At 63.9% G+C, this 57,671-nt stretch carries 38 protein-coding genes and 1 pseudogene (2 of these 39 cut by a window edge); 16 read left to right on the top strand and 23 right to left on the bottom strand.

What is annotated here, in order from left to right:
• The 5 genes from BUS42_RS21505 to BUS42_RS21485 form a co-directional block, all read right to left on the bottom strand.
• Positions 1-541, bottom strand: partial view of a chemotaxis protein CheC gene (locus BUS42_RS21505; RefSeq protein WP_074309576.1) — the 5' portion only. The gene continues 107 nt to the left of window position 1, outside the view; 541 of the gene's 648 nt are visible here — the first part of the coding sequence; the start codon lies at positions 539-541; the stop codon falls past the left edge of the window.
• A gap of 35 nt (positions 542-576) precedes the next feature.
• Positions 577-2,940: a chemotaxis protein CheA gene (locus tag BUS42_RS21500; RefSeq protein ID WP_074309573.1), complete on the bottom strand. Its 2,364-nt coding sequence runs from the start codon at positions 2,938-2,940 to the stop codon at positions 577-579.
• Between the two features lie 25 nt (positions 2,941-2,965).
• Entirely contained in the window at positions 2,966-3,832 is an 867-nt protein-coding gene (locus BUS42_RS21495) for a CheR family methyltransferase (protein ID WP_254053654.1), read from the bottom strand.
• Positions 3,829-6,255, bottom strand: coding sequence for a methyl-accepting chemotaxis protein (locus tag BUS42_RS21490; RefSeq protein ID WP_254053653.1), 2,427 nt, complete (start codon positions 6,253-6,255; stop codon positions 3,829-3,831). Before BUS42_RS21490 ends, BUS42_RS21495 begins: the two co-directional genes overlap by 4 nt.
• A gap of 64 nt (positions 6,256-6,319) precedes the next feature.
• Positions 6,320-6,820 carry a chemotaxis protein CheW gene (locus tag BUS42_RS21485; protein ID WP_074309569.1) on the bottom strand — a complete coding sequence of 167 codons (501 nt, stop codon included), beginning with the start codon at positions 6,818-6,820 and terminating at the stop codon, positions 6,320-6,322.
• Positions 6,821-7,653: 833 nt separating this feature from the next.
• On the opposite strand from BUS42_RS21485, the pseudogene BUS42_RS46615 reads away from it, so the two are divergent.
• Positions 7,654-8,064 (top strand): annotated as a pseudogene (locus BUS42_RS46615) (RNA polymerase sigma factor); the annotation flags it as partial.
• A gap of 37 nt (positions 8,065-8,101) precedes the next feature.
• A complete protein-coding gene (locus BUS42_RS46610; protein ID WP_410001717.1) occupies positions 8,102-8,209 on the top strand; it encodes a hypothetical protein in 108 nt (35 codons plus the stop codon).
• 2,680 nt (positions 8,210-10,889) lie between these two features.
• Here the strand turns inward: BUS42_RS46610 and BUS42_RS21470 are convergent.
• From BUS42_RS21470 to glgC, 8 genes are all read right to left on the bottom strand, one after another.
• Positions 10,890-11,927: a DUF1559 family PulG-like putative transporter gene (locus tag BUS42_RS21470; RefSeq protein WP_074309566.1), complete on the bottom strand. Its 1,038-nt coding sequence runs from the start codon at positions 11,925-11,927 to the stop codon at positions 10,890-10,892.
• 807 nt (positions 11,928-12,734) lie between these two features.
• A complete protein-coding gene (locus BUS42_RS42930; RefSeq protein ID WP_143206425.1) occupies positions 12,735-13,031 on the bottom strand; it encodes a hypothetical protein in 297 nt (98 codons plus the stop codon).
• A gap of 325 nt (positions 13,032-13,356) precedes the next feature.
• Entirely contained in the window at positions 13,357-14,688 is a 1,332-nt protein-coding gene (ltrA, locus tag BUS42_RS21460) for a group II intron reverse transcriptase/maturase (protein WP_074306715.1), read from the bottom strand.
• A gap of 941 nt (positions 14,689-15,629) precedes the next feature.
• Complete coding sequence (locus BUS42_RS46205) at positions 15,630-16,688, bottom strand: SWIM zinc finger family protein (RefSeq protein ID WP_074309564.1); 1,059 nt, start codon at positions 16,686-16,688, stop codon at positions 15,630-15,632.
• Between the two features lie 29 nt (positions 16,689-16,717).
• Positions 16,718-19,420: a DEAD/DEAH box helicase gene (locus BUS42_RS21450; protein ID WP_074311320.1), complete on the bottom strand. Its 2,703-nt coding sequence runs from the start codon at positions 19,418-19,420 to the stop codon at positions 16,718-16,720.
• Positions 19,421-19,901: 481 nt separating this feature from the next.
• Positions 19,902-21,122, bottom strand: coding sequence for an aldo/keto reductase (locus BUS42_RS21445; protein WP_074309562.1), 1,221 nt, complete (start codon positions 21,120-21,122; stop codon positions 19,902-19,904).
• A gap of 233 nt (positions 21,123-21,355) precedes the next feature.
• Positions 21,356-22,360, bottom strand: coding sequence for a 6-bladed beta-propeller (locus tag BUS42_RS21440; RefSeq protein WP_254053652.1), 1,005 nt, complete (start codon positions 22,358-22,360; stop codon positions 21,356-21,358).
• 399 nt (positions 22,361-22,759) lie between these two features.
• On the bottom strand, positions 22,760-24,001 hold the full coding sequence (gene glgC / locus BUS42_RS21435; RefSeq protein ID WP_074309559.1) for a glucose-1-phosphate adenylyltransferase: 1,242 nt from the start codon (positions 23,999-24,001) through the stop codon (positions 22,760-22,762).
• A gap of 257 nt (positions 24,002-24,258) precedes the next feature.
• On the opposite strand from glgC, the gene BUS42_RS21430 reads away from it, so the two are divergent.
• Together BUS42_RS21430 and BUS42_RS21425 are read left to right on the top strand one after the other, a co-directional pair.
• The gene (locus tag BUS42_RS21430; RefSeq protein ID WP_254053651.1) at positions 24,259-26,055 is read left to right on the top strand and encodes an alkaline phosphatase; all 1,797 of its coding nucleotides are present in this window, start codon (positions 24,259-24,261) and stop codon (positions 26,053-26,055) included.
• A gap of 401 nt (positions 26,056-26,456) precedes the next feature.
• Positions 26,457-28,364, top strand: a complete 1,908-nt coding sequence (locus BUS42_RS21425; RefSeq protein ID WP_074309557.1) for a glycerophosphodiester phosphodiesterase — start codon at positions 26,457-26,459, stop codon at positions 28,362-28,364.
• Between the two features lie 663 nt (positions 28,365-29,027).
• Here BUS42_RS21425 and BUS42_RS21420 read toward each other — a convergent pair.
• The 4 genes from BUS42_RS21420 to BUS42_RS21410 form a co-directional block, all read right to left on the bottom strand.
• Positions 29,028-30,041 (bottom strand): DUF1559 domain-containing protein, encoded by a 1,014-nt coding sequence (locus BUS42_RS21420; RefSeq protein ID WP_074311318.1) that lies wholly within the window; start codon positions 30,039-30,041, stop codon positions 29,028-29,030.
• Between the two features lie 1,174 nt (positions 30,042-31,215).
• Complete coding sequence (locus BUS42_RS44150; RefSeq protein WP_173878248.1) at positions 31,216-31,377, bottom strand: hypothetical protein; 162 nt, start codon at positions 31,375-31,377, stop codon at positions 31,216-31,218.
• Positions 31,378-31,591: 214 nt separating this feature from the next.
• A complete protein-coding gene (locus BUS42_RS21415) occupies positions 31,592-32,311 on the bottom strand; it encodes a DJ-1/PfpI family protein (RefSeq protein WP_216821056.1) in 720 nt (239 codons plus the stop codon).
• Between the two features lie 165 nt (positions 32,312-32,476).
• Positions 32,477-33,532 carry a GlxA family transcriptional regulator gene (locus tag BUS42_RS21410; protein WP_254053650.1) on the bottom strand — a complete coding sequence of 352 codons (1,056 nt, stop codon included), beginning with the start codon at positions 33,530-33,532 and terminating at the stop codon, positions 32,477-32,479.
• Positions 33,533-33,841: 309 nt separating this feature from the next.
• Here BUS42_RS21410 and BUS42_RS21405 point away from each other — a divergent pair, with 309 nt between their 5' ends.
• On the top strand, positions 33,842-34,111 hold the full coding sequence (locus BUS42_RS21405) for a hypothetical protein (protein ID WP_074309553.1): 270 nt from the start codon (positions 33,842-33,844) through the stop codon (positions 34,109-34,111).
• 506 nt (positions 34,112-34,617) lie between these two features.
• Here BUS42_RS21405 and asnB read toward each other — a convergent pair.
• Positions 34,618-36,549: an asparagine synthase (glutamine-hydrolyzing) gene (gene asnB / locus BUS42_RS21400; RefSeq protein ID WP_074309551.1), complete on the bottom strand. Its 1,932-nt coding sequence runs from the start codon at positions 36,547-36,549 to the stop codon at positions 34,618-34,620.
• Between the two features lie 366 nt (positions 36,550-36,915).
• Here asnB and BUS42_RS21395 point away from each other — a divergent pair, with 366 nt between their 5' ends.
• The 6 genes from BUS42_RS21395 (at position 36,916) to BUS42_RS21370 (ending at position 43,137) form a co-directional block, all read left to right on the top strand.
• Positions 36,916-37,728 carry a carboxypeptidase regulatory-like domain-containing protein gene (locus BUS42_RS21395; protein WP_074309549.1) on the top strand — a complete coding sequence of 271 codons (813 nt, stop codon included), beginning with the start codon at positions 36,916-36,918 and terminating at the stop codon, positions 37,726-37,728.
• 470 nt (positions 37,729-38,198) lie between these two features.
• Entirely contained in the window at positions 38,199-38,471 is a 273-nt protein-coding gene (locus BUS42_RS21390) for a hypothetical protein (protein WP_074309547.1), read from the top strand.
• A 98-nt stretch (positions 38,472-38,569) separates the two neighbouring features.
• Positions 38,570-39,487 (top strand): PD-(D/E)XK nuclease family protein, encoded by a 918-nt coding sequence (locus BUS42_RS21385; RefSeq protein ID WP_159452273.1) that lies wholly within the window; start codon positions 38,570-38,572, stop codon positions 39,485-39,487.
• Between the two features lie 204 nt (positions 39,488-39,691).
• On the top strand, positions 39,692-41,053 hold the full coding sequence (locus tag BUS42_RS21380; RefSeq protein ID WP_074309543.1) for a lactate racemase domain-containing protein: 1,362 nt from the start codon (positions 39,692-39,694) through the stop codon (positions 41,051-41,053).
• Positions 41,054-41,154: 101 nt separating this feature from the next.
• Positions 41,155-41,916 carry an MBL fold metallo-hydrolase gene (locus BUS42_RS21375; protein ID WP_074309541.1) on the top strand — a complete coding sequence of 254 codons (762 nt, stop codon included), beginning with the start codon at positions 41,155-41,157 and terminating at the stop codon, positions 41,914-41,916.
• Positions 41,917-42,174: 258 nt separating this feature from the next.
• The gene (locus tag BUS42_RS21370; RefSeq protein ID WP_074311314.1) at positions 42,175-43,137 is read left to right on the top strand and encodes a GDP-mannose 4,6-dehydratase; all 963 of its coding nucleotides are present in this window, start codon (positions 42,175-42,177) and stop codon (positions 43,135-43,137) included.
• A 22-nt stretch (positions 43,138-43,159) separates the two neighbouring features.
• On the opposite strand, the gene BUS42_RS21365 is transcribed toward BUS42_RS21370, so the two are convergent.
• On the bottom strand, positions 43,160-43,807 hold the full coding sequence (locus tag BUS42_RS21365) for a hypothetical protein (RefSeq protein WP_074309539.1): 648 nt from the start codon (positions 43,805-43,807) through the stop codon (positions 43,160-43,162).
• Positions 43,808-44,123: 316 nt separating this feature from the next.
• Here BUS42_RS21365 and BUS42_RS21360 point away from each other — a divergent pair, with 316 nt between their 5' ends.
• On the top strand, positions 44,124-45,635 hold the full coding sequence (locus BUS42_RS21360) for a rhamnulokinase (RefSeq protein ID WP_074309537.1): 1,512 nt from the start codon (positions 44,124-44,126) through the stop codon (positions 45,633-45,635).
• A 270-nt stretch (positions 45,636-45,905) separates the two neighbouring features.
• Positions 45,906-46,139, top strand: coding sequence for a lipopolysaccharide assembly protein LapA domain-containing protein (locus BUS42_RS21355; protein ID WP_074309535.1), 234 nt, complete (start codon positions 45,906-45,908; stop codon positions 46,137-46,139).
• A 438-nt stretch (positions 46,140-46,577) separates the two neighbouring features.
• Here the strand turns inward: BUS42_RS21355 and BUS42_RS21350 are convergent, their stop codons facing one another.
• On the bottom strand, positions 46,578-47,450 hold the full coding sequence (locus BUS42_RS21350; protein WP_074311312.1) for an endonuclease/exonuclease/phosphatase family protein: 873 nt from the start codon (positions 47,448-47,450) through the stop codon (positions 46,578-46,580).
• 270 nt (positions 47,451-47,720) lie between these two features.
• On the opposite strand from BUS42_RS21350, the gene BUS42_RS21345 reads away from it, so the two are divergent.
• From BUS42_RS21345 to BUS42_RS21335, 3 genes are all read left to right on the top strand, one after another.
• Positions 47,721-50,846 (top strand): PSD1 and planctomycete cytochrome C domain-containing protein, encoded by a 3,126-nt coding sequence (locus tag BUS42_RS21345; protein ID WP_074309533.1) that lies wholly within the window; start codon positions 47,721-47,723, stop codon positions 50,844-50,846.
• A 7-nt stretch (positions 50,847-50,853) separates the two neighbouring features.
• Positions 50,854-52,320, top strand: coding sequence for a DUF1501 domain-containing protein (locus BUS42_RS21340; RefSeq protein WP_074309531.1), 1,467 nt, complete (start codon positions 50,854-50,856; stop codon positions 52,318-52,320).
• Between the two features lie 324 nt (positions 52,321-52,644).
• A complete protein-coding gene (locus tag BUS42_RS21335) occupies positions 52,645-54,345 on the top strand; it encodes a carboxypeptidase-like regulatory domain-containing protein (RefSeq protein ID WP_074309529.1) in 1,701 nt (566 codons plus the stop codon).
• A gap of 298 nt (positions 54,346-54,643) precedes the next feature.
• Here BUS42_RS21335 and BUS42_RS21330 read toward each other — a convergent pair whose 3' ends face one another.
• The 3 genes from BUS42_RS21330 to BUS42_RS21320 all read right to left on the bottom strand — a co-directional run.
• The gene (locus BUS42_RS21330) at positions 54,644-55,123 is read right to left on the bottom strand and encodes a hypothetical protein (RefSeq protein ID WP_074309527.1); all 480 of its coding nucleotides are present in this window, start codon (positions 55,121-55,123) and stop codon (positions 54,644-54,646) included.
• 106 nt (positions 55,124-55,229) lie between these two features.
• Positions 55,230-56,090 (bottom strand): ATP-dependent sacrificial sulfur transferase LarE, encoded by an 861-nt coding sequence (larE, locus tag BUS42_RS21325; protein WP_074309525.1) that lies wholly within the window; start codon positions 56,088-56,090, stop codon positions 55,230-55,232.
• Between the two features lie 184 nt (positions 56,091-56,274).
• Positions 56,275-57,671: the final stretch of a molybdopterin cofactor-binding domain-containing protein gene (locus BUS42_RS21320; RefSeq protein ID WP_074309524.1), read on the bottom strand. It continues 2,764 nt past the right edge of the window; only the last 1,397 of its 4,161 coding nucleotides appear in the window; the start codon falls outside the window, past its right edge; it ends in the stop codon at positions 56,275-56,277.

The following is a 57,671-nucleotide window of genomic DNA, read 5'->3' as shown; positions in this document are numbered from 1 at the left end:
GGCTCTTGACCAGGAGCAGGCTGTCGGCCTCCATGGCCTGGTCCATCAGGGCGAACTCGATCAGGCTCGCCGCAAATTCATGGCGGAACGTAGGGGGCGAAGGGAGCAAAGGCGCTTCGAGCCCGGGGGAACCGGCGAGCGGGAGATGGGCCGCCAGCGAGTTGAGATATGCGCATCCCACGATATTGGCCGTTTCGCACGCCGCCGACTGCTCGAGCTCGCCCCAGGTCGTCGACGTCCCCAGGGGCCGCCGCAACAACATGTCGGCCAGGGCCATGCCCGCGCGGTCCTCAAACACCAACAGGAGCTGGCCGGTCAGCCGGCCGGTCAGGTCCATCGAGCACGAGGCGACCAACTGGTCGGCCGGCCCAAGAAGCACGGCCGCGTCCGCCAGCTCGACTTCGTCGACCTCGTTCACGTCCAGCTGGACGTCGCGACCGAGCCACCGCGAGAGAGCGCCCGAAGCGTCATCAGCGCCCCGCTCAAAGACCAGGGTCAGCAGCCGTCTCTGGGATTCCGTCAGCGATTGGCCCACCAGCATCCGCCTCCGTTGCTCGCGTAATCGGGTCGACGGGCTCAGCCGACGGGCTCAGCCGTGCCGGTCATGACCATGTCGAGCATGGCGTCGATGTCAAGGATGAGCGAGACCCGACCGTTTCCCAGGATACTCGCGCCCGAGAGTCCCGGAACCGGCTGGAAGTTCCGTTCCAAGGATTTCAGCACCGCCTCCTGCATCCCGATCAGGTCGTCGACAACGAGCCCGGCCGTCGCCTCCCCGTTCGAGACCACGGCGACCGTGAGCTTCTTCGCGGCCCTCTCCACGGCTTCGCAGGCGGCTGGGACATCATCGCCGGCGCGAAAGGCGTCGTCGAGCGTCAGCAGCGAGATCACCCGGCCCCGGAGCCCGATCGTCGGTTTGCCATGAATCCGGTAGACCTCGTCGGAACGCACCTCGACGATCTCGTCGAGGTGGTCGAGCGGGATGGCGAAGGTCTCGCCCTTGATCCGGGTCAGGAGGACGGGCAAGATCGCCAGGGTCAGCGGGAGCCGGATCGAGAAGGTGGTCCCCTGACCGGGCTCGGAGCGAACGTCGACGGTGCCGTTCAGGTTTTCGATCCGGCTCTTCACGATGTCCATACCGACGCCCCGGCCGGAGATCTCGGTGATCGTCTCGGCCGTGCTCAGGCCGGGATGCCAGATGAACTGGATGAGCTGGTGCTCGGTGAGCCGCCGCGACTCGTCCTCGTCGAGCAAACCGTTGGACACCGCCTTGCGGCGGACGCGCTCGCCGTCGATCCCACGCCCGTCGTCGCTCACGGTGATGACGATGCTGTTGCCCCGGTGGGAGGCGGCGAGCGAAACGGTCCCCGCCCTGGGTTTGCCCGCGCGCTCCCGCTGGTCGGGAGGTTCGAGGCCATGGTCGACCGAGTTGCGGACCATGTGGATCAGGGGGTCGGCCAGCTCGTCGACCATCCGCTTGTCGAGCTCGGTCATCTCGCCTTCGATCTTGAGCACCACCTCCTTGTCCGACGACAGGCGCAGGTCGCGGATCACGCGATGGAAGCGGTCGAAGAGCGGCCCGATCGGAACCATCCGGGTTTCCAAAACCCCGCGCTGGATGCCGTCGGAGACGCGGGCCAGATGGTGGATCGCCTCGGCCATCGCGTTGAGCCGCTCGCGGCCCTGGCGGATAATGTCGAGCTCGTCCTGGATGTCCCGGAAGTTCTCGCGGAGCCGGCGGAACTGCGACGCCCAACGCTCGGTCGAGCCGTCCCCGGCCGCTTGCAGGCCCTCCAGCCCCCGGGCGATGCTGTCGAGCCGGTCCGAAGTGTCGGAAGCGAGCAACTGCGCGTTCGAACCCCGGAAGAGCTCTTCCAGGCCCCGCGAGATCTCGATGAACCGGGCCTTGCTGATCACGAGCTCGCCGGCCAGGTTCATGAGCTGGTCGAGCCGGTCGACATCAACCCGGACCGTCTCGGTCACCTTGGGACGTTTGTCGCCCGCCGCGGCCTGCGGCTCAGCCGTCGGGAGGGGCGACGGCGCCGGGGTCGGCGTCACAACGATCTGCGCGGAGGGCTCGACCGGCGTGAGGTCGGTTGGTTCCGGGGCGGGTAGGGGGGTGGGAGCAGGGGTGAAATTCCGCGGCCCGCCCGGGTCGGGTCGCGGTCCGGTCTCGATCCGGATCTCGGAGACACCGTCGACGTCGGCCAGGGCATACAACTCCTCGATGTCGCACTCGGCGGCGAGCTTGATCGTGAACTCCGTGAGCGACTCCGCCTCTTCGAGTTGCTCGACGGCCGGGTCGGTCGCGATCACGCGTGCCTTCGCCGACAACCGGTTCAGCACGAGCTTGGCCTTCATGTCGGGCCAGCGCAAGTTCGGCTCGAAGAGCAGAGTCAGGCTGATAACCTGCTGGGACTCCAAAGGCAGATCCGGCTCCGGCCGGGCGTCCGGGATGGATTCGTGAGCAGGGTCGGGCACAGCCTCGATCTCGGGCTCGGACACGGACACGGACGGCTCGGGACGTGGTTCGACCCCGGAATCCTCGGACGGAAGCCCGAGGCGTTCGATGACCAAGTCGGTGAGGCCGGAGAGGTCGACGCTGCTCTCGCCCTTGGCGCGAAGCTCGGCATGGTACTCGCGCAGGGCGTCGAGGCAGCGAAAGAAGAGGTCGAGCGAGGGCCGGTCGAGCGCGCGACCGTGGGCGCGGAGCTGCTCGAAGAACGACTCCAGGTGGTGGGCCAGCTCCTTCACCTGGGCGAACCCCATCACGCTCGCGGCGCCCTTGATGCTGTGGACCATCCGGAACGCTTCGCGGAGCGCCTTCTCGTCGGCGGGCGATCGCTCGAGCTGGAGCAGCAGGTCTCCGAGCTCGACGATCTGCTCGTCGGTCTCATCGAGATACAAGGGCATCAGGTCCGCCAGATCGAACCCCGACATGGACGCTCACCCCGATCATTATGGGTCAGGCCGGCTTCTGGTAGAGCCATGACTTGTGCTTGGTCAACGCGCCGAGCATGCCGTAGATCCCCTCCGAGGGGCCGACCACAAGGTAGCCCCCCTTCGCCAGTGCGGCCAGCAAGTGTTGCACGACCGTCTTCTTTGAATCCGCATCAAAGTAGATCAAAACATTCTTGATAAAGATACAGTCGAACGGCGGTTCGTTCAGCGGCTCGAGCAGGTTGTGCAGCCTGAACGAAGTGGCGGCCTTCACCTCCCGGCCGAGGGTCCACGTCCGGGCGACGGGGTCGTGGGTGAAGTGAACGCGACGCTCCTCATCGCCGACCAGATGAACCGCCCGGTCGTCGTACACACCGGCGCGGGCGGCCTCGAGGACAGCGCCACTGAGGTCGGTCCCCAGGAGCGTGAGCTTCCAGCCGGTGAGCTCAGGCCGATGACTGACGACCTTCAGCGCGATCGAATAGAGCTCCTCGCCGGTGCTGCTCGCCGCCGACCAGACCCGCAAGCTCCGAGGGCGCTTCCGGAGCCTGGCCCGCTCGATGACCTCGGGGAGGAACGTCTGGTCGAACCACTCGTAATGATGGGGGTCACGGTAAAAGTAGGTTTCGTTGGTCGTCATCACGTCGACGAACAGCGGCATCTCACCGGCCCCCGCGGCCGAGCTCAAGAAGTTGAGGTAGGCCGAAAAGGAGCTGATCCCCGTGGCCCTCAGCCGCTTCCGCACCCGGGTCGCCACCATCACCCGCTTGGTCCCCGGGATCCGGATGCCGGCGACCCGGTAGATCAGCTTGCAGAAGCGGTCGTACTCCCCCTCGGTCAGCTCGCCGCCCGTCCCGGTCATCGCGTGTTGCCCCTCCGTGTCGTCGGTCAAACCTTGAACCCGGAGATCACGCCCTTGAGCGAGGCGGCCTGAGCCCCCAGCTCCTCGGCGCTGGCGGACAGTTCCTCGGAGCTGGAAGCGTTGGTCTCGGTGATCGACGAGACGTCCTGGATCGCCTTGCTGACCTCGGCGGCCGACTCCGACTGTTCCTGAGTGGCCTGGGCGATCTTGGCGATGCTCCCCGCGGTCTCCTCGACCCCCTTGACGATCGTGGCGAGGGACTGGCCGGCCTTCTCCGAGAGCTGGGCGCCGTCGGCGACCCGCCGGGTCGACTCCTTGATCAGTGCCGTGATCTCCTTGGCGGCGGCCCGGGACCGCTCCGCCAGCTTCCGGACCTCGTCGGCCACGACGGCAAACCCGAGCCCGTGCTCGCCCGCCCGCGCCGCCTCGATCGCGGCATTGAGGGCAAGCAGGTTCGTCTGGCTGGCGATCTCGCTGATGACCTGAATGATGTCGCTGACCTGCTCGCTCGACTTGCGGATCAGGACCATCGCTTCGATCGCCTGGTCGACCGACTCGCCCCCTTGCTTGGCGAGCTGGGAGGTCCGCACGGCCAGCTCGCGGGCGGAACCGGCGTTCTGGTTGATCTCGAGGATCGCCTTGCTCAGGTGGTCGATCGAGGCCGACATCTGCTCGACCGTCGCCGCCTGGTTCTGCGACGACTCGCTCAGGTAGTTGGCGCTCTCGGCGACCACCCGCGACCCCTCCGCAAACTGGCCCGCCGACTCGATCACCTCGCCGATGACGTGCTTCAGGTCGGCGGTCATCTTGCCCAGGGCCTCGCCGAGCCGCCCCATGTCGTCCGCCCCGCGAACCCCCACCTCGACCGACAGGTCGCCCTGCGCGGCGGCCTGCGCCACCTTCATGAGCTGATTGACCTTCACTTCGAGGTCCCGCTTGGCCTCCTCGCTCTGGGCCCGTTGCTCGGCGCGTTCCAGGGCGGTGGAGACAAGCTGGGCCACGCTCCGGAGCGCCTCGAGCCGGGCCTCCGAGAACTGCTGCCGCTTCTCGGCCATGAAGTCCATCGTGCCGACGACTTTCCCGTTGAGCTGGATCGGCAGCGCCAGGGCCGAGGTGATCCCGGCCCGCCGCGCGATCGGGGCCCGGCAGCAGTCGGACAGTTCGCCGAGGTCGTCGACGTAGAACAAGTCGCGCCGGGTCCAGGCCCGCCCGATCAGCCCCTCGCCTTCGTGGAACTTCGCACTCCTGGACACGCGGCGGAACTCCTCGTCCACCGAACCCGATTCGGTCATGAACCCGAGAACATTCGCTGTCGTGTCGAGCCGCCAGTACGAGCCGTACGACCAGCCGAACGCCTTGCGAACGACTTCAAGTGCCGACGTAATCATTTCTTCGGCGGTCAGGGCCCGCCCGAGCGCCAGCAGGACCTGGTTCACGGCATTGGTGTTTTCGGCCGACGCGGTTGCGCGGGCCTCGGCCTCGTGCTTCTCGGTGACGATCTCCCAGGTGAGCATCGGGCCAAGGTACTGGCCGTCCTCGTCCAGGATCGCCGTCACCAGCAGGTCGAGGTATTCCGGACCGAGCCGGATCACGGCCTGGCGTGGCAGGTTCTTCGGGTCGGCCAGGATCCGCCGCTGGTACTCGGGGTTCTTGTGGAAGAGGTCGATTGACTGGCCGATCATCTGGTCGGCCTTGATCGGCAGGTACGCCTCCAGGCGTTTCAGAGTGCGCTGGGACGCCGGGTTCATGTACTGGATCCGCAGCTCGCGGTCGGTGTACATGACATTCAAGGGGGCGTTCTCGATCATCCGGAAGACCCGGGTCAGCTCTTGCTGCTTGCCGAGCTGCGTCATCTTGTCGGAGGCGAGGCGGGCGAGCACCCGCAAGACCTCGAGGCGGGTCGGCGTCATCTCCAACGTCCCAGCCGCGAAGAAGTCCATGGTCCCGACCACGCGGCCGTCCAGCACGATCGGGAAGCAGACACCCGACCGGATCCCCGCGCGGCGGGCTATCGGAGCGCGACAGCAGTCGGCCAGCTCGCCCAGGTCGGCGACATGGACCAGGTCGCGCTGCTTCCAGGCGCGACCGTTCAGCCCTTCGCCTTCACGGAACTTGGCCGAGCGCGTCACCCGGTGGAATTCGGCGTCAACCTCGCCCGAATCGGCCGAAAAGACGAGGCTGTTCTGCTCCGGGTCGACCACCCAGTACGAGGCATAGACCCACCCCAGCCGATCGCGGACCAGGTCGAGTGTCGCGCGGATGATCTCCGCGGCCGTATGCGCCCGGATGACCGCGTTGAGCGTATCGATCATCGCGCGGGTATCGGCCGCCGCCTGGTCGGCGACCTGCCGCGAGTCGTCGGCCGCCGAGCGTTCGACGAGTTCGAGTTCGGGCTCGACCGACGGCTCGAATCGGGACGGTCGCCGGGGACCGTTCGTCAAGCGCCGCTTCATCCGTACCGGTCGCCGGGATCGGGGGTCGGGGTCGATCATGGAGTTGTCCAAGGGTTGAGATCGATCAGGCGACGGGGTCGAGGTCGTGGGGGTCGAACAGCTTGTCAATATCAAGGATGATCAAGAGCCGATCTTCGAGTCGGGCGAGCCCCGAGATATAGCGGCGGGCGATCGCGGTCACCGCGATCGGCACCGGCTGAATCTGGTCGGCGGTGACCTTCATGACCTGCGTCACCTCGTCGACGATGAGCCCGACCGTCTTGCCGTGACTGTTGACGACGACAGTCCTGGTCTCGTCGTCGAACTCACGCGTGAGGAGGCCGAACCGCTTCCTCAGACTGACGATCGGGATCACGGTCCCGCGCAGGTTGATCAGCCCCTCGATCGAGTCGGGCGCCCTGGGAAGGCGTGTGATCGGCTTCATCAGAATGATCTCTTGGATCGTCCTGATCGCGATCGCGTAATCCTCGCCGTCGAGGCGGAACCCGATCAACTGGCTGACCGTCTGGTCCGGCCGCTGCGAATCGCGGTCGGCCGAACTGGTTGGCCGCGTGGCAGACGACATGAGCCGAGTCCCGGAGGAAGAATCGCAAAGATCAAACGATCGACGAAGCCGTCATGACACCGCTTCGAAACGCCCCGATGCACTCGCCACCGGCCGGCACCAAAGACCTGCCTTGGGGTCGAGGAGCATGGGCCTACGACCGCACCAGGCGCAGTCGCCCAGGGCACGGTGACGAGAACGGATTCTCGCCCCACTTTAACTATTATACCACGGAGAATGATCACGCAAGAAACAGACGGCTAGAATTCCGGGCTCATCAGACCCGGGTTTTACCCGTCTCGAGGAGGCTCCTGAGACGGCCCAGGGTCATCGGCCATCCCGTCGACCCGAGCGCGAACAAAGCTCATTTCAACGCCTTGGGCCATGGCAGAGCGCCACATCCTGGCCGATACCGCCCCATCCACGCCCTGAAGTCGGCCATCGACGAACACGATGCCCGCGATATCGAACTTTCGATGAAGGGCTGTTCTCCCTGCTGGAATTGGATGCCAGGGCGATGCCCTGGATCGCCGCCTGCCTGCCACGCGACGAATCAACCCACATCCAACTGACCAACGCCGCCTGGTTTACCTGGCCGAACGCGACCATATTCGCAGTCTGTTCACGCTCAACCGTCGAAATTTTTCGATCATCCGCCTCAGCGGGATCGTCCGCCACGGCTGATCTCAAAGCTCCGATCAGCTCTGAGCGAGTTCCGCCCGATCCAAACCGGTGCTCTGGTCGCCGGCCCGAGAGAGCGTCGACCGGTCGCCCGACGTGAATTCCCGGGATTCCGGTCGCATTTCACCGGCCGGGCGCCTCTCTCTCATTGGGGACGACACCGAAGGTGAGGGATGCCCATGCAGACGGACGCCGAGATCGTATTGGCTGTGCTCCGCGGTGACCGGGAGGCGTTCGCCGCGCTCGTCGCGCGGCACGAGCGTGCAGTCTGGGCGACGGCCTGGCGCATCCTGAGAGACAACCATACCGCGGCCGACGCAGGGCAGGAGGCGTTCCTCCAGGCGTTCCACCGACTCGGCGACCTCCGCCGACCGGAACAATTCGGGGTCTGGCTGCTGCGGATCGCCCGCCGCGAGTCGCTCCGGCTAGCGCGGCGGCGGGCGCGTGACCCAAGTCGGTCGCTCGACGAGTCCGGTACCGAGCCGCCCCAGGAGCACAACCGAGCCAACGGCCCGGCGACCCGGCTCTCGGCCGACTCCGAAGACCTGCTGGCAGCCGTAACCAGGCTCCCGGAGCACGAGCGGCTTGTCGTCGTTGCTCCGCTACCTCAACGGACACTCCGTGGCCGAGGTCGCCGCGGCGCTGGGGCGGCCCGTCGGCACCGTGACGAAACAGCTCTCCCGCGCGATCGAACGGCTGAAGATCAGGACCAAGGGGGTGATTGGATGACGACTCCAGACGACTTGGACGACCGCCTGGCCCGGCTCCGCGCGGAGTGGCCGGTCGGCTCAATGGTGGACGATGTGATGGCCCGGATCGGCCCGGCCACCCCCCGAAGCGTCCGACGGCGGGCCCGGCTGGTTGCGGGGCTGGCGGCGGCGGGACTGATCGCCGCGATCGGGCTGGCTTGGGTGATCGTCGTGAGTCAGCCGAGAACACTCCTGGCAGCCGTGCAGGACGGCCTCGAGCGGGCGCGGTCGGCACACCTGGTGATCACCTTCTGGGACAACCACGGCGTGGCGCGTCCGGTCGAGGAAATCTGGTATCGCCAGGCCGAGGGAATCCGCGTCGAGGAGTCTGATCGAGTCATCGTCGAGGACGGAAAAACCCAGTGGTCGTGGCGGACCGACCCGAGCCCAGGAGGCGGCGAACTCGTCGTGCTCCGCCAGCGCAGCCCGGGATTCTTCACGACGGGGCTCATCTCGTTGCTCGCTCTGCCAGACATCCCGGGCAACTGGGCACGGGGCCGGACACCAAACCTGGATCGCAAGATCAACGGCCAGGCATGCCGGGGCTTCACTCTCTCGCTGGCCGACCTCGACCGCAACACGCCACCAGGGGCACGACCCGTCGATCCGACCCCGTTCCGCGGCCTCGTCCTGGCCGATGCAGACGGGCGGATCCACGAGATTACCATCCAGCATCGCCGTGACGACGGAACCTGGAAGCGGGAACGCGAGATTCGCATTGAGTACGACGTTCCCGTCCCCGCCGAGAAGATCGCGGCCCGGTTCCCCGCGGGCGCGCGGGTGGTCGACTGCGATGAGGCCTTCAAGAGCCGTTTCCCGCTCGACCAGGCGCTCCACCGGGTCGAGCAGGGCGGGCTGATCCTGGCGGTCCACGACCTCCAGCCCTTGAAGGACCGCGAGGGGTACTTCGTCGTCTCGTCGGTGCGCGGGACGCCGCAGTTCCTCAAGGCGTACCCTCCGCACCAGCGACGGCTCAACACCGAGTTGGTTCTGCTCGACGTGGCCTACCAGGAGATGGGGAATCGAATGTGGGGTGCCAAGTACGACCTCATCGTCCTGGGCAGCGCGACGCGGGACGGCGTCGAAAATTCCTGGTGGATCATCGTCCCCCGCCGGTTCTTTCAGGTCAAGGACGGCAAGCGAGTGTACCTGCCCGAGAGCGACGAGTCGTTCATGCCCGGCGAGCCCGGCCGCCTCGACGACGTGCCGGGCAAGGCACGGGTGCCGCTGTCGGCGACCTACTATGACCGGAAGCACCGCGATGCCAACGGCGCACAACAGGGCGTCTCGACCTGGGCCGTGGTACCAGTGCCGCCCAACCGCCCGCCGACGACGCTGGAAGACGTCGCCACCCGCACCCGCCGCGACCTGCTCGTGATGGGCCTCGGCTACTACGCCGGTGGTCTGAAGGGCGTCGCCGCCGATACCAAGGACGATCATCCTAGCAGCCGGGGCATTTCCACCTTCGCTGCCGATGCGATTTCCGACGCCGACTTCGTGGCCGCAGTGCGTCGGGGTCTCGAAGACCTGCGCCAGCTCGACGAGGTTCACGATCCCGGCCCCGAGGACATGCTCCCGCCGTTGGGACGGGACAGCCCGAAGCACTGAGAGATCCACTCGTCAAGCCTACACGGTCGGGACGAATCCGGCCCGACCGTGTGCGTCCGGCCGATATACAGTCCGACCCCGCAAACCTCCCGGCGCGAGCGAGGCGAGCAGCGGCCCGGGCTTTCACTGGAGCCTGACGGCCTTGGCAGAGCGCTCGGGGCGGAAATGACACTGGTTCTGACGACACGGTCAAGGCTCACGCCATTAGGGCCAGGGCATAACGATCGAGCGCGAAGAGTCGGACAAGGCCCCTTTCCAGCGGTTTACCCACGAGTCGCTCACGTCCTTATCGCTGGGGCTCCGACTCCGGGGCGAAAGCCAACCGACCGGGGTCACAGACCCCAGCCACAGAGAACGCTCAGAACATGCGGTTCGGTCTCCATGATCCGTGCGCCATCCGACGGTAAACCGCTGTAAGATGCCGGCTCACCCTCGGGCGAGGACGCGGCGACGGGCGGTCCGGAAGCCTCTTAATACTGCGTCCCGAAGCGAACTATCGCCGTTTACACTAACGCAAAGCTTCGGTTCCGTGGCAACAAGCACCGCAATTCCATTAAAATTTTCTCACATCCCAATTCAACAAAAACTATGAAAACTTAGCAGGAAGGGCATGGCTTGAAAATAAGCCAATTCGACCATCTCAGAGACTATTACTGGCAGTCAGAAAAGTAATGTTCGCATTTTGCAGCCCCGGAGAGGCGACCGTTCATAGCCAGGGACGCAATCTCATGGAGAGTGTTCGATGCATTTATTCTATGCAACCCCGAAGGGGCGACCGTCAGAGCCGGCCCACGCGTTTAACGGTCGCCCTTCGGGCTGCAACGGCCCCGCTAACCGACTTCACAGTCCGTAGGATCCGCGATTGCGGATCCTACGGAACGCCATCGATCCTGACTGCGGATCGGTCCTCAAATGCTGATAAAACCATCACGGGTTCGGCGAAGCGTTCCGTTTCCTGGGACCGTGGGTAACCTGCCCGCGGTTCCAGGAGAAGCGAAAGACGAGAAGGCCCATCGAAATTCGATGGGCCTCCGCGATCATGACTTCGTGCCTCAATACGCGTCGGCGCTGATGACCTCGCCTGCGTTGATCGAGTTGAGGGCGATCCACGTCGTGTAGTTGATCGTATTCTTGATGAACCGTACCGATCCATCTCCCAGCAGCGAATTCACGCCGCCGGAGTGACGGCTCCGCGCGCCGGCATACGCATCGCTGTCGCCGCCACTCGGAGTGCACATGAGTTGCTGGACGGGTTCACTGAAGCAAAACAGGTCCTTGGATCCGTGCAAGTAGTCACCGTCGTAAGTTACGATCCCCAAGGGGTCCTTGACGGAATTGGGGGTGAGTCGTGACATGAAAATGGAGCCTCCCGCAACGCAGGACCACATCGCACCGCGGATGTCGTAGGTCGAGCCCTGGAGGACTTCACTGGCGAACACCGTGTTGCTGGTCCCGTCCCCGATCGAAGCCAGGGTGGTATTCCCGTCGTGGCCGAAGGCCGAACGCAAGTATTGCGGGATGAGGGCCGATTTGAGGGCCGCCCCCCAATTCGTATTGCCCCAACTTGCGGCATAATTCCCTTTGGTAAGAACGACTCCATTCACCTGTGCAATACCGGCAGCCGGGTTGACCTGAAACGTGTTCTGACGGTCACTCGGGCACTGGAACGACGAAATCTTGGTGGCTGAGACGGTGGAATTGGCAACAAACCCATCGAATGGTCCGCCTGACCACCCTTCCGCTCCCAGGCTGAAGTTAAACGAATTCGCCAGGTTCCCTTGTTCGATCTGGGTCAACATCAAAGTGAACCAGGTCGTGTTCGGGGTCCCCGCGAAGACCGAGGGAACGTCGGTCGCGGGTTTCCCCGGCCTCGGCGCCCAGATCCGGCCTGGGGGGAGCGTGTTGTGGGTGGAGATGTAGTTGTGCATCGCCAGGCCGAGTTGCTTCAGATTGTTGACGCACTGGGCGCGACGCGCGGCCTCGCGTGCCGCCTGGACGGCGGGAAGGAGCAAGGCAATAAGAACAGCGATGATTGCAATCACGACCAGCAGTTCGATGAGCGTGAAGGCCGAGCGGTGGGACCGACTCATTAACTTCTCCTTGCTCAAAACGTCGAGCAAAAGGGAAACGGGCCTCGGGCCGGTGTAGGGACCGGCTCGCCAATCCATGAGATCGAAACAGGAGCAGGGAGATGTATGGCAGCGATCGAACTCAGAGTAATCCACGAGGATTGTAGTGAAAACCCCCTTGTCCACCGAATGGTGATTTAAAGGAACAAGCCTTCACACTACAGGACAAGCCTAATTTCACGTTTCATCCAGCCCCCGAGCGCCGGCACCGGCCACGGCCACGCACGATGAGCGGTCCACGACCCCACTCGCCGCGCGGGAATTTCCCGGGCGTGCACGCATCCAAACGCCCTAGCCGGTTGCGATCAGGCTGAGGACGCCCGACGCCGCAACCACGCGTTATTTCGGAATCAATAAGCGTTATTCCGATCGTCGATCGGCGGCGGCGCTCCGTTGAGCTGAGCGCATCCGTCGCGAACCGTTCTTCCCGGTCGGCCGGGTTAAGAACGGTTGCGACCGATGAACGTAATTTCAGACCAGTTCGTTCTCGATCTCGCGAGCGGCTTGCTCGCCGGCGCGAATGGCGCCCTCGAGGTAACCGACCCAGTCTTTGGCGAGGTCGGAGGAAGCCTACCAGACGCGTCCGAACCGAGGCATACTGTTGCCGCCGAGCGCGGGGCCCAACGGCTTCCAGAAGCCTGGGCTAAAGTAACATCCATGGCCGGAGCGGATGAACGGTTCGGCAGGCCAGTTCAAATCGAAATAATCGATCGGTTCCAGCGCCTCCTTGCCGTAAACGGTCGACCACTGGCCGAGGACGTTCAGGCGTCATGCGACTCCATTCCGTCGCCTGCCTGGCGGAGATAAGGCCCAGCAAGCCCCCGGGGTCCCTCCGCCCACCTTGTCATTCGCCTTCAGGACGGCCCCCTTGCGGCCTCGCGAACGCAAGCAACCGCGCGGCCACCTGCCCACATACCCCGCGCCGAGGATCAACACGTCCAGGATCTCACCCTCCTGGACGCGGCCGGAGGGGTCGGAGTGCGTCGCCTCCGCCGTGGCAAGCAACTCGGGCAAACCCACCGCTCCAACCCCCTCAAGGAAGGTCCAACGGCTCGGCGCATTCATGTTTCTTTTCAACGACCCGCCATCGAGCTAAGAATCCCCCTCGTTCCCACGGTCCTCCGCTATGCCTTACCCACAAGTGGGGGTCTGGCCCGGTGTCCAGCGAGGGTGATCGGCGCAAGTGCCTGAGAGTCCTCCAGTTGTGGCATCCAGCTCGGGCCACGGCCCCCTTCCGTAACCTCCGGATTACTAACAACTTACGACTTGTGGGTAAGGCATAGCGGTCCTCCGTGGGAATGCCGATAGGGGTAGGGAGAGCGGATTACGCTCCCCCTCCCTCCAAACCGTACGGGCGGATCTCCCGCATACGGCTTTCCCGTTGGTGGTTTTACCTCAAAGAGGATTGACTGGCTAACTCATGGGCTCGTTCCAAGCTGAAAAGTCCATGGTCGGCAAAGAAGGCGTTGGGCCAACGTTGATGGTCGGTGCCACGACCGCGGCCTCGTTTCTTCATCCGTTTACGGAGCAGACTCCGCAGACGCATGCGGATCCAGCCGTCGAGTCGTTCAAACGTCCACTTGTGGCTGTGCTTGAAGTATTCAAACCAGCCACGAAGCGTTGGGTTGAGGCTAGCGATGATCGCGGAGAGGCTGCCCCCGGTCGTACGCGTGGTCTTCGTCCGGACCGTCTCCTTGAACTTGTCCAGGCTCTTCGGTCGCGGGCGGCGTGTGCCGTCCTCAAACCGGTAGCCCAGGAAGTCGAAGCTTTCGGTCCTGACGGCGATGATCCGCGTCTTGGTGGGATGCAGGGTCAGGCCGGCCGAGGCCGTCCACTCCTGCACCACCGCCATCGCTTGGGCCGCTTCCTCCGAGCTTCGACACAGGATCACGACGTCGTCCGCGTAGCGCACCATCTCGAAACCCGATTCGGCCATCAGGTGGTCGAGCGGATCAAGGTAGATGTTGCTCAACAGCGGGCTGATCACCGCACCCTGCGGCGTCCCCTGTTCGGGCGTCGATACCTCCAGGTCGTCGAGGACGCCCTGGTGCAGGAACGCGTCGATCAAGTTCAGCACCTTCCCGTCCGCTACCTTCTTGGCGACCAGCGCCAGCAGGCGGTCGTGGGGGATCGTGTCGAAATCGCTCTTCAAGTCGGCATCTACCACATGGGTGAATCCGCCTTTAAGCAGCTCGTCCACCCGCCGCAGCGCGTCCTTGCATCCCCTGCCGGGGCGAAAGCCGTAGCTGTGCGCGGCGAAGTCACGCTCGAAGATCGGTTCCAACACCTGCCGGAGTGCCGTCTGGACCACCCGGTCGCGGACGGTGGGAATCCCGAGCGGACGCTTCTCCTGGTTTCCTGGTTTGGGAATCCAGTGTCGGCGGATCGCTTGCGGACGGTAGGTTCCCGTACGCAGGGCGTCGCTGAGATCCTTCAGGTTCTCTTCCAGGCGGTCCTCGAACATCGTCACGGTCACGTGGTCCACGCCCGCGGCACCCTCGTTGGCGGCGACTCGAGAGTAGGCCGTATACAGGGCGCGTTGCGGGTGGACCTTGTCCATCAGGCTATACCAGACTCCACCTTTGACCCCCTCGATGAGGGCCGTCAACATCCGCTCCGTCCAGACCGTCGGTTCGACCCAGACCCATGGGATCGGGATCTCTCTGGCGCGCCTAGCCCTCGCGGGCACTGCCTCCAGTGGGAATTCCTTCGCATCGGACATCGCGTCTCCACCTCCCTGCACCCCTTCGCTCCACCGGAGTTACCCGGCTTCTGCGCTACTATGGGTGCTCTGACTCCTGGACCCCCGGCTCTTCGTATCCTTATCAGGGACAATGAACACCGGCTTTGGCGAGGTCCAGGTCTCCCTGTGTTTCGTCATCGAACCTTCCGATCATTCCGTCTCCAACAACCTACTGTCGTCCCGACGCCATTCTGGGGTTTTGTGCGTCGGTCTTACCGGACCACATCACTGTGGACGCCCTTTCTGAGGGGCCATGCGTCAATTGGGCTTCGCCATCGAGGAGCAGGCTCGCCACGACAGTCGGCCGAATCGAGTTTACTTGCGTTACGGACTGATCGTTCACCTACGGTTGCTTCCCACCCCGCCTCGCGGCGACGCAGTTACCCTCGGTTACGAAGTGCCAGAACACTTCGGCAGGAACTCACACCCTGCGGATTCAATGCAATTACAGGCGCACTCCCCGACGCTCCGCGTCGTCTGGCCCTCGACAGCCGAGGACCCAGAGAGGTTGTGAATTTTTTATGCGACAACCGCCAGACGCATTCAGGCGTACACTATTTCGATGCCCCTCACGAGTCTCAAGTCCGTGTTGAAGCCCGTCGGCCATGATCTGAGGCTCAATAGCGGGAACGACCCATGAAAAATTCACAACCTCAGAGCGTCCCAGACGGGGGACCGTGGGAACGAGCAGCGAGACGCTTCCTAGCCCTGGATCGGGGCGTTGTGTCATTCGATCTTTGATCGAGGCCGACCGGCTCACCGAGGTCATGCCCGGCTGTCATGGTTCCGCGTGAACGGGAGAAACCGGGAGAGGGGACAAGGTCGACAATTCGGACACTGTAGCAAGGTCATCGGGTTGATGGATCAGGGCGGCCCAAACAACCAGCTTGTCCGAGCCACCCGGCACACCTTCTCTCGGCCTACCCCTTCTTGGAAACCGGCGTCGACTTCTTTTTGGTCGCGGCGTTGGCCTTCTTCACCGACGCAGGCTTCGTCTCCGCGACCTTCTTCACCGGCACGGTCTTCTTCTCCACGGCCTTCTTCACTGGTGCGGTCTTCGTAGTCGCGACCTTCTTCACCGGCGCGACCTTCTTCACCGGCGCGGCCTTCTTCACCGGCGCGGCCTTCGTCTCCGTAGCCTTCTTCACCGGCGCGGCCTTCGTCTCTGCGGTCTTCTTCACCGGGGCAAGCTTTGTGGCGACCGGGGCCTGCTTGACCTTGGGGGACGGCTTCGGGGTCGTTTTTGAGTTCGACGGTTCCTTGGCTGGTGAGTCGTTGATTTCGATGCCGAAGATATCGCCCAGTTCGCCAGACTCGATCGTGGGGGCGCCGGGTTTGGCCTTGGTCGGGGCTGTCGGGATCGCCTGTTCGATCAATTCCTGGTGATCCACCCCGCGGAGTTCGAACAGCAACTGGGGCGACGCGTCAAGGCGATTTCCGATCCCATACATCACCGCGGCCAGATGCTTGCACATCCCCGCGGAGTCGGGGCAACTGCAACGCATTTTGATCTCTTTCGGCTTCGGGAACAGCCCCTCGGCCCGATTCGTCACGGCCGCCATGACCGCGTTCGAGAGCTTCCCTTGCAACAGCTCGACCAGCGAGCCGATCTTGCCCGCGCACAGTTTCTTCACGACCTGCCAGGCGTTCTTGGGGAGCGGGGCGATATCGATCTGAATCGTGTACAGTTCCGATCCGCTCACCAGGGCTCTGATCTGCCCCTTCTCAATCTTCAGGTCCACGACCGAGCCGTTGCGGACGTACGTCCGCCCGCGCGGCAGTCGGTTCGCATAGTCGCTGTAACCTTCCAGGTTCGTGCACCAGGCCTTGCCCCAGAAGGTCGAGACGATGGTTCGGCCCTCGATGACGACCGGGGTGATCTTCTGTCCCTGCTTGATCCGCCTGGCGACTTCCTTCGCGGCTTGAGCGCGGCGCTCGGCCACCGGAACGTAAGGTTTGTAGTCGTCATACCAGCTCATCCGAGCATCCCCCCCTCCGGTCGTCTTCGTCAGGCGTCGATCGCCTGGCGAAGATCCAGCTTCACGAATTGAAGTAACGCATCGTCATCCATTTCAGTCAACAAAACCTCAGCCGATCCGCTGCCGCCGACGGCTTCGTCCGCGACTTGCGTCTTCCGCATGATCATCTCGTCGATCCGCTCTTCCACCGTTCCACGGCAAATGAACTTATGAACGAGCACATTCTTTTTTTGACCGATCCGGAAGGCACGGTCGGTGGCCTGATTTTCAATCGCGGGGTTCCACCAGCGGTCGAAGTGAACCACGTGCGACGCCGAGGTCAGGTTCAGTCCGGTCCCCCCGGCTTTCAGCGAAAGCACGAAGAAGGGCGGGCCGTCTTCCCGTTGAAATCGGTCGACGTACTGCTTCCGTTTCGGGACGCTCGTCCCCCCGTGGAGCACCAACCCGGGTCGACCGAACAGGGTGGCGAGGAATTCGGCGAGCGGTTCAGTGATCTCGCGGAACTGCGTGAAGACGAGCATTTTCTCTTGCCGGGACGCAATTTCCTCGGCAATCTCCGCCAGTCTTTGAAACTTGCCGCTCCGGTCGGCCCGGTATTCGTTCGTGCCGGTCACTTGCGCGGGATGGTTGCAGATTTGTTTCAGCCGCATGAGCTGTGTCAAGACGATGCCCCGGCGTTGCATCCCGTCCGAGCTCTCCAACTGCTCGGAGAGCTCGTCGACCGCCTTCTGGTAGAGCGCCGCCTGGTGCTTGCTCAGCGAGCAGAAGGCTTTCACCTCCGTTTTGTCGGGGAGGTCGGCGATCACGCGTTTGTCGGTCTTCATCCGCCGCAGAATATAGGGGCGCACGAGGTTGCGAAGCGGTTCGAACGAAGGAGCCGAGTCGGATTGCAGCCGCTTGACGAACGTGCCGAATTGCTTGGCCGTGCCGAGCAGTCCGGGGTTCAAGAAATCAAAGAGCGACCAGAGATCCGACAGCCGATTCTCGACGGGCGTGCCGGTCATGGCAATCCGGGCGCCCGCGGCCAATTCCTTCACGGCACGCGTCTGCTTCGTGCCCGAGTTCTTGATCGCCTGGGCCTCGTCGAGAATCAGCAATCGCCAGCGATGCCGCTTCAACCAGGCGGTGCGGGCGAGCATGCCGTAGGTGGTCACGATCAAGTCGAACGCCCCCAGATCCGCGGGCCCGACTTCGCCCCCCTTCGCGTTCGCTTCCGACGGATGGACTACGCCATAAGCAAGACTGGGTGCGAACTTGCCGAGCTCCGACTTCCAGTTCGCGATCAAGGAAGCCGGCACGACAAGCAGGCTCGCGTCCTTCTTCTTCTGATTGTTCGATGGCTCGCGTTTGAGATCAAGCAAAAGCGCAATCACCTGGACCGTCTTGCCCAGGCCCATGTCATCGGCCAGGCAAGCGCCCAGGCCCAGGCGGGCGACGAATCGGAGCCAGGAATAGCCGGTGAGCTGGTACGGCCGAAGCTCCGCTTTCAACTCGGGAGGGGCTTTCTCGAGCCGGGACTCGGGAGAACGCAGCCCCTTCAAAACCGAGTCGAGCTCCGCTCCGGCCGTCAGACCGGTCCACTCGCGAATCGCCGCCGCGCTCTCCTCCTCGCCCTCGTTGGTGAGGTTCGCCCCGGAGAGCAAACGCATTCCTTCAAAGAACGAGATGCCTTCCCGGTGAACATCCCGCTCGACGCGTTTCCAGTGCGTCAGCGCTTCATTCAGCTTCTCGGAGTCGACTTCGACCCACTTCCCTTTCAGCGGGATCAGGCCGCCGCTCGACTCGAGCAACTGGTCAATCTCGTCGGGGCTTAGCGTTTCTCCTTCCAGACTGACGCCGACGGAAAAATCCAGGAGCGAATCGACCCCGATGCCCGCCGACCCCTTGGTATCGACCTTCACGCTGACGCGGGCTCGGGCCGGCTTCTGGGCGTTCCACCAGTCGGGCACCCGCACGATCAGGCCGCTCGACTCCAACAGCGGGATCGCCTTGAGGAACTCGTACGCTTCCCTGGGCGACCACGCCAGTGGGTGATAGATTTCCCCGGAATCGACGAGTTCGCGGATCAAATCCGAGGATTCGGCGGCTCTCGAAATCGGCAGCAGCAGGTTGAGCATCGCCTCGCGGTTCTGTTCCCCAGCGTACTGGTGAAGGGCCCGGCCCAGGGGTTCGTGTTTCACCTTGCCTTGTGGCGTCAACCCGTTGGCGAAGGTGGCGAGAAAGGCGAACGGATAATCCGGGTTCCGCTTGTTCTCCGCCAGATGCAACGTCACGCGACCGACGTATCGCCACTGAGGGTTGCGCTCGCGCAGATAGCCTTGCGTACCGTCGGGGTGGCTCTTGATCTCGCTCCGGGCGAGTGAATCCAGGTCGCGCCACCAATTCGAAAGGACCGGTTCCGACAGGTACTCCAACCCAGTCATGGGAGGGGCCTGGAGCACGGCCCGTTCGAGATCGGCCGAAGGGGGTGGGAGTTCGGGAACGGCGCCGCCGGGTTCCGCGATGGCGGCGTGACAAAGGTTCGTCAGATAGAGTCGGGCGATCGATCGGGCGAACTCGAACGGCGGCGGCAGAGCCGCGTCCATCTCGACGGTCGCGGAGAAGAGCATCCCGTGAGCCGAGCTCTCTCCGTACGCTTCGAGGAGCCGTTTCGAGGGCTTCCGATCCGAGGTGTCGAGCGCCGTCTCCCGGACGAGGAGATGCCCTTCCGGCGTAATCGTCAGTTCGTGCATCGTCCGGCCGCTCGCGATGGTCTTCGAAAGAATCAATCCTGTTCAATGTGCTCCATCGCCGCGTCCGCGTCAACTCGACGAGCCGAAACCCACGATCCTCCCTGGAGAAAAGCAAAACGGCGGGATCAGGCATAAGTCGCCAGGCACTTCAGTGGGTCGACCTGGAAGGGTCAGGAGGAATCGTCGCCTGGACGCCGTCCCTGATAGAATGTCCCGACTTCCTGAAATGTTCAATTTGAGTGCCTGGTGATGGCAACCGTTCTCTCCGAGCACCGGCTTGGCCCCGTGAGCCATTCCCAAAGATTCCCGTGACTGTCGTCACATGACCGGGGACTCATCGTGCGTCGGAAGACAGGGAGCTGATCGCTCCCTGTCTTCGGACCTTGGCATCGGCTGGTTCATTTGACACTGTGGCAACGGCACCGGGTTGATGGATCCGGGTGGAAGACCCGGTCACGTGGCGCCAGTGTCAGATTCCCACTCAGGCGAAGTACCGCTCAGCGCGGGCGGCGATCTCCGGGTAGTTGATCCCGAAGGCGCAGGCCTCGTGAAGTGCCTTGAGGTCGGCCTGCGACGAGTCTCGGGCCGTGGCGGGGAGCGCCAGGTACAGGTCGCGCGATTGCCCGTAGTTGTCCTGCTCGAAGTAGGTCACGTAGCGGGCGACGTCGCGGAAGGCGAATCCGGTCGAGGCGACCTTGGCGTCGCACGACGGGCAGCCGGGGCACATCGTCCGGCGGCTGGCGAGAACCGCGTCTTTGAGCCGAGCGATCTGCGAAATCTCCAAGGGCGCCTTGTAGCCATGGGCCGAGGCGATGCTCGATTTGATCTGATCGAAGTTCCGCGCCGCGTTGCAAATCGCGCTGATGCGTGAGTCGCTCCAGACGGCCTGCAAGAGGGCCTGGTGGGTGGTCAAGCCGAGCCGCTCGAACTCGGGGAGCCGCTTGGGGACGTTGCCCGCGTGCCGCAGGGTTTTCATGGCGATCAGGCCGATGCCCTTTTCATGGCAGGCCGTCAACGCCCGGTCGAACGCGCCCCCGCGCTCATAGAAGGGGGTGTACTGCACCATGAGCGCGTCGAGGAACCCGCCATCGGCGGCCGCCTGAATGTATTCGGGCCCGCCGTGGCACGAGAACCCGACCATCTTGACCTTGCCCGAGGCCTTGAGCGTCTCGGCGACCTTGCGGAACACGTCGCTCTTGCCCCAGTTGACTGACTCCGCTCCATAGACTTCGGGGCAGAGCTGGTGAATGAAGTAGAGGTCGAGGTAATCGGTGCCAAGCGCCTCCAGCCGCTTGTCGACCATCTCGAGCAGCTCCTCGGGTCCCTTCTTCTTGGGGTAGTCCTTGGAGACGAGGAAGATGTCCTTGCGACGCTCGGGATGGGCGGCGAACCACCGGCGATAGATCGCTTCCTCGTGTTCGTGGCCATACTTCTGCGCGGTGTCGTAGTAGCGCATGCCCGAGGCCCAGGCCCGGTTGATGAGCCCGGGCGCATTGGTCGCCTCCATGTCGCCCCCCATGGCGAGCATCGGCACCATCGGACCATTCCTGCCGAGCTTCCTCGTCGGCAGCAATTTCACTTCAGCCGCGGGTTTCTTCCCGGACGGCTCCTCCCCCCTGACCGCTCCCGCCGCCAGCGCCCCCACTCCCGCGACGCCGATCCCCAACGCAATCCGACGGCTGACCTGATTGTCCGGATTCACGATCGATTCCTTTCCAGGAACAGGGAGTTCTCGGCGGCCCGAGGCGAGTCTGGTCGCGCCGACCCGGCGGAGGGACTCAAATGGTTATACCGCAAGCATGTTAGGAATGTAGCACGGGAGGGGAGGCAAGGAAACCTCACTGTGGACATCGCGCCGGATTGGGCGCCGGCCACGGACGGGTCAGGCCCTCTCTGTCCTCGAGTCCTGACCCGTTTTCTTCGGACTTTGTGCCGTCAACGGACCGTCGGCCACTTGACGCGCACCAGCTTCATGAGCCGTCCCGCGACGTTCCAATCCTGAACATAGAGGTTGCCGTCCTTGTCCCAGGACGAGCCGTGCGTACCGCTGAAGATCCCTTCGATCCACTGCGCCTGCGGCACGTTGTAATTCCCTCGCTTGGCGGGGTCGTCATTGTGGCCGAGGACCGCGATGATGGTGTTGCTCTTGTCGAGGATGACCAGTCGCCCGTGGAGGTCCGGCACCGAAACATAGTCGCCTTGCACCACGGCCGACGTCGGCATTCCCAGCCCGGTCACGACCTCGGCGATGAATTCGCCGTCGAGGCTGTAATGCAGCAGGCGGCCCTTGGGCTCGTGATTGCGGTCACAGATCAAAAGCCGGGGCGGGCTGTAACGCGTGTCGAGCGTCATGCCGTGGGCCGTGTTGAACTCCTTGAGACCGTTCCCCTTGGTCCCGAAGTGCATCAAGTATTTGCCATTTTTGTCGAATTTAAAAATATGGTTGCTTGCGTAGCCATCTGACAAATAGATGTCGCCGTTGGGCGCGACCGTGATCGCCGTGGGGTTGAATGGCTTCGACTTCAGGCCCGACGCCTCGGGGAAAGGAAGGTGGAGGACGATGTCACCGGTCCGGGCGTTGAACTTGATCCCTTCGGCGTTGGCGTTGCGTGCCCCGTAGATGAACTCACCGTCGGCTTCGTCGCGGATCTTCATGTCGTGGATGTCGGAATACTTGTCGCCGAGGAAGCTGCGGACCGGCTTGCCCTCGGGCGTGAAGACGAACACGCCGGCATGGGCACTCGTATAGATATTGCCCTCCTTGTCGACCACGACGCTGCCGTGGCACGGCCCAATCACCGACTTGCCGTCAGCGCCGAGGCTCCAGCCCGGCACCGTGTCGAACGTCATGTGCCCGCACCCCATCCGCACGGGTTCAGGCGTCTCCGCCGCGCGAACCGGCAGCGCAAAGCCAAAGACGAGCGTGACAGCAACAGACATGAAACGGTTCATCACAATCAGAACTCCTGGTGGTTTTCCTGTCCTCGACCGGGCACGCGATGCCGCAAGGGGCGCATTATGGCCCAACCCCAAAGCCGCCGCAACGGAATGACGTATTACCGAGGATCGCTGGTGCCGGGTCAAGTCGGAAGGCAGGCGCCTTGCCACGTACGACGAGATTCCAGCGTCGCGGTGTATAAGTCAGGAAATTGACGCTTCCCGCTCGCCTGGGAGGCGAGCGTGCGCTGAACTCTGAGGTGATTCCGCTCGACCCGCGGCGGCTGAGCATGTCGCGGGCGGATCGATCAGGCTGGGCCTTGGTGCTACTGACATGTCTGGGACGGCTTTGCTCCTGCGGGTATTCTCCAGTCGCATCAGAAGAGCAGGGGGGGAGTTAGTTCACCCCCCCATCGGCATGAACCGTTCGAGGTCTTCTCCCTTGGCGACGACCGTGACGCCGTCTTCGGTGACAGTCAGGCCGCGGGCGAGGTCGGCCGCGCGGTTCCAGCCGATGTCCAAGCCGGGGGGGACCTTGACGTCCTTGTCGATGATTGCCTTGCGGATCCGGGCGTGGCGGCCGACCTCGACGTTCTCGAACAGGATCGAGTCTTCGACCAGGGCGTAGCTGTTGATCCGGACCCCCGGCGAGAGGATGCTCCGGTAGACTTGGCCCCCCGAGACGATCGCGCCCTGGCAGACGATCGAGTTGAGCGCGGCGCCCCGGCGGTCGGGGTCGGAGTGGACGAACTTCGGGGGCGGCATCGGCGGCTGATAGGTGTGGATCGGCCAGTTGCGGTCGTAGAGGTTCAAGATCGGGTCGATCTGGATCAGGTCCATGCTCGTCTGGAAAAAGGCGTCGAGCGTGCCGACGTCGCGCCAGTAGGCGGCCTGCTTGCGGTTCTCGTCGCGGAACGGATAGGCGAAGACCCGGGAGTCGGCGAGCATGCCCGGTATGATGTCCTTGCCGAAGTCGTGCGAGCTCGCTTCCTTCTTGGCGGCGTCCTGGAAGAGGAGCTCGTACATCACGTCGGTGGCGAAGACGTAGATGCCCATTGAGGCCAAGCTCATGTCGGGGTTCCCGGGCATCCCGGGCGGGTCTTTCGGCTTCTCGAGGAAGCTGAGGACCCGGCCCGAGGAGTCGACGTCGATTACACCGAACTCGCGGGCCTGGGACCGGGGCACGGGCAAGCAGGCGATCGTCAGGTCGGCGCGACGTTCGCGGTGGAACGCGATCATCTCGGCATAGTTCATCTTGTAGATGTGGTCGCCGGCGAGGATCAGGGTGTCGCGAGGCGCGGCCTTCTCGATCGTATAGACGTTCTGGTAGATCGCGTCGGCCGTCCCCTGATACCACATCTCGGCGATCCGCTGCTGCGGCGGAATGACCTCGATGTACTCGTCGAGCTCGCGGCAAAGAAACTTCCAGCCCTGGTCGATGTGCCGGTTCAGGCTGACGGCCTTGTACTGCGTCAGGATCAGAATCTTGCGGACATCCGAGTTCAGGCAGTTGGACAGCGTGAAGTCGATGATCCGGTAGATCCCACCGAAGGGTACGGCCGGTTTGGCCCGATCGCGCGTCAGGGGTTCCAGGCGGGTCCCGCGCCCCCCGGCGAGGACAATGGCCAAAACATCACGATGCACCAGGCTACCTCCGTTCCGTAGATTCGCAAACGATGGGAAGCCCCCATTGTGCCCGCGGGGGCCGGACAAGCCAACGGGTAACCGGGAGAAGTCGTGGGTTCATGCCCTCGTCGCACCTTTCGTTTCTTCGCACCGTTTTGGTAGCTTTGAGCGTGAATCCTACTTCGCTCGTTGTCACGATCAGGCTAAGGAAAACGCTCGTTCCACGCCGGCGACCGCCGTGCGTTTCTTGCCAATGCCACCTCGGGGAGACGTCCGTGACCACCCGCCCATTCCACCGCCCCTGGCTCCATGCCGCCCTGATTCTCGCCGCAACCCTGCCCGCCTCGGCCTTGCCGGTCCAGGGCGCGGACCGGATCAAGGAGTTGCAGACACAGAACGTCGCCACCACCAAGAAGAAAATCGCGCGCCCCTACCACTTCGGCTCCCAAGGAGCCGGCGACGTCTTCTCGAACCACGGCAGCCACAGCAACCGCCTGATCCCGGTCTATACCTTCGGACGGAAGGGACGGCTCGACCAGGTCACCGGAGCGAATAGCCCCTATCGTGACTCCGAGAAGGTCAAGGCGCTCTATGGGTTCCTGCCCGAGAATACCGTCAACCCCGAGGCTGAGTACGCCGACCAGAGCAGTCTCTATCAGGTTCAGCGCGACGCCATCAAGAACGGCGTCAAACACCTCTTTATCGTCTGGTTCGATGGCTTCGACTGGCAGACGACCCAGGCCGCCGCGATCGCCAAGACGGGCAAGGTGTACACCGAGGGGAAGGGGTCGGGCCTGATCTTCCAGGACTATACCGCCGAAGGGTCAGCCCAGTACGGCTATTACGTCACCAGCCCGACTTACGACAAGAACAAGCCGAACGTCGACGCCCAGACCGTCACCATCGGGGCCGACGCCACCCCGGGAGGCTATGACGCCCAGATCGCCGGGCCGAACCCGTGGACCCTTGGCCCGCTCGGACCGAAGGCCCCCGGCTACCTCAAGGGACAGTCGGGCCATGAGGCGGACAAAGCGGGCGTGAAGGCCGTCGGTCGCGTCGTCCATGCGTATACCGATTCGTCCACGAGCGCCGCCGAGTTTGCAACTGGAGTCAAGGCCTACAATAACGGCGTCAACGTCGCCGATAACGGCCGGTTCGTGCCCACCCTCTTCAACCAGCTCCAGGCCGACGGCTGGAAGGTCGGCACGGTCACCAGCGTCCCGTTCCCCCACGCCTCGCCCTCGGCGATGTACGCGCACAACGTCCACCGCGACGACTACCAGGACCTGGGCCGCGAGATGCTCGGCCTGCCCAGCGTGGTCCAGGAAACGAAGAAGGGACCGCAACTCCCCGGGCTCGACGTGGTGATGGGAACCGGCTTCGACCAGTCGATCCCGGAGTCGGGAGTCAAGAAGGCGCAAGGCAAGAACGGCGTCGCGGGCGGTCTCTACATCACCGACGCCGACAAGGCGGCCATTGACGTCAAGAACGGCGGCAAGTACGTCGTGGCCCAGCCCGAGGCCGGCGTCAAAGGCGGCGAAGCCCTCCGCAAAGCCGCCGCGACCGCCGCCCAGCGCGGTGAGCGTCTTTTCGGCCTCTACGGCACGAAGGCCCATAACCACCTGCCATACCAGACCGCCGACGGCCACTTCGACCCCTCTCCCGACCTCGGTGGCAAGGCGGAGACCTACACCCCGGCCGAGCTCAACGAGCAGCCCACCCTGGCCGACATGACCGAGGCCGCCCTGACCGTCCTCACGGCCAAGCCGGCGCAGCCGTTCGCCCTGTTCGTCGAAGCCGGTGACGTCGACTTCGCCCTGCACAGCAACAACCTCGACAACGCCATCGGCGCGGTCTACAGCGGCGAGGACGCGATCCGGTCGATCATCAAGTGGGTCGAAACCCATAGCAACTGGGACGACTCCCTCATGATCGTCACCGCCGACCACGGGCACTACCTCGTGATCGACGATCCCGCAGCCCTGGCAAAGGACAAGCCCGTGGTGTCACAGGTGACACCACGGGGGATTGTGATCGACGATCCCGCAGCCCTGGCAAAGGACAAGCCCTGAACTCCGGGCTGAAGGAAACCACAGCCGGCGTCCACATTCCATTCCAGGACGCCGGCCGACGCACCAGAAGATCCCCACGATCCAGTTCCCATCCCAGCAAACCTTCCGTATTCCCTGGGCCCGCGGGCGACCCGCCCGCTCTTGTCTTGCCCCCCTGGGACCGCGGGCGACCCGCCTGTTCTTGTCTTGCCCCCCCTGGGACCGCGGGCGACCCGCCCGCTCTTGATTTGAATTCAATGAATTTGAATTGAACACAATACAATCGAATTGCGGGCGGGACGCCCGCGGTCCCAGGGGACGGGCCGCCAAGGCGATCGTCGTTTCGCCGATGGTTCCGCGTCACGCCCACCGGAACACCTTGAATTCAAGAATGAACTCGCCACTCAGGCCCCGAGGTTTCCGTGAGTCTCGTCAACGTCGACCGCCTGGATGATCCCGCACCGGCCTCGGCCTCGGCCTCCATGGCGACGCTCGCTCGCGGCGTCCTCGGCGACTTCCAGCGGATCCTGATGCCGCTCGTCCTGTTCGAAGTCGCGTTCAAAGGGCTGGTTTATCCCCTCTGGCTGTTCGGCACGGTCTGGCTGCTCCCAGCGATCGTGGCGACGGCCGACCAAGGCGCCGTGACGAACAAGGACATCGTGGCCTTTATGCTCTCGCCTCGAGGGCTGTTGGTGGGCCTGATCGCCGGAGTCGCCACGATCTGGCTCTTCCTGTTCGAGCATCTGGGCGTGATGTTCATCGCCGCGATGAGCGGCCAAGGGCTGGCGTTCCGCGTCGGGCGCGTGTCGCAAACCCTGGCGGCCGCCGCCTTGCGGGTGTTGCGGATCGGCTTCGTCGGATTGGCCGCCCTGATCGTGACCTCCGCGCCTTTCGCCATCCTGGCGGGAATCATTTACATCGCCTTATTTACACGCCACGATATCAATCTCTATCTGTCCGACCGTCCGACATCGTTCTATCTGGGTTTAGGCATTGGCCTCCTTCTGCTGGCTGGGGCCGTCGTGGTCGGCTTCTCGCTCTGCGTCCGTTGGGTTTTCGCGCTGCCGATCGTGCTTCTGGAAGGGCTCCCCGGCCAAGCGGCGCTCGGGGAGAGTTGGCGGCGGGGCCGGGGGGCGTTCTGGAGGGTCGCCACAATCCTGCTCGGTTGGGAGATCCTCGGGCTCGGCTTGTCAGCGATCCTGGTCGGAGCATTCCGCGGGTTCTCGGCCTTGGCGCTGAATGCCGCGGGCTATCATGCCTCGGTCGTGATTCCGCTCGTGATCAGTCTGCTGGCCGGTCATGGACTGCTCCTGGCCGCACTCTCGTTCGTGATGGTCACCGTTCACAGCTTGCTGATCCTCCGGCTCTACGCCGAGCGGGGTGGAACCATCCGGTTCGCGGTCGGGGAGGGGGTCGGGGACGAGCCCGATCAGGATCCGGCCATCCACAAAAGCCGCAAACCGCATCCCCTCCGGCTCTGGATGGTGGTTAGCGCCATGTTCGTCGGCTTCGTCGCCGTCGTCGCGTTCGGCTCCACGGCGAAGACCGACGCCGGCCAACGTGTGGAAATCACCGCCCACCGCGGAGACGCCCGCCGGCACCCGGAAAACACCCTGAGCGCCATCCAAGGCGCGATCGAGGCCGGGGCCGACTACGCCGAGATCGACGTCCACGAGACGGCCGACGGCGCGATCGTCCTGCTCCACGACGACGACCTGATGCGGATGGCGGGCGACCCCCGCACAGTCTGGGATCTCACCCTCGACGAGATCCGCCAGGTGGATGTCGGCCGACGCTTCAGCCCCGCGCACGTCGGCGAACGAGTCCCGACCCTCGAAGAGGCGATCAACCTGGCCCGCGGAAAGATCAAACTGAACATCGAGCTCAAATTCCGCGGCAGGAACCGCCAGCTCGCCGGGGCGGTCGCCCGCCTGATCCGCCATGAACAGTTCGAGTCGGAATGCGTCGTCGCCTCCCTGACCTATGACGGCCTGATCGAAGCGAAACGGCACAACCCACAACTTCGGACCGCCGCGGTCATCACTTACGCCATCGGCGACATGAACCGGCTGAACACCGACGTCCTCAGCGTCAACCGAAATTTCCTGACCACCCGACTCATCCGCAGAGCGCACGCCCTGGGAAAAGAGGTCTACGTCTGGACCGTCAACGACCCGCGACAGATGGTCGAGTTGATCGAGCGTGGAGTGACCAACATCATCACCAACGAGCCCCAACTTCTGGTCAGCATCCGTCGCGAGCGCGAAAACCTGAACGAAGTCGAGCGACGACTCCTCGCGGCGCGCTATTTCCTCGATATCAAACCTTGAGGCACGCCCTCGTGAATCAAGGTCCAGGCGCCATCCACCGTCACCGTGTCAGGCCGAGCCTGCGCCGGGGCCAAATCAGGTTCGGCCTCCCCATGTGCGAATCGTGATCCAGCCGCGCAATCAGCCGAGAAAGGGGAGGGGGGCGACAGCACTCCAGATGGAGTTGTGGACAGAGATCACAGGAGCGACATAGGGACTTGCGTCGATCGTTCACTTACTCAATCAAAGAACCCCGGGAGGGAGCGATTGCATTGCTCCCTCCCGGGGTTCTCGTAAGTTGACGATGGAGCAAGGGTTAGACCCGAGGCCGGGCAGAAATCCCCGTAATGTGGCAACAGTTTCCGTAAGTTGGCGGCATTATCTCTTGGTCTTTGGGTCCGCCGGCTCCATGCCCGGCGGCACCGCGTTCGGATCGGCGCCCGCAGGCTGCGATGGGGCCGGGGGAATTTCGGGAGTGCCGCGTCCACAGCCGGTCAGACCGAGAAGAAGTACCAGCGTGCTCGTTGCATAGCCAAATCTGCACCTCCGCATCATTCAAAACCTTTCAAAAGAGAATTCTTATTACGACGGATAAGTAGAAACCGCAATCGCGCTGCGGCCGAAGATCGCCAGGCGAGGTGGCTCAAGGCAAACCGCGGCCTTCTGCTTGGGGGATCGCTCAAATCAGAACGAGTCGGAGGAGAGAACTTCGCTTCCATTCATCGAGCTCAGCCCTCGCCAAATGTTGAGATTCACTGCGTCCTTCACGTACTTGACGCTACCGTCGCACATCAGTGCGTTCACTCCCCCTCGGTGGTAACTTCGCGCGGCGTTGAACCCGGGAAGTGCGTTGATACATGGAGGATTCGACGGTTTCAGGTCGGTACTCACGCAGTAGCCCGGCACTTGGTCGATCGTCTTCGAGTTGGGTGTGGAGTAGGCCATGAACATGGCACAGTTCTGGTCGTCGTTCCAGATGTCGCCCCGGTGATCCACTTCGCCGTTCGTGGGTCCCTTGGATTCAGGGCAGATGATTTCGCTCATCATCAGGGTATTGCTCGTGCCATCAACGATCCCGCTGAAGTTGATCGCCTTGTTGGCCGTGAATGGGGCACTGAGGTAGGGAAGGCCCGTCGTCGGCGGCAACGGCCCAGAGTAGGGGTTATAGGACGGGGACGTCATGTCCTGGTACCAGGTGGTGTTCCCCCAGTTGACCATATAGTTGCCATTGGAGCGCACGGTCTGGGGGGTGGACGGTGACAGGACGATGGTGCAGCCGGGGTCGGAGGGACAATTGTAGGCGGCGACCTCGGCCCTCATCACCGTCGTGTTGCACCAGTCGTAGAACGTCCTGCTGAAGTTGATCGCATTGTAGAGCGGCACCTGCTCAATGTTCGCCAGGATGTTAAACGCCCACGTTCGACGGTTCGGGTCGCCATTGCTGACCGGGTACGAGAAGCCCATCCCCGTGCGTCCCATCGGGAACGAGTCGTTCGAACTGTGGTAGTTGTGCATGGCAAGGCCGAGCTGCTTCAGGTTGTTGGTACACTGCGACCGACGAGCCGCCTCGCGGGCCGCCTGCACCGCCGGCAACAACAGGGCGATCAGCACCGCGATGATCGCGATGACCACCAAAAGCTCGATTAACGTGAACGCCCTCACGCGGCGTGGAGACAAACCGATAACGTTCGCTCGCATCACCAATCCTCGCATGAGTAATTAGCTTAATCATCTCACAGTAAGCGTAATCCTTCGCTCCAAGAGAGCCCTTCCGATACTGATCAATCTTGCTGCTTGATCCGAACAATACTGTTCGAGCATGTCGGCAATTGATCCCGCAGCGCACGGAATGACGGTGATACCACGGAAGCACCACGATATCACGAGGTTGTAAAGAATAAGTTGACGGTTCGTTTAGGGATCGCACCAAAGACTATTACACAATAATCCAACGAATTCCTACACAAAAAAGAGTCGTCACTCTGAATTCTTTTAGACTGTGGATCATCGCCAAGATGAACGCCCTAGAATTATTCAAATAAATCAAAATATTTCAATTTAAACAAACTGCCAATTCCGCAACAAAAAGGCGGCCAAAGTCGAGACTGTAGCAAGGATACCGGGATCTCGTTCCCACGCTCTGCGTGGGAACGCCGTCCGCGACGCTCAGCGTCGTCCTCCTCGGCGGGTGGGGCCGCAGAGCGGCCAGAACGGCATTCCCACGCGGAGCATGGGAACGCGTTTCTCCCGCGAATTTCGGCCACCGGGGCTGACAGACGGCCCGGTTTCCTTGCGACAGACTCCCAAAGTCGTCGATTTTCGCGAATGTCGACACGTTACCGGGGTCTATTCGTCCGTCGAAAGACAGGGAGCTGATCGCTCCCTGTCTTTGGGCGTTCGCAGGGACTGGCTCGGTTGACACCGTGGCAACGGCACGGGTTGACGGACCCGGGCGGAATACCCGGCAAGGTGGCGACAGCGTCTGTCTTTCACGGCAAATGCGTAACGAGCCAGCTCATCAAGCATCAATGCACTTGTAGCAATCGAAAAACATCCGTAAACAACGAGTTCTGGGTAGTGAGTGAGCTGGCAGACCGAGAGTCAGGAGCGGATCGCTCGCCGCTTCTGTGGCCTTTCTGAATCCGTAAAAGTCACCGGTTGCTTACCGGCAATCAGGATGGGTGAGTTCACAAGGCTCTGCCGATCCCGGACGCTCAAAAGGCTGTATGGGAATGACACCGGACGCGCGGACTCGATCCACATCGTGCACCGATAACCCGGGGGAGGCACAGAGGCCCCCCCACGGGAAAAACCGAGTGAGAGCTGGGGAACCGGGCGGCTTGCCCCAACTCCCCAATTGGATCGTGTTGTCTCACCGTTTCATCAAAAGTAAGACCCCCGCGGCAATCGCGAGGAGAGCCAACACGTCGCCACTGTAGACAAAGTTGATCTTGAGGAAAGGAGCCGATAACAGGCCGTGGAGGATCAGCCAGACGGCCAGCACGGTCATCCCTAAGTCCTTGGGGATCTTCATCGTGGCTCCCGGAATCGAATGAGTCGCGTCAAGTCAAAGAGAATCGCTCGCATTGTCACTCAAGCCCGAGCGTTTTGGGACCGGGTTCTCACCAAAGGTCCTCGAAAACCCCAGGAGTGAGGACATGATGACCGTCCTCAGGGTGACATTCAAGGCGCAAGGGAGCCTTGCAGGAGGTACGAGACATGCTGGCCCAGATGTTCTGAGAGAGCCTTTATTGAGGGGATCCCGATTCCGCCTTGACCGGGATTCCCAGCCTCGAGGCCACTCGCCTTGCTGTGGAAAGCCGGTCCTTGGTCAGTCCCGCAATCCTCGCTTCGACGGCTTTCCGGACCGCAGCCGGCGCTGTCGCGGGGGTACCACTCTGGAATGGCGGCTCCGGCGCGTACTCGATCCCGAGTTGAATCTCCTGGGCCACTTGATCCCCTCGAAGCAGCGCGGCGACCCGCAGCGCTCCGTCGATCCCGGCGGTCACCCCGGCCGCGGTCACCAGCTTGCCATCCACGACGACGCGCTGGTTGACCGGAATCGCTCCAAAATACGCGAGGAGGTCGAACGCGCCCCAGTGGGTCGTGGCCCGGACGCCCTTGAGCAAGCCGGCCGCTCCACAGATCAAGGCTCCGGTACAGACGGAGAACACGCAATGCGCCCTGGCGGCCTGGTCCCGAATGAACGCGAGCACCAGTTTGTCCTCCATCAGGTTTTCCTGACCCGGACCGCCGGGGATGACGAGGACGTCCAGCGGCGGGACCTCGGCGAGCGTCCTCTCGGGAGTCAGGATGAGCCCTCGGTAATCACGGACCGGCTGCTTCTCCTTCCACGCAACGTGGAACGTCGAATTCGGAAGCTGCGCGAGGACCTCGAACGGCCCCGTGAAGTCGATCTGGTCCATCCGAGGGTAAATCATCGCTCCAATGTTCAAGTGTCGATCCATCTTCATCGTTCCCTGAGAGGCCTCGGTTCTTTCCGACCTCGGAATTTCCTTGGCGACCAAAAGCGGCGGAGAACCAGCGACGGCCAAGCCCCCGGCCAATGTCAGAGAGTTCTGGAGGAAGGTTCTGCGTGTGTCCATCGCGAATTCTCCCGGAAATGAATCGGATCAGGATGTCATGGTTGGCTGCATGCCGAAAGGCCCTTCTTCGTCATCGGGGGCCGCGGGCGGTTCGGATTGGAACCGGGCTCGGTAATCGCTCGGTGGCACTCGGATCACCCTCACGAACGAGCGCCTCATCGAGTCGGCGCTCCCGAATCCGCATTCGCGGGCAACCTGTTCGATCGAGCCGGCGGACTCTTCCAACCGGCGGCGTGCCGCTTCCACCCGAAGTCGCTCGATGAACCGCGCGGGGGTCACCCCCACTTCGCGGCGAAAGACCCGGGCGAAGTTCCGCGGGCTCATCCACACCCGTTCGGCCAATCGCTCGTTTGAAAGGTCTTCCGCGAGATGCTCGACCACCCACGTCTGCAACGCGCGCAACGGCTCACGATCGGCGGCCTGAAGGTGGAGTAGGGAGCTGAATTGCGATTGCCCGCCGGGCCTCTGGAGAAACATCACCAGCTTCCGTGCAACCCGGAGCGCGACTTCGCGGCCAAAGTCCTCCTCGACAAAGGCGAGCGCCAGATCCATCCCGGCGGTCACTCCCGCTGAGGTTGAGACATTTCCATCCCTGACAAAAATGGAATCGAGGTCGATGTCAATCTTCGGAAACTCGCGGGCGAGTTGCTCGCAACGCTCCCAATGGGTCGTCGCCCTGCGTCCGTCGAGCAGCCCAGCGGCAGCCAGCACGAAGGCGCCGGTGCAGACGGATCCCAGACGTCGCACGCGAGGGGCCGTGCGACGAAGCCACTTGAGGAGTTCCTCATCCTTGGCCGCCTCCCAGACACCCGGCCCGCCGGCGACGAGCAGAGTATCGATCGGGCCCCGACAACGCGCGAAGTCCGAGTGAGCGAGCAGGCGAATCCCGCTGGATGTCTCAAGGGACGGCTCACGGACCGTCGCGATCAGCTCGATCTCATAGCCCTCACTCCCGCCCAGCTCGGCCCCGGCCGCAACCAGACTGGTGGCGTTGAAGACTTCAGAGGGGCCTGCCACGTCGAGAATGTTGACCTGGGGAAAGGCGACCACGACGACCCGACGGGCCGATGCTCGCTCCCCCACTCGGGCTCGCTTTCGACCTCGGGACGTCATCCCAGTGAACCCCTCCAACCCAACAACCCCGCAGTCACAAGGGAATCATACGCCGGCTCACCCACGGACGAAATGACAACGATCCGACAGTTTCGGCCAGGATCCCGGCGGTCGATTGATTCTCGGCTCCGAACATACATAATATTGACAACTCGTCCAATCAACGACATCCAAATTATTTATCTGGACTCCGCGTATTCTCCACTGTATATAGAGGGAAACCGGAAGCGTCAGCCGGTCATCCAACAAGGACGAGACGCCAGAAGGGGAACGCTTCTCATGTTCACGATGACGGTCTACGCCGTCGGCCGAACGGTCATTGCCAGAGGGCAAAGTCGCGAAAAAGAAGGGTGGGAGGACACCTTGATCCGGCTGCACCGCGGAACGCTACCCCCTGGCGAACCGCCGCGACGGGTCATCGGCATGACCTACCACGAGGGACAAACCGGTAGCCCCACCAACATGGTCACCCTGGGGCACGGTGGCCCCACGCCGCACGAAACGACCGATCAGCCGCTGCTCATCCACACCGCTCCACCGCAATTCTGAATCAGCAATCGCGTTGGTCCCAAGAGCACCCGGCCGCGGAACTTGCCTTGCCGGACATCGGCCGGCTGCCAAGTTCCGCAAGCTGCACGTACCGAAACATCTTCATCGCAAAATCCACGGAAGCCCTATCACGTAAGGGCTTGCGCAAACACAAACTTTGCAAGCTTAGATTTTACCGAGACTGTCGCAAGGATACTGGGATCTCGTTTCCACGCTCGGCGTGGGAACGAGTTTCTCCCGCGAATTTCGACCTTCGGGGCAGACAGACGGCCCGGTTTCCTTGCGACAGACTCATTTTGCCGCTCTGTCTCGCTGAACCGAAAGACTCACCCACGCGGAGGCGTGGAGAGCGCGGAGGAGTCAAGAGAGTATAATAAGTTCACAGGGGCGAGGGTGAATCCAGCGGTCAAAATCAATCGCTCCGTCACCCTCCTTGTTAACAAGCTCCTCCTCCCCTTCGCGTGAACCTGGTGAAATCCTCCGCTTTGGGAGGGGTCCGCGCAGTCTCAGGTCGAGGCGGCGTCGATGTGGTTGCGGAACCAGAGTTCGAGGACGAGCAAGGTCCAAAGCTTGTAGGCGTGGTCGCGTTTGTTTTGGATGTGCTCATCGATCAAGGTTGCGATTGCGTCGGGGCGAAAGAGCCCGCGGTTCAGGGAGACGGGGTCGAGCAGGACGGAGCGGAGCTCGTCTTTCAGGGGGCCGCGGAACCAGCGGTCGACCGGGACGCCAAAGCCCATCTTGGGGCGGTTGCGGATCGCCGGGGGAAGGTATTCGGCGAACGCTTGTTTGAGGATCGCTTTCGAATGGCCGTTGCGGAGCCGAAGCTTGCGCGCGATCGGCATCGCCATCGCCAGCTCGACCACCCGGTGGTCCAGGAGCGGGCCGCGGCACTCCAGGCTGTGCGCCATGCTCGCCATATCAACTTTGACCAGGAGGTCGCACGGCAAGTACGTCAGCAGGTCGGCAGCCATGGCGCGGGTGACCGGGTCGCGGCGCGTGGCCGCGGCAAAGGCGCGGGTGAGCGCCGAGACGGGGTCGGCCTCGGCGGGTCGAGCGGCCCCGGCCTCGGCGAGCATTTCGATCCAGGAGTCAGAATATAAGGAAACGCGACTCGCCTCGTCGAACTGGCAGATCCAGCGGAGGTAGCGGGCCACCGGTTCTTCGCCGATCCCCTCCAGCCAGCGGCGGACCTTGCGCATCGGGGTCTTCGCCCGGGTGGAGACCGGCAAGGCCCGCGCGACCGGCCCTTGCAACACCCGCCGCGGCCCCGCGGGGAGCCGGTCGGTCAGGCTGGCCAGGGCGATCGCCCGATAGCGATCGTAGCCCGCGAACAGCTCGTCCCCCGCGTCGCCCGTCAGGGCCACCGTCACCTCCCGGCGCGTCTCTTGCGCGACGTACCAGGTCGGCACCGCCGAGCTGTCGGCGAACGGCTCGTCGAACTGGGCCGCCAGGGCCGGGAGCAATTCCCAGGCCCGCGGCGTCACGACGAACGCGTGGTGCTCGGTCCCCAAATGCCGCGCGGCGAGCTCGGCGAACCGGGTCTCGTCGAACGCAGGGTCGTCGAAGCCGATGGAAAAGGTCTTCACCGGCCGGGTCGACGCCGCTTGCATCAGACCGACAATAATCGTCGAGTCGATCCCCCCCGAGAGGAAGGCCCCGAGCGGCACGTCGGCCACCATCTGCTCGCGGACCGCGTTGCCCAGCGTCGCGCGGAGCTCTTCGACGTCCTCGCCCAGCGGGCGGTTCCGCTCGAGATTCCACTCAGGGTTCCAGTAGCGTTCCAGCCGGAGCGTCCCGTCCTCCCAGACCGCGTAGTGCGCCGGGGGGAGTTTGTGGGTGCCTGCCAGGATCGTGTCCGGGTGGGGGACATAGCCGTAGGTCAGGTAGCGATCCAGGGCCAACGGATCGACGCGTCTGGGGAACTCGGACTCGGGTAAAGCCAGGAGCGACTTCAACTCGCTGGCGAAGAGGATCCGCGTCCGGTCGTGACGGTAGACCAACGGTTTCTGCCCGAGCCGGTCGCGACCCAGAAGCAGGCGCCGGCGGGGGGCGTCCCAGATCGCCAGCGCGAACATCCCGCGGAGCAGGGAGAACATCCCAGGGCCTTCGTCCTCGTAGAGGTGGACGAGAACCTCGGTGTCCCCGGTCGAACGGAGCGAATGCCCCCGCGCTTCCAGACGGTGCCTCAGCTCGGGAAAGTTGTAGATCTCGCCGTTGAACACGGTCCAGATCGTGCCGTCCTCGTTGCTGAGCGGCTGATGGCCGCCGGAGAGGTCGACGATCGAGAGCCGGCGAAACCCCAAGGCCGCGTGGTCGTCGCGGTAGACCCCCGAGTCGTCGGGTCCGCGATGCACGATCCGCGTCATCATCGCCGCCAAGGCATCCTCGGCCAAAGGCCGGCCGGCGTCCGTCCAGGCCGCCCCCGTGATCCCGCACATAGCCTTGGTGGTCCTTCGTAGCGTCCGACGCGAAACCTCGTCGCCGTCGTTGGGCTGGCTCTCTGACTCGTTCTCGCAGATTCATTTTGACGCAGCCGCCCGTTTGAGGAACGGGGATTCTCATAAATTTCCAGGATTTCCTGCTTTTCCTGCAATTCGAGAGAGAGAAAAGGGTTCTCAAGTCGTACGGATGCGAGGCGAACCGGCCTTTTATGGGGTGGGCACGACCCACCATAGAGCGAGGAATCCCCCTCGTTCCCACGGTCCCCCATGGGAACGAGTAAAGTTGGTTGCGGCTATGCCGCGCTACGCGAGAATACGGAGCCATTCTTCCCGTGGCGCGGGGGCCGAGCAGAGGGAGACACGGTGATCCTCAATAGAATCAGCAAACTCTCCGGCTTGTCTATCGTGTCCGTGCTGATCGGACTGGCTTGCCTCCCGGTCGCGGCAGCACCTCCCGATCCAGAGAGCAGGTTCGGGTCGATCCGAGGACGCGTGATCTGGGCAGGGACGGAGCTCCCGAGGTTCAACGACCTCCAGCCCCAAGGTCGGGCGGAGCGAGACCCTCAAATTTGCGCCCGAGAGCGGGCGATTCCCAACAATGCGCTGATCATTGATCCCCAATCGAAAGGAATCACCAATGCCATCGCCTACCTGGGCAATCCTCAGGGGGCCTTCCTCGAGATCGAAAAGGCGCTGATCGCGGATGCGCCCCAGGTCACCGTAGACCAGAAGAACTGCGAGTTCTTGCCCCGAGTCACGGCGATGCACCAAGGCCAGGAACTCATTTTCACATCAAGTGACCGCGTGATTCACAACATCCATCTCTCGCCGCTCAAGAACGAGGGCCTCAATCAGTTGATGGCCCCTGTAGGCCAACTCCGCGTGAGACTGCTCGCCGAGAGACGAGCGATCCCCGTCCAGTGCGGGCTTCATCCCTGGATGCACGCCTCGATCAGGGTCTTCGACCATCCCTACTTCGCGAAGACCGGCAAAGACGGCACATTCGAAATCGCGAGAATTCCACCCGGCGAACAGAAGCTCATCGTCTGGCATGAGCGTGCGGGTTATCTGACCGAAGGCAAGTCGTGGGGGATGGCTGTGACCATCTCTCCCGGGAAGGTCTCCGACGTCGGCACGATCCAAGTCGCTCCCGAGGCGATCAAGAAAGCTCCCTGAACATCTCCCTTCAACATCGAGAAGCCTGAAGATCTGGAACACGCCGTTCTATCCCGACGGCCTGAACACAGGTAGAATAGAACGCTTCCGTAACACGACTTCCGGAAGTCTCGACAGCCGAATTGATAACTCCCGAAGCTCTGACACTCCTGAAGATCGCCCGGCAATTCGCGCAAAATGCGGGTGGATCGGCAAGAACCGGAACGAGGTGAACATCTCGGCGGAGACCGGGATCGCCATCCGTGAGTTCCCGATGCTCACCGGTGAGGCAAACGACTTGCTCCACGTTGTCAGAAAAGCCATCGGCGTGATCGAGGCGAAGCCGAAGGGGCCCCCCCACTCATCGAGGTCGAGACCAAATCCGCGAAGTACCTGCCAGCAGCCCCCCGTACCTACCAGCCAGGATGACCCCGCAAGGGAAAACCGGCGTGGCCCCTCTTCACCGATGGCGACGAGCAGGGAGGTCCACCATGAATCGCGTCCCCATGACCATCACCGTCACGATCGATCAACGTCTCGATCAACCCTTGCTGCAGATCGTGTCCGACGAGATCAATTTTGTTGCGGCAGGTAAATCGACGTTGTGCTCCCAGACTCCCTCAGCGAGAACAGGGCGGTTTGACCTCGCAAAAATCATCCAGAAGCAGGGCCATAAGCAGGGCGTTACCGCGATCATCGGGCAGTGGCCCGGTGATGAGACTGACGAACAGATCGAGCAGGCGTTCCGGGACATCGGTTCATGAGCGCGGGCACTGGCGACCAGTTCAGGGCGAACCTGGTGACGACGAACAATCTTCTCGTGGGCCTCCATCGGTACGCGTCCCGACAGGACGAGAACTTCGTGACCGAAGCATTCGCCCACCTGATCCGCCATCTCCTTGAAAATGAGCCCGACGCCGCCCTGCGGATCTTGGAAAGCCTGACCGCGGGGACAATTATCGCCACGGCCGCGAAAGCAACAGCCGTCAAAGTCACGACTCAGGTCACGACCGTGCTGGGACGCCCAGACATCGAAATCTCCACGCTCGACACGCTGGTCTACGTCGAGTCGAAGGTGGAATCGGAGTTGGGCGACCGGCAGCTCGAACGATATCTTGAGGAGCTTGCCAAGGCCGAGGTCAGGTCCAAAGTGCTGGTGCTCCTCTCCCGATATCCCATTCAAATCCATTCCAGCCTTGTACATGCGGTTAAATTAAGACGGTGGTATCAGGTCGCCGACTGGCTTCTCGGGGAATTGCAGGGGCAGTCGATTCGCTCGAGCGTAAGCCGATATCTCGTCGAACAGTTCGTTGGCTTTCTGGAAGTGAGGGGGATCACAATGGAAGCGGTCGGTTGGGAGATGGTCGCTGGCGTTCGTTCGTTTCGTGCACTCATTACGATGCTTAGCGAAGCCCTCTCGGCTAGCAACGCCCCGAAGATTGCAAAGGATCCCAGTTGCTGGGACTCGTGCGGCTATTATTTCGACGACAAGAAGTTCTGGATCGGCGTCTCGTATGACAGACCCGATACCCTTACGTTCATGACGCAGAAAATCAAGATCGCCGCGAATGCGGTTGAGCTAGCAGGTTCGGGAAGACTGCAACAAGAGACCGACCCCTACTTCCCCTCAGGGCGAAAGTGGATCATCGAGTTGTCGCTTAACTCCGAGGAAGTCCATTTCTTCGCACGTTCGCGGGCGAGCCAAATGCTTTGTATCGAGCAGTTTCTGGCCAACAGTATTGCTTGCGCCCAAAAAATCCTCGTGGACCAAGGACAATGAGCACCGCCACCCAGCAAGTCGTCAGCAATGCCTGGAACTTCGCCCACGTCCTCCGGGACGACGGCCTTTCCTAACATGGCCTGTAATCCATTCCGCAGGGAGGCAACCTCGGCTTGGCGGCCGGGCCGGTGATGGAGTAGCGTGGGAACGATGCGCTGGCATTCCGCGCGCACACGACGTCATCTCGAATGGAGTCTGCTTTTGATGACCGCTCCCTCGACCGAATCGGACGCGCCGGTGGCCCTGCCTTGGGGTGAGGCCGAGAACCTCACGCTCGACTTACCGCACGCCTGGCGGCCGAGGGCCGAGGTCGTCTGGCCTGACCTGAACGGGGGGATCGACGACTACCCGGCGGCGCTCGAGCAGGCGCTGAATGCCCCCGAGGCCGGCCTGGGCGTCGGACCCGGCTCGACCGTCGCGATCGTGGTCGACGACCCGTCGCGCTGGACGCCGGTCCGCGAGGCTCTGCCGATCCTCGTCCGCCGGCTCCACGAACGGGGCGTACGCCAGGAAAACGTCACGGTCAGCGTAGGCGTCGGCCGCCATCACGCCGTGGACGCCGAGGCGATGCGTAAGCGGGTAGGCGACGCGATTACGGAAGCCTATTCCTGCCATAGCCCGCCGGTGGATGATCTCTCGGCCTACGACGATTTGGGGGTGACGCCCGAGGGGGTGCCAGTCCGGGTCTTTCACCCGGTGGCCAAGGCCGATCTCCGGATCTTGATCGGGTCGGTCTTGCCGCACCTTCAGGCCGGGTTCGGCGGCGGGTATAAGCTGATTTTTCCAGGGACGAGCCACCGGACGACCCTGGGAGCGTTGCACCGCCAGGGGTTGAGCGCGGGGCAGGCGGGCCGGCTCCTCGGGGGCAACGCCGACCAGAACCCGATGCGCCAGGCGATCCGCTCGGCGGCCCGACGGCTCGGCCCTTGCCTGTCGATCAGCCACTTGCTGGGGGCCCCCGGGCAGGTGCTCCACGTGACGGCCGGACACCCGGACGCGGTCCAGGACCGGCTTGCGGCCGAGGCCAAGCGCCGGCTCCGGGCACCCGACGCCGCGGCGGCCGACCTGGTGGTCGCGGGCAACAACCCCTGGCCGGGCGACCCGATGCAGAGCTTCAAGGTCCTCCTCCAGCACCGCGCGGCGAGCCGGCCGGGCGGGGTCCTCGTCGGGTTCTTCTGGACCGAGGCCGATCAGATCGACCGCTCGTTCCCGATGCCCGCGCTCCGCGCGATCGCCGCCTCTGGAGCGCCGGGGGGCTGGTTCATCCGCCGCGGCCTGGCACTGGCCAGCGACCTCGTCTCGGCGGTCGGCAGCCCCAGCGCCTTCATGCTCCGCTGGGCCCGCGAGTTGGTGGTCGACCGAACAGTCCTCGTCTTCGCTCCCCCGCTTTACGACCGGATCGGCCCGCGACTCGGGCCGATCCGGCTCTTCGCCGACCAGGGGCAACTCTGGCGGGCCGCGGCCGACGCACTGGGGCGGGCCGGCGTCGACACGCCTCGAATCCGGATCTTCCCCCAGGGGGGGTTGACCTACGCTCCGGAACCCGAACCGAGGACCTCCCCGTAGCCCGCCAGCGCGGTATGATTAACGGAGGAGGCAGACACGTTCTCAGCCCCCCGCCGAGCCGTGGGCCTCATGCTTTTCTCCCCCGCCAGCGAGGACCGTTGATGAGCGAAGTCCGCTTGATTCCGCTGGGCGTGGGAGAGGCGTTCACCGCCAGCCATTACACCACGTGCCTGGCGCTCGGGGTGGACGACGCCTGGCTCTTGATCGAGTGCCCGCACCCGATCCGCAAGATGCTCCGCGAGGCGACGACCGCGGCCGGCTTGCCCTTCGACCTCGACCGGGTCGAAGCGATTGCGGTCAGCCATCTCCACGCCGATCACTGCTCGGGGCTGGAAGACTTCGGCTACTACACCTACTTCGCGCTCGGCCGACGCGCCCGGCTCGCCATGCACCCCGACGTCTCGGCCAAGCTCTGGAACGGCCTGCTCGCCGCCGGGATGGCCGAGGTGCAGATGGAGCCCGACGGCCCGACGATCCGGAAGCAACTCGACGACTACTTCGATTTGATCGCCCTGAATACGGCCGGCCCGGTCTCGGTGGGCCCGTTCACGATCGAGTGCCGGCGGACCATCCACCCGGTCCCGACGACGGCGTTCCGGATCCGGGCCGGCGGTCGGACCCTCGCCTTCAGCGCCGATACGGCGTTCGACCCCACGCTCATCGACTGGCTCGCCCCCGCCGACCTGATCGTCCACGAGGTGACGCTCATCGGCCACTCGGGCGTGCACACTCCCTACGAGAAACTCGTCGCGCTTCCCGCCGACCTCCGCAATAAAATCCGATTGATCCACTACCCCGACGACTTCGACCTCGCCGCCAGCGTCATCGAACCGCTCTACCAGGGACGAAGTTACGTCGTCTAACCTTCGCTCGCTCGTTGCGGTTCGTTGGCGATCGCGATAAGGTAAACAGCCTCAGGGCCGGCCCGACCAAAATCCCGGGACCGCGCCCTCTTGTCAGGTGGGCACGGCCCACCAGGGTTCGCCTCGAGGGTGAACGACCACAATCGTCCGCCAAGCCTGATTGGCAAAAAATCAATCATGCGGGTAAGCCGTGCCCGCCGTTTTCAAGAATCAACGGGTGGGCGGTCCCCACCCTGGCGCGAGAGTGGGGCGTTGCTGATGCGAGTTCTGGTGACCGGGGTCTCTGGGTTCGTGGGGGGACACCTTGCGGAACACCTGATCGACTCGGGCGACCTGGTGGTCGGGCTCTCGGCCCGGGGCCGCTGGCCCCAGGAGTTGGCACACCTGTCGCGCCAGGTCCGGATCGAACCTTGTGACCTGGCCGAGGCCAGCGAGGCAGCTCTAGTCGACCTGATCGGCCGCAAGCAGCCCGAGGTAATCTACCACCTCGCCGCGCAGGCGAACCCGCAGGCAAGCATGGCCGACCCCCGGGGCACCTGGGCCTTGAACCTGGGGGGGACCCTCAACCTGCTCGAGGCCGTCAAGGCGACCGGCCTGCATCCCAAGCTCGTGCTGGTCGGCTCGGGGGTCAGCTACGGCAACCCGGGGCCGGAGCACCTGCCCGTCTCCGAGTCCTGCCCCTTGAGGCCGAATAACCCGTACGCCGCCAGCAAAGGGGCGGCCGACCTCCTGGGGATCCAGCATTATCTCTCGCACGGGACCGACGTCGTCATCGTCCGCCCTTTCAACCACGCCGGCCCGCGCCAGGGAGCGAACTACGTCCTGGGGGGCCTGGCACGCCAGGTCGCCGAGGTCGAAGCCGGCCGCCGGGGGCGGATCGAGGTCGGCAACCTCGACGTCGTCCGCGACTTCACCGACGTCCGCGACGTGGTCCGCGGCTACCGACTGCTCGCCCAGACCGGCGCAAGCGGCGAAATCTACAACCTCGGCACCGGGCAGGGCACGAAGATCGCCGACGCCCTGGCCATCCTGACCTCCCTGGCCCGCGCTCCGATCGAAGTCTATGTCGACCCCGCGCGGGTCCGCCCGGTCGACCAGCCCCTGCTCGTGGCCGATTCGACCAAACTGCGCGCCGTCGGCTGGGCACCGTCATTCTCGATCGAGCAAACCCTGGCCGACATGCTCCGGTACTGGCGTGAGATCGTGGCCCGCGAGAGTTGACGCCGCCTGACGCTCACCTTGGTCAGGGACGTTTCTTCATCAAAATATCGACTTCGATGCGAAGCGTCGCGATCATTCGCTCGGCGAACTCGGACTCGCGACGAAGGCGTTCGCATTTGATCTCCAACTCGCGCACGCGATCATCAGTTTGGGTTTGCACCGTCTCGGTCTCGGATATCGCGGCCGAACGCTCCACCGCCTTGAGCCGACGCTGAGTGCGGGCGAGACGAATTTCGATATCTTTCAGCTCAACACGTCTTATCTCAAGCTGAGCCTGGTTCTCGGCGATGGTCATCTCGGTTTGGCGAATCGCAAACGTCGAGAGGAATCCCTTCAGCTTCTGCCGATCCATGTCCGTCTTCGCCACAAGCGCCAGGGAGTTTCGCATCTCGGCCTCATGGCATTCGGCCAGTTTCGCCTTCCGAAGGGCTTCGAGGTATTCAAAGTCCTCGCGGGCCCTCGTCTTGCGCTCCTCCCAAGGATCGTCCTGGGGCTCGAGAGCCGGGGCGGGGGCAGGGGCAGGGATAGGGGGAGCGGCCTGTTTCTTCTCGGCCGGCGGTGTCCCCCGTTGAGGAGGCACCGATTGCGCCGAGCTTGGCGCGAGGGCCAGCAGAGTCAGGCCGAGGGCGATGACCGAGGTGGGGACGTACCGTGACAACCACCGTTTCATGACCAGCTCCCATTACCAGAGAGACCGCGAGAACGAAGGGACACGCGACATCTCGTCCTGTCACTCCCTTGGTTTCTACCTTGACCGAACTTCGCCGTAAAGCCATCGCCCTCGAGGGCTGGGGAAAGCCTGGTGGGCCGTACCCACCCGACAAGACCGGTTCTTCATCGCTTCTACCACCTGAAATGCCGTTCGTTTATGATGGGCGGTCGAGGCGGCGCCTCGATCTTCCCTTTGTCTCGACTCGACTCGAGGCAGGCAAACCCAAGCAAGCAACGCAAACGATTCCAATCAACGGCGGGAGATCCCACGCGCCATGGCGAAAACGAGCGACTACCTGGCCCTCGACCTGGGGGCCGAGAGCGGCCGAGGGCTCCTGGGCAAATTCGACGGCGAGCGGATCGTCCTCGAGGAGGTCCACCGCTTCCCCAACGGGCCGGTCCGGGTCTACGACTCCTTGCACTGGGACTTGCCTCGGCTCTTCGAGGAGATCAAGGTCGCCCTCCGCAAGGCGGCCACGGCCAACCCCGGGCTCGACGGCGTGGGGGTCGACACCTGGGGCGTCGACTTCGGCCTGATCGGGCGCGGGGACACGCTGCTGGGCAACCCGGTCCACTACCGCGATGCGCGGACCGACGGCATGTTCGAGGCCGCCTTCCGTCGGGTCCCTCGCGAGCGGATCTACGAGATCACCGGGCTCCAGTTCCTGCCGTTCAACACACTCTATCAACTGCTGGCGATGCGGCTGTCCGACTCGCCGATCCTGGAGGTCGCCGAAACCCTCCTGATGATGCCCGACCTGTTCGCCTGGCTCCTGACCGGCAGGCGCACCGGGGAGCGGACCGACGCCTCGACGACCCAGTTGCTCGACCCGAGGTCGGGGACCTGGTCCGACGAGCTCTGCCGGGACTTGAACCTGCCCCGCCAGATCCTCCCTGAGCTGATCGACCCGGGCACGGTGATCGGCACGATCCGCCGACCCTTGGCCGAGGAGCTCGGGATCCCCCACGGCCTGACCGTCCTGGCGCCGGGGACCCACGACACCGCCAGCGCCGTGGCCGCGGTACCGGTGGTCCGCCCCCGCGGCGTCGTCGACGTCGTCGGCCCCCCCGACTGGTGCTACCTGAGCTCGGGGACCTGGTCGCTCCTGGGGGTCGAAGTGCCCCAGCCGGTGATCACGAACGAAACGCTCAAGTATAACTTCACAAATGAAGGGGGAGTCGTCGGCACGACGCGGTTGCTCAAGAACATCATGGGGCTCTGGCTGGTGCAGGAATGCCGCCGCGCCTGGGCTCGCGCGGGGCGCGAGGTCTCATACGAGGAGCTAGCCGCTCTCGCCGAGGCCGCCCGGCCGTTCGCCGCCCTGGTCGACCCCGACGACGAGTCGTTCCTCTCCCCCGGCGACATGCCGGCGCGGCTGACCGCCTACTGCACCCGAACCGGCCAAGCCCCGCCCCAGGACGAAGGGGCGTTCGCCCGCTGCGCTCTGGAAAGCCTGGCGCTCAAGTACCGCTGGACCATCGAGCGGCTCGAGCGGATCCTCGGCACGACGATCCGCACGATCCACGTCGTCGGCGGCGGCACCCGCAACGCCTTGCTCTGCCAGTTCACGGCCGACGCCTGCGGCCGCCCCGTCCACGCCGGCCCCGTCGAGGCCACCGCCGTCGGCAACGTCCTCTTGCAAGCGATGGGACGAGGCCGGATCGGATCCCTGGCCGACGCCCGCGAGATCGTCGCCCGCTCGTTCCCGGTCGTCGTTTACGAGCCGCGGAACACCGCCGTCTGGGACGAAGCCGCCGCCCGGTTCGCCTCCCTGGTGCCGGCCTGAGCTGAGCTGAACCAAGTTCCCGTTCTACGTGAACGACATCACCAACGAAGACAGGGAGCTGACGCTCCCCGCTCGCCTTTCAGGCGAGCGAAGCGAAACTCTCCAGGCGATTGGGGAGAGTCCGCTCTCTGTCTTCCCGTACCAACTCACCACCAAAAACATATCTGCACTCAACTTATCGCTTGCAGGCAAGCTTGTTCCCCGCATAAAATATTAAAGGAATACGATTCTCCTGGCACGATCGCAGAGCGGTCCAACGAGACACCCACCATGCGATACGTTCAAGCCGCGATCCTCATCGTTTTCTTGGCTGCGGTCGGACTCTTTGCCGTGCAGAATATGCAGGCAATCACGGTCAAGTTCCTCGGTTGGAGCATTTCCGCCCCAGTCGCCCTCCTCGCGGTTGCGGTCTATCTCTTGGGGATGCTGACAGGATGGACGGTGATCGCGTTTATCAGGCGATCAATCCATCGTGTCAGCGATGTTTCGCACCGAGAGGGCTAAGCACATAAACCTGGCCTTTCTTTGCATTGAATCATGTGCAAGCCCTGGGTGCCACGGGTTGTACCCAACCCGTGAGCCAAAAACCCCGGCGATCGCTCACGGGTTGGGTACAACCCGTGGCACCCAACGGCGGTTGCATCACCGAGACCAACGATCAGAAAATCAAAGAAAACCGAGACCAACGGCTTAGAGCGGCTCCCCACCGGCTGGCGCACGGAAAAAGGGGACAGGCACCCGGCCTCCAAAGCGTTCGGCGAGATTCAAGGGCTCTGGGGCCGGGAGCCAGTCCCCTTTTTCCTTCGCTGTGCGCAATGCAAAGGAAAACCGCTCTAATGACTTGACCTGGGGGGGCACAGGTTCCGAGTGACACCCGGAATTACGCTCACTTGCCGATATCCGAACTGTAGACATCCTGACATTAACCATGGGAGACGCCCGTCAGTTTGTGGGCTTGGCAGGCCGAAGGACGGCGGTGACCGCATGGTGGTCGGACGGGGTGCTTCCGTCCCGGGCGGCGTGAACGATCGTCGCCTCTTGCACCTCCCAATCCGTCGAGCTGCCGATCCAGTCGATCCTCGGGCCCGAGGAGGCACCGGCCCGGAAGCCCGTGACCGTGCCCTCGTTTTCGGCTTTTGTGGGGTGGATGACCCGGAACGTATCGAGGACGGTTCGCGCCGGCTCGGCCGCCTCGAACAGGGCCTTGTACGGTCCACTCCCCTCACCGCTGTTGAAGTCGCCCGTCACCACGATCCGGCAGCCCTCGCCAAGTTCGCCGATCTTCTTGCGGAGGAGTCGGGCCGATTCGAGCCTTGCTTTCGGCCCCCGGTGATCGAAGTGGGTGTTGAAGAACGCGATCGGGGGCGCGGCGGGGTTGGTCCGATCGCGAAGCTTCACCCAGGTCACCATCCGGGGTAGCGACGAGTCCCACCCCTTGCTCCCGGCGATCTCGGGCGTCTCGCTCAGCCAGAAATGGCCCCCGCCGAGCTTCTCGAAACGGTCCTTGCGATAGAACAAGGCCATCATCTCGCCCTTCTTGCGGCCGTCGTCCCGGCCCGCGGCCAGCACCTCGTAACCGTCGAGCCGCGCGGCGAGGTCGTCGCGCTGTCGGGCCAAGGTCTCCTGAGTCCCGAGGAGGTCGGGGTTGAACTCCTTGATGGTCTCAGCCAGGAAATCCTTCCGGTTGTCCCAGACGTTCTTGCCGTCGGAAGCCGTGGCATAGCGGATGTTGTAGCTCATGACCCGCACCGCGTCGCTTTTGGCCGGTTCGGTAGTGAGCGCCGCGAGGGAGAGAGCGAGAAATACGATCGTCATGAGATTTCCTGGGTGTGGAGAGGCGATCAGAAACGACTCAAGCGGCTCATCCGACGCATCCATCCGACTCGATTTGAAGGGCAACCACAGCCCACCAAGTCTTCTCGCTTGGCCAAGGATGAAGGCCGAGTTCGCGGAATGATCGAACGGGTTCCGCAAGGGACTCTTGTGCAGACTCCGGCAGAGTGTCAAATTATTCTTGGACAATTGATCTTACGCCGTGTGCCGCTCACCGCAACGTGGTGGTCAATCGGAGCCTTTGTGCGCCCAATGCCCGAGACGATCCAACGCCACGCGGACTTGAATCGAGTCCTGGTCTTGTTCGGCCTTGTGACCGGGCTCGGCCTCGTCTCGACTCCGCCGGGACGTGCCGAGGAGCCGGTCGGCTTCGCACGTGAGATCGCGCCGATTCTGGCCGACCGGTGCTATCCCTGCCACGGACCCGACCCAGGGACCCGCAAGGCCAAGTTGCGTCTCGATCGCCGGGAGGATGCACTGGCCGACCGCGACGGGGGGGCGGCGTTCGTTGCCGGAAACCTCGACGCGAGCGAAGCGTTCCAGCGGATGATTGCGGAAGCCGACGACGAGCGGATGCCCCCGCCGAAGGCCGGCAAGACGCTCTCGAAACGCGAGCTTGACCTGATCCGCCGCTGGATCGAGCAGGGGGCGAACTGGGAGACGCACTGGTCGTTCGTTCCTCCAGCGCGTCCGAAGCTTCCCAAGGTCACCGGCCCCTGGCCAAGGAACGCGATCGACCCGTTCGTCCTCGACCGGCTTCGCAACGAGAAGGAGCCTCTCGAGCCGGCGCCCGAGGCGACGCGGCGAACCTTGATCCGTCGCTTGAGCCTCGACCTGATCGGTCTGCCACCCACTCCGGCGGAAGTCAACGCTTATGTCAACAACAAGGCAACGGATGCTTATGAAAAAGTTGTCGACCGACTGCTCCATTCCGAACACTTCGGTGAGCGCCTGGCAATGGACTGGCTCGACGCCGCCCGCTATTCCGATACCGACGGCTATCAAGGGGACGCCAACCGGACGAACTGGCCGTGGCGCGACTGGGTGGTCAGCGCATTCAATCGAAATATGCCGTTCGATCAATTCACGCTCGAGCAATTCGCCGGCGACCTCCTCCCCCACGCGGCGCCCGAACAGATCCTGGCGACCGGCTTCCACCGCAACCACATGACCAACGGCGAAGGAGGCCGCGACCCCGAGGAGTCGCGGGTCGACTATGTCATCGACCGGATCAACACAACGGGTACCGTCTGGCTTGGCCTCACTGTCGGTTGCGCCCAGTGCCACAGTCACAAGTTCGACCCGATCGAGCACGCCGACTACTACCGCTTGTCCGCCTTCTTCAACAGCATCGACGAAGACGGTCGCGCCGGCACCAACGCCAAGCCTTATTTAACCTATGAGTCTCCGTTTGCCCCGCGTGCGATCGCCGAGGCGTCGCGGGCCCTCGAGGTGCAACGCGTCCGCGTAAACGCCGTGAGGCTGGCCGCGGAGCCGGCATTCCGTGCCTGGCTCGACCACCAGATCGAAGCGACGCATCAAGGGTTCCAGGCCTGGCGACCGTTCATGGCGAGCAGCTTGGAGACGACCGGTGGGACAACGCTCACCCAGGAGCCGGACGGCGTCATCAGGGCGAGCGACCGGAATCCGAAGCACGAGGACTACCGGGTCATCGGGCCGGTGCCGCTCCCGCGCATGACCGGCTTCCGCCTTGAGGTGCTGCCCCATCCGTCGCACACCGACGGTGGCTTGTCGCGGTCGCCGACCGGGCACTTCATCCTGACGGATATCAAGGTCCAGGTCCAGCGCCGCAATACGGCGCAAATTCGCGAAATCACGGTCGAAACCGCCCTTGCCGACGCCTCGGCCGATCCCAAGAAAAACGGCGGCTACGGCGACGTGAAACAGACGCTCGACGACGATCCGCGGAACGGCTGGACCGCCCTGGGCAACGATCCCAAGCAACCGCGAGTCGCGGTGTTCGCCCTCGCCGAGCCGCTCGTGCTGGAGGCGGATGAGGAACTCGTCCTCGAGCTCCGCCAGCGCTCGACCCAAGGGGAGCACAACATCGGCCGGTTCCGGCTCTCGCTCACCGATCAGCCGGGCGAGCCGGTCCGAACGCTCGATCCCGCCCCCCTGGAACAACTCGCCGCCGCGCGGATCACCGACGCCACCAAGCTTGACCCGAAGTTGCGGGCGCGGTTGTTCGACCAGTTCCTCAATGACCATCCCCCCTACGAGCAGGCCCGACGCGCCGACGCACGTGCAGGCCAACATCTCGCCGCCATGCGTGAAGCCGCCAAGACCAAGGTCATGGTGCTGGCCGAGCGGGCCAAGCCAAGAGAGACCCACATCCTCCTCCGTGGGGTCTGGGACAAGAAGGGGGAGCCGGTCAGTCCTGACGTCCCCGAGATCATCGCCCCTTGGCCGAAGGGGGAAGCGAAGTCGAGGCTCGGCCTGGCCCGCTGGCTCACGGCGCGGCAGAACCCATTAACCGCGCGGGTCGCGGTCAATCGATTCTGGCAGATGCTCTTCGGCGCGGGCCTGGTTCGCACTCCGGAGGATTTCGGTCGGCAAGGAGAACCGCCCACCCACCCCGAACTGCTCGACTGGCTGGCGGTCGAATTCATGGAGAGCGGCTGGGATGTGCGCCAGATCGTGCGTCTGATGGTGACAAGCGCCACCTACCGCCAAGGGTCCGAAGTCTCGGAGACCTTGCGGACGCTCGACCCGGAAAACCGGCGGCTCGCCCGAGGCGCCCGGTTCCGGCTGCCAAGCTGGATGATTCGCGACGCCGCCTTGCAGGCGAGCGGACTGCTCAACCCGGCGGTCGGCGGTCCTCCGGTGCGTCCCTACCAGCCGGCCGGCGTCTGGGAAGAGATCTCGATGGGCCGCAACCGCTACGAGCCGAGCGAAGGGGCCGATCAGTATCGACGAACTCTCTACGCCTTCTGGCGGCGGTCAGCCGCCCCCTCGTTTCTCTTCGACAGCGCCCAGCGTCGAGTCTGCGAGGTCAGGACGCCACGCACCAACACGCCCTTGCAAGCACTGACACTTCTCAATGACTTAACCTATGTCGAGGCCGCCCGGGTGCTCGCCGAGCGTGCCCTGAGCGGCTCGGCCGACGAGCAGGAACGGCTGGACATCCTGACGAACCGGGTCCTCGCACGACCGACCCGTGAGCGCGAGCGGGCCGTGCTCCAGCGCGAGTTCGCGCGGGCCCGGGCCTACTATCGCAAGCACCGCGACGAGGCGGTCCGCTGGGTGTCGCACGGTCAGTCGAGCGTGAACAAGGACCTCGACGCCGCCGACCTGGCCGCTTACACGGTCGTCGCCAACCTGATCCTCAACCTGGACGAAGCAATCACCCGGGAGTGAGCGTGACATGCTGCCAGACGTGCCAGACCGGGCATTGCGGACGACGCGACGCTACTTCCTCGGCGAGTGCGCCGGCGTCAGTCTGGGTGCGATCGCGCTCGGCGAGCTGATCCAGGGCAGGGGGGCTGCCCGTGGCGCCGAGCCCCCGCGCAACGAGATCGGCGGCCTGATCGACTTACCGCACTTCGCCCCCAAGGCGAAGCGGGTGATCTTCCTCACGCAGTCCGGCGGCCCTTCGCAACTGGAGCTCTTCGACCAGAAGCCGGGGCTCGAAAAGTGGGCCGGCAAGGAGCTGCCCGACTCGATCCGCAATGGCCAGCGACTCACCTCAATGACGGCCTCGCAGAAACAGCTCGTCATGCCGGCACGCGTCTCGTTCCGCCAGCACGGCGAGAGCGGCGCCACCGTCGGCGAGTGGCTCCCGCACCTCGGTACGGTCGTGGACGACCTCTGCTTCATCAAGTCCATGCACACTGACCACATCAACCACGCCCCGGCCATGACGTTTCTGCTGACGGGCAACCAGCTCCCGGGCCGCCCGAGCCTGGGGGCATGGGTCAGCTACGGCCTCGGTTCCAGCCAGCGCAACCTCCCCGACTACATCGTGCTCGTCTCCAAGATGCAGCGTCCGAGCGACCAGCCGCTCTACGATTATTACTGGGGATCCGGCTTCCTCCCCTCGCGTCACCAGGGGGTTCGGTTCCGCAATGCGAGCGAGCCGGTGCTCTACCTCAAGGACCCCGACGGCCTCCCACGCCCGCTGCGCCGGGGAATGCTCGACGGCCTGGCCGAACTCAACGGTGCCAAGCAGGCCGATGCCGGTGACCCGGAAATCGCGACCCGGATCCGCCAGTACGAGCTGGCCTACCGGATGCAGGCCTCAGTCCCCGAGTTGGCCGACCTGTCGGGCGAGTCGGAAGAGACGTTCGAGCTCTACGGCCCTGACTCGCGCCGGCCGGGCTCCTATGCCGCGAACTGCATCCTCGCCCGCCGCCTGGCGGAACGCGGCGTGCGGTTCATCCAGCTTTTCCACCCGGACTGGGACCACCACAGCCGCCTGCCATCATGGTGCGTCGCCCGCTGCCGCGACACGGACCAGCCGACCGCCGCACTGATCAAAGACCTCAAGCGCAGGGGTCTGTTAGAAGACACCCTGGTCGTCTGGGGCGGTGAGTTCGGCCGCGGCGTCGTCGGCCAAGGAGACTGGCAGAGCCCGGAAGCGGGACGTGACCATCACCCCCGCTGCTTCACCATGTGGCTCGCCGGCGCCGGCGTCAAAGCCGGATTCACCCACGGCCAGACCGATGACTTCAGCTACAACGTGGCCAAAGACCCCGTCCACGTCCACGACCTCCAAGCCACCATCCTCCACCTGCTCGGCATCGACCACACCCAGCTCACCTTTCGCAATCAAGGGCGTGACTTCCGACTGACCGACGTGCACGGAAAACTTGTCGAGAAGATCCTCACCTAATTTCCTCACGAGGGGGGCGTCCGTCAACCGGCCAAACGCGAATCGGCACACCCCGCCGAGGGAAGTTGGTCCTGAGGCGTGGGGGGAGGCCTGCGATCGAGACAGACGTGCCCCGACCGGTCTCAAGGGACGGATCGACTCGTCTTCATCTTGCCCACCGAAGATATTCGTAGTACAACCCCTCTGAAACGACTTCGCCGGTGATCCCATGGCGTTGAGCGATCATCAGAGCAGAAGGGGGCGGGGACAGCCCGAATGTCGCCCCATGATTTGACAGCGGCACGGCATCCAGTCGCATTAACAATGCTCAGGGACGATAACACCATGCGCCTTCTCGCGTTCCTATCCGCGCTGCGTTTGCTTGCGATCGGAGTTGTGGCCTGCGGAATCGGCGGGCCACAACTCCGTGCTGACGATTCTCCGGCAAAGCAGGAAAATTCGTCCCAACGATTGGCAGGCCAGGTCGAGCCGGCCAACGCGGGTCTCCGCACGATCGAGGGAGTGGTCCGCGAATACGGGGGCGAACCCGTGGCAGGCGCCTTGGTGGTGGCCGGGTTCACGGGATTAAACAAGCCAAACCATCACGTTTTCAAAACTGATGAGAATGGTCGATTCGTCTGCCCCGTTCCCGAGCAAGCCGTCGCGGCGGACTTCTTCGCGCACAAAGACGGCTGGGCGCCGATAACCTGGAGAAACAGACTAACCGCCGAGGAACGGAGTGATCCGTTCGCCAGACGACTTCATCAGGCCGAGCCGTTCTCGGCGACCCTGATCGATCGCGAAGGCCGTCCCATCGCCGGGGCACACGTGCGAGTCGAGAGTTTCGGTTACAGTCTTGAATCCATGGAGAGCTTTCGTACAGGGACTCATCCCAACGACCTCAACCCTGAAGTCCTGGGCGGTAGCCCACTCGAGGTTTTGTTTCAGACGACCACCGACCAGGCCGGTGCATTCACCTTTCCCGCGTCACTCCCCAAGGTGTTGCTCAGGCTTAGCGCGACGGTTGCGGGCCGAGAGTTCCGGGTCAGGGCAGAGAAGGAAACGCCCGACCAGATCCCGTTGCACATGGCCGAGGCCGGCTTCGTCGCGGCGCCGGCGGGAAATCCACCACGACTGGTCGCATTCCCCGCCGCGCGGGTCGCGGGCCGGGTCACGACGACGATACCGGGTGTCCGCGTTGCCGGTCTCGCGGTCACGTTTCAGAACAGCCATCCTGGCCAAGGGACGTATCGCAGCTCCAATCACCGCAAGCAAGCTGTTCAAACCGGCGAGGACGGTCACTTCACACTCGACGGCCTGGACGAAGGGCCAATCAACATCTTCATCCGTGGGGAGGGCGAAGGTGACTCGTGGACTTACCGCGTCGATCGGGATGTGGCCTTGAAGCCGGGCGAGACTACCGAATTTACCTTGGAACTGATCCGAGGAGTTGAGGTCGAAGGAAAGGTCTTGGGACGTCCTGGCATATTCACATTCAATCCTGTACAAATTGAAGTATGCTGGCCGTCCCGTTCGCGAAGCGGTGGGGCGACTTATGGGTTCATGACCCAAGACGGAGGGCATTACCACTACCGCCTGCCGCCGGGTAAGACCACGTTCTTCATCATGTCCTCGATGGCCGACCTCCGGAGACGGTTCACGACGGGTTCAACCCGAGCCACCGTCACGATCCCCGAAGGTGTGACCCACTATCATGTGCCGCCCCTGCAGGAAATGGCCCTCCCCATGATCATGCAGGGGCGGATCGTCAACGACCAGGGAGCGCCGGTCGCCGGCGTGACGGTCGTAGGCATCGGCGAAGCAGACGCCCGTTTGACCACGATGTGGCCCCCGACGGTGTGTCCCGTCACCGACGCATCCGGCGGATTCCGGCTTCCCAATGGTTGGGACGCCATGGTCCCGTTCGGTCGGACCATAAGGCTACGGGTCCGCCACCCTGACGGATCTGAGCGGGAGGCGGTCGCCGCTTCCAGGCTCGACGGCTCGGACCTCGTCAAATTCGCCCTCTTGACCGCCCCGCGCTAGGGGGCGGAGGCTCCGCCCGCATGAGGCCGCTCAGGGCGAGTTGGCCGGCGTCGTCACCAACGTTCATTGGCCGAAGCCTGGTCTCGAGGGAACCTCCGACGCCCACGGCCGCCTCGAGATCCACGACGTCCCGCCCCGGAGCGATCCTCGGTTCGTTCGGGGCGAGCAAAAGTTTCGAGGCGAGCGGTAAGCCTAAGTTCCCTGTCTTCTGGCCCACTCCCGCGAGAATAACCAGAAGGCAGGGAGCTCGCGCTCCCCCCTTGTCTTCACCTATTCAAACAACGACCGAGTGCGGCCGTCAGCGTTTGGGAACATGCGTGCCGCATTCGCGGCAAGCGACGGCCCCAAGGTGAACGGGCCGGCCGCAGCCGGGGCAGACGCGGAGGCCGGCCTCGGCCTTGATCGCCGGTGCGGCGGTCCTGGCGAGATGGCCGCGGGCCCATTTCTCCAGCAGCGCCATGTCGACCGCGTCGAGTTCCGCCGTCTGCGATTCCGGGTGGGAAGCGGGCAGGGCAGGGTTCGACCCCGGCGTGGGGACGGGGACGATCTGGCCGCAGTCGGGGCACTTACCCGCCGGCGGATGCGATCCCTCGTCGTCAATCTTGACCTTGAGCCGGCGCCCGCACGGGCAGGCGAAGCGGATGTAACCATCCGCTCCGGGTGCGCCGGGGACGATCCGACGAATCCGGATCTTCGCCGCGCACTTCGGACAAACGATCCGGTCGGATCCGTCCTCGGGAACGTCCAGGATATGGCCGCAACGGCAGGTCGCCTTCATGACGCCTTTCCGAACCTTTTCGCTTCGCTAGACTTGATTTCAACCCGGTGGGCTGCTTGATGGAGAGAACGGACCGCCGATGATCGGACAGGCTTGCACGAAGATTTTACTTCATCGCCGCGGGCTTCAGCAGGAGTTCCACCGGAATCAACGCGTTGAGGCTTCCGGACCGGAACCCTTCGAGGTCAAGAGTCACATACTTGAATCCGAGGGCGTGAAACACCGGCACAAGCTCCGCGCGAACTTCGGGGGCGGCCAGGCGGGGGAGGTCTTCCAGGGGGACCTCGATCCGGGCCATGTCGCCCTTGTGGTAGCGAACTCGCAGCATTCGCAACCCGCGCTGGCGGAGCCACTGCTCGGCCTGATCGATCATCCGCACGCGCTCGGGGGTCACCGATTCCCCGTAGGCGACCCGGCTCGACAGGCAAGGGGTCGCCGGCTTGTCCCAGGTGGGCAGGTCCCACCCCTTCGCCAAAGCACGGACGTCGGCCTTGCCAAGTCCGCATTCCTGGAGCGGGTGCCGGACCGCGTTCTCGGAGGCGGCCCGCATGCCGGGGCGGTGGTCGCCCGAGTCATCGGTGTTGGCCCCGGAGGCGATCACATCCACCCCGAGCTCGCCGAGCAGGCCCGAGAGCCGGCCGTAGAGTTCGCTCTTGCAGAAGTAGCAGCGGTCGGTGCCGTTTTGCACGTAGCTCGGGTTGGCGAATTCCTCGGTCCGAATCACCCGGTGCCGGATCCCAATCCGCTCTGCGAGTGCGCGAGCCTCTTCGAGTTCGCCCTCGGCCAAGCTGTCGGAGACCGCCGTCACGGCCACCGCCATGTCTCCCAGCGCAATCTGGGCAGCCTGGGCAACGACCGTGCTATCCACGCCGCCCGAGAAGGCGACAGCCACCCGCCCGTAGCCCTTCAGGGTCGCGAGCAGCCCGTCGCGTCGGGCGATCAGTTCAGGGTCGTTCCACGTGCTCAAGGCACACCTCCATCCCAAAAAAGGCGCAGGCGCTCGATTTCGCTCGCCCCTGATTATAGTGGCGACGCCCCCCCCGCCTCAAGCCAACAGCGGCGGCCCCAGGGAATTCAGGACAGGAGCGTCGACCCGCTTTCGCCTCCGAGGGGGGAGGGGAAGGGGGGGGGAAACGCCCCCCCACTCGTGATTACGCGAGGGTGAGCCCGTTCGACGGGACGCCGCACGCCTGCTGGATCTGCTGACAGGTCGCGGGCACGCTGAGGGTGAACCAACGGTCATCGCCCAGCAGGTCGCGGCGGGCGGCGAGGACGGCCTGCTTGATGGCGAAGTAGGCCGAATTGCCCAGCGATAGGCAGGGCTCGCTCGCCGACTTCGAGGAGTAGACCGCCAACAACCGGGCCTGCTCTTGCTCGCGCCAGCGTTCGGAGGTCGACGGCGTCAGCGTCACCCGCAGGTCGAGGGGGATCGACTTGGTGCACGGGGGTTTATAGTTCCAGATGTTGTCCGTCAGGAGCCGGCCTTCCTCGTCGTAGCGGATCTCCTCGGTGGTGACGAATCCGAGCCCTTGCACGTAGCCCCCCTCGATCTGCCCGATGTCGATCGCGGGGTTGAGGGACCGGCCGGCGTCATAACGAATGTCCGCGCGGAGAACCGTGGATTCGCCCGTGAGGACGTCGATCTCGACCTCCGACACCGCAAACGCATAGGTGAAATAGGCGAAGAAGCGTCCCTTGGGGAAGTGGTCCATCGGCTCGTCGTGGTGGGGCGCCTTGTACAGTTCGACCGCGCTCAGATTGACGCGGCCGAGCCAGGCCTTGCGAACGATCTCGGGCCAGAGCCGCTGCCAATCAACGCGCCAGTTCTCGATCCGGTCGGCTGCCCCGGCGTCTTCCTGCTCCTGACAGAACCGTTCGAGCCGCTGCCGCAACGCGCGACAGGCCAGGGCCACCGCGCCGCCGTTCAAGTCGAAGCCGGTCGAGGCGGCCGTGGGGGGAGCGTTGGCAATCGTGTCGGTGCTGTTCCCGGCGACCCGGATCGACTCGAGCGGGAGGTTGAACTCGCCCGCGGCCACCTGGGCGATCTTGGTGTGGAGCCCTTGCCCCATCTCGACGCCGCCGTGAGTGACCAGGACCGACCCATCCAGACGGTTGACGCTGACCAGGGCCGTCGACGTGTTCATTGCAGGGAGTTGCTTGAACCCGATGCCGTACTTGAGCGGGACCATCGAGATGCCCCGCTTCCGCCAGCGGTTGCCGCGGTTGAACTCGTCGACCCGCTCGGCCCGAGCGGCGAACTCACTGCTCTCGTAGAGCTGGTCCCACTGCTCGCGCAGGTCGCAGTACCAGAGCGGCTGGCCGAAGTGCGTGGTGTCGGCGTCGACCATCCCCGGGTCGGATCGATAAAGGTTCTGGCGTCTGATCTCCTCGGCCCGGACCTTACGTCCCTGGCGCCTGCCGAGCTCGTGGGCGGCATGTTCCACCGCCTCCTCGAGGGCCAGGTGGGGTTGCACCTGGCCGAAGGTGCGCATCGCCGTGTTGCTCGCCTTGTTCGTGCGGTAGACCGTGCCCGAGGCGCGAAAGGTGG

Source organism: Singulisphaera sp. GP187, assembly GCF_900129635.1.
Classification (GTDB): Bacteria; Planctomycetota; Planctomycetia; order Isosphaerales; family Isosphaeraceae; genus Singulisphaera.
This window is presented reverse-complemented; position numbering and strand designations above follow the sequence as displayed.

Bases quoted from the DNA above. Each gene is read 5' to 3' on its own strand.
- BUS42_RS21345 (WP_074309533.1), top strand. From the start codon at position 47,721: ATGCCCGAGACGATCCAACGCCACGCGGACTTGAATCGAGTCCTGGTC.
- BUS42_RS21390 (WP_074309547.1), top strand. From the start codon at position 38,199: ATGAATCGCGTCCCCATGACCATCACCGTCACGATCGATCAACGTCTC.
- BUS42_RS21355 (WP_074309535.1), top strand. From the start codon at position 45,906: ATGCGATACGTTCAAGCCGCGATCCTCATCGTTTTCTTGGCTGCGGTC.
- BUS42_RS21500 (WP_074309573.1), bottom strand. From the start codon at position 2,940: ATGTCGGGGTTCGATCTGGCGGACCTGATGCCCTTGTATCTCGATGAG.
- BUS42_RS42930 (WP_143206425.1), bottom strand. From the start codon at position 13,031: ATGAATGCGCCGAGCCGTTGGACCTTCCTTGAGGGGGTTGGAGCGGTG.
- BUS42_RS21420 (WP_074311318.1), bottom strand. From the start codon at position 30,041: ATGCGAGCGAACGTTATCGGTTTGTCTCCACGCCGCGTGAGGGCGTTC.
- BUS42_RS21330 (WP_074309527.1), bottom strand. From the start codon at position 55,123: ATGAAGGCGACCTGCCGTTGCGGCCATATCCTGGACGTTCCCGAGGAC.
- BUS42_RS21440 (WP_254053652.1), bottom strand. From the start codon at position 22,360: ATGTCTGTTGCTGTCACGCTCGTCTTTGGCTTTGCGCTGCCGGTTCGC.
- asnB (WP_074309551.1), bottom strand. From the start codon at position 36,549: ATGTGCGGGATCACGGGGGCGGCCTGGACGGACGCCGGCCGGCCTTTG.
- BUS42_RS21450 (WP_074311320.1), bottom strand. From the start codon at position 19,420: ATGCACGAACTGACGATTACGCCGGAAGGGCATCTCCTCGTCCGGGAG.
- BUS42_RS21370 (WP_074311314.1), top strand. From the start codon at position 42,175: ATGCGAGTTCTGGTGACCGGGGTCTCTGGGTTCGTGGGGGGACACCTT.
- BUS42_RS21415 (WP_216821056.1), bottom strand. From the start codon at position 32,311: ATGGATCGACACTTGAACATTGGAGCGATGATTTACCCTCGGATGGAC.
- BUS42_RS21490 (WP_254053653.1), bottom strand. From the start codon at position 6,255: ATGAAGCGGCGCTTGACGAACGGTCCCCGGCGACCGTCCCGATTCGAG.
- BUS42_RS21340 (WP_074309531.1), top strand. From the start codon at position 50,854: ATGCTGCCAGACGTGCCAGACCGGGCATTGCGGACGACGCGACGCTAC.
- BUS42_RS21375 (WP_074309541.1), top strand. From the start codon at position 41,155: ATGAGCGAAGTCCGCTTGATTCCGCTGGGCGTGGGAGAGGCGTTCACC.
- BUS42_RS21350 (WP_074311312.1), bottom strand. From the start codon at position 47,450: ATGACGATCGTATTTCTCGCTCTCTCCCTCGCGGCGCTCACTACCGAA.
- BUS42_RS21470 (WP_074309566.1), bottom strand. From the start codon at position 11,927: ATGAGTCGGTCCCACCGCTCGGCCTTCACGCTCATCGAACTGCTGGTC.
- ltrA (WP_074306715.1), bottom strand. From the start codon at position 14,688: ATGTCCGATGCGAAGGAATTCCCACTGGAGGCAGTGCCCGCGAGGGCT.
- BUS42_RS21380 (WP_074309543.1), top strand. From the start codon at position 39,692: ATGACCGCTCCCTCGACCGAATCGGACGCGCCGGTGGCCCTGCCTTGG.
- BUS42_RS46205 (WP_074309564.1), bottom strand. From the start codon at position 16,688: ATGAGCTGGTATGACGACTACAAACCTTACGTTCCGGTGGCCGAGCGC.
- BUS42_RS21485 (WP_074309569.1), bottom strand. From the start codon at position 6,820: ATGTCGTCTGCCACGCGGCCAACCAGTTCGGCCGACCGCGATTCGCAG.
- BUS42_RS21405 (WP_074309553.1), top strand. From the start codon at position 33,842: ATGTTCACGATGACGGTCTACGCCGTCGGCCGAACGGTCATTGCCAGA.
- BUS42_RS21360 (WP_074309537.1), top strand. From the start codon at position 44,124: ATGGCGAAAACGAGCGACTACCTGGCCCTCGACCTGGGGGCCGAGAGC.
- BUS42_RS21365 (WP_074309539.1), bottom strand. From the start codon at position 43,807: ATGAAACGGTGGTTGTCACGGTACGTCCCCACCTCGGTCATCGCCCTC.
- BUS42_RS21335 (WP_074309529.1), top strand. From the start codon at position 52,645: ATGCGCCTTCTCGCGTTCCTATCCGCGCTGCGTTTGCTTGCGATCGGA.
- BUS42_RS44150 (WP_173878248.1), bottom strand. From the start codon at position 31,377: ATGAAGATCCCCAAGGACTTAGGGATGACCGTGCTGGCCGTCTGGCTG.